The organism is Curtobacterium sp. USHLN213 (genome assembly GCF_037144815.1).
GTDB lineage: Bacteria > Actinomycetota > Actinomycetes > Actinomycetales > Microbacteriaceae > Curtobacterium.
Map to the genome: position 1 here is coordinate 226,044 of NZ_JBBCYQ010000004.1, position 57,671 is coordinate 283,714.

Annotated in this window: 52 protein-coding genes (2 of these 52 cut by a window edge); 16 read left to right on the forward strand and 36 right to left on the reverse strand. The window is 70.2% G+C overall.

The features are described from left to right. Positions 1-1,606, reverse strand: partial view of an ATP-dependent helicase gene (locus tag WFH25_RS07530; RefSeq protein WP_336697291.1) — the 5' portion only. Its footprint begins 860 nt before the window's first position; 1,606 of the gene's 2,466 nt are visible here — the first part of the coding sequence; the start codon lies at positions 1,604-1,606; its stop codon lies beyond the left edge, outside the window. A 12-nt stretch (positions 1,607-1,618) separates the two neighbouring features. Continuing rightward, the gene (locus tag WFH25_RS07535; RefSeq protein ID WP_336697292.1) at positions 1,619-2,629 is read right to left on the reverse strand and encodes a glycerophosphodiester phosphodiesterase family protein; all 1,011 of its coding nucleotides are present in this window, start codon (positions 2,627-2,629) and stop codon (positions 1,619-1,621) included. A 59-nt stretch (positions 2,630-2,688) separates the two neighbouring features. Here WFH25_RS07535 and WFH25_RS07540 point away from each other — a divergent pair, with 59 nt between their 5' ends. After that, positions 2,689-3,201: a hypothetical protein gene (locus tag WFH25_RS07540; RefSeq protein WP_336697293.1), complete on the forward strand. Its 513-nt coding sequence runs from the start codon at positions 2,689-2,691 to the stop codon at positions 3,199-3,201. A 209-nt stretch (positions 3,202-3,410) separates the two neighbouring features. Continuing rightward, positions 3,411-4,274 carry a Bax inhibitor-1/YccA family protein gene (locus tag WFH25_RS07545; RefSeq protein WP_070417722.1) on the forward strand — a complete coding sequence of 288 codons (864 nt, stop codon included), beginning with the start codon at positions 3,411-3,413 and terminating at the stop codon, positions 4,272-4,274. Positions 4,275-4,590: 316 nt separating this feature from the next. Here the strand turns inward: WFH25_RS07545 and guaA are convergent, their stop codons facing one another. Genes guaA through WFH25_RS07570 form a run of 5 tightly spaced genes read right to left on the reverse strand, consistent with a single transcriptional unit; the run spans position 4,591 to position 9,398 of the window. Continuing rightward, positions 4,591-6,183, reverse strand: a complete 1,593-nt coding sequence (guaA, locus tag WFH25_RS07550) for a glutamine-hydrolyzing GMP synthase (RefSeq protein WP_336697294.1) — start codon at positions 6,181-6,183, stop codon at positions 4,591-4,593. After that, a complete protein-coding gene (locus tag WFH25_RS07555; RefSeq protein ID WP_070417720.1) occupies positions 6,180-6,626 on the reverse strand; it encodes a DUF3817 domain-containing protein in 447 nt (148 codons plus the stop codon). Before WFH25_RS07555 ends, guaA begins: the two co-directional genes overlap by 4 nt. Before the next feature lie 10 nt (positions 6,627-6,636). Further along, entirely contained in the window at positions 6,637-7,416 is a 780-nt protein-coding gene (locus WFH25_RS07560; protein ID WP_071294786.1) for an SURF1 family cytochrome oxidase biogenesis protein, read from the reverse strand. Between the two features lie 5 nt (positions 7,417-7,421). Further along, a complete protein-coding gene (locus WFH25_RS07565; protein ID WP_092385239.1) occupies positions 7,422-8,864 on the reverse strand; it encodes a cation:proton antiporter in 1,443 nt (480 codons plus the stop codon). Positions 8,865-8,867: 3 nt separating this feature from the next. Continuing rightward, positions 8,868-9,398, reverse strand: coding sequence for a cation:proton antiporter regulatory subunit (locus tag WFH25_RS07570; RefSeq protein WP_022906983.1), 531 nt, complete (start codon positions 9,396-9,398; stop codon positions 8,868-8,870). A gap of 99 nt (positions 9,399-9,497) precedes the next feature. Between WFH25_RS07570 and WFH25_RS07575 the strand changes: the two genes are divergently transcribed. Beyond that, the gene (locus WFH25_RS07575; RefSeq protein ID WP_336697295.1) at positions 9,498-10,010 is read left to right on the forward strand and encodes a hypothetical protein; all 513 of its coding nucleotides are present in this window, start codon (positions 9,498-9,500) and stop codon (positions 10,008-10,010) included. Between the two features lie 54 nt (positions 10,011-10,064). Here WFH25_RS07575 and WFH25_RS07580 read toward each other — a convergent pair whose 3' ends face one another. The 7 genes from WFH25_RS07580 to WFH25_RS07610 form a co-directional block, all read right to left on the reverse strand. Further along, positions 10,065-11,954 (reverse strand): glycerol-3-phosphate dehydrogenase/oxidase, encoded by a 1,890-nt coding sequence (locus WFH25_RS07580; protein ID WP_336697296.1) that lies wholly within the window; start codon positions 11,952-11,954, stop codon positions 10,065-10,067. Positions 11,955-12,014: 60 nt separating this feature from the next. Further along, a complete protein-coding gene (locus WFH25_RS07585) occupies positions 12,015-13,136 on the reverse strand; it encodes a GuaB3 family IMP dehydrogenase-related protein (RefSeq protein ID WP_071294790.1) in 1,122 nt (373 codons plus the stop codon). A gap of 66 nt (positions 13,137-13,202) precedes the next feature. Then, positions 13,203-13,388 (reverse strand): hypothetical protein, encoded by a 186-nt coding sequence (locus WFH25_RS07590; RefSeq protein WP_139199221.1) that lies wholly within the window; start codon positions 13,386-13,388, stop codon positions 13,203-13,205. Positions 13,389-13,575: 187 nt separating this feature from the next. Then, positions 13,576-14,397: an ABC transporter ATP-binding protein gene (locus tag WFH25_RS07595; protein WP_336697297.1), complete on the reverse strand. Its 822-nt coding sequence runs from the start codon at positions 14,395-14,397 to the stop codon at positions 13,576-13,578. Continuing rightward, the gene (locus WFH25_RS07600) at positions 14,394-15,281 is read right to left on the reverse strand and encodes an ABC transporter ATP-binding protein (protein WP_070417714.1); all 888 of its coding nucleotides are present in this window, start codon (positions 15,279-15,281) and stop codon (positions 14,394-14,396) included. The genes WFH25_RS07595 and WFH25_RS07600 overlap by 4 nt, the downstream gene beginning before the upstream one ends. Then, complete coding sequence (locus WFH25_RS07605) at positions 15,274-16,260, reverse strand: branched-chain amino acid ABC transporter permease (RefSeq protein WP_070417713.1); 987 nt, start codon at positions 16,258-16,260, stop codon at positions 15,274-15,276. The genes WFH25_RS07600 and WFH25_RS07605 overlap by 8 nt, the downstream gene beginning before the upstream one ends. 11 nt (positions 16,261-16,271) lie before the next feature. Further along, a complete protein-coding gene (locus WFH25_RS07610; RefSeq protein WP_071294793.1) occupies positions 16,272-17,624 on the reverse strand; it encodes a branched-chain amino acid ABC transporter permease in 1,353 nt (450 codons plus the stop codon). A 355-nt stretch (positions 17,625-17,979) separates the two neighbouring features. Here WFH25_RS07610 and guaB point away from each other — a divergent pair, with 355 nt between their 5' ends. The 3 genes from guaB (at position 17,980) to WFH25_RS07625 (ending at position 21,512) form a co-directional block, all read left to right on the forward strand. Beyond that, entirely contained in the window at positions 17,980-19,482 is a 1,503-nt protein-coding gene (guaB, locus tag WFH25_RS07615; RefSeq protein WP_070417711.1) for an IMP dehydrogenase, read from the forward strand. A gap of 78 nt (positions 19,483-19,560) precedes the next feature. Beyond that, complete coding sequence (locus WFH25_RS07620; RefSeq protein ID WP_261646623.1) at positions 19,561-19,944, forward strand: VOC family protein; 384 nt, start codon at positions 19,561-19,563, stop codon at positions 19,942-19,944. Positions 19,945-20,177: 233 nt separating this feature from the next. Further along, on the forward strand, positions 20,178-21,512 hold the full coding sequence (locus WFH25_RS07625) for an ABC transporter substrate-binding protein (protein ID WP_336697298.1): 1,335 nt from the start codon (positions 20,178-20,180) through the stop codon (positions 21,510-21,512). Positions 21,513-21,740: 228 nt separating this feature from the next. On the opposite strand, the gene rarD is transcribed toward WFH25_RS07625, so the two are convergent. Together rarD and groES are read right to left on the reverse strand one after the other, a co-directional pair. Beyond that, positions 21,741-22,703: an EamA family transporter RarD gene (gene rarD, locus WFH25_RS07630; RefSeq protein WP_070417709.1), complete on the reverse strand. Its 963-nt coding sequence runs from the start codon at positions 22,701-22,703 to the stop codon at positions 21,741-21,743. Between the two features lie 132 nt (positions 22,704-22,835). After that, positions 22,836-23,132 (reverse strand): co-chaperone GroES, encoded by a 297-nt coding sequence (gene groES / locus WFH25_RS07635; RefSeq protein ID WP_017885484.1) that lies wholly within the window; start codon positions 23,130-23,132, stop codon positions 22,836-22,838. Between the two features lie 163 nt (positions 23,133-23,295). Here groES and WFH25_RS07640 point away from each other — a divergent pair, with 163 nt between their 5' ends. Together WFH25_RS07640 and WFH25_RS07645 are read left to right on the forward strand one after the other, a co-directional pair. Continuing rightward, on the forward strand, positions 23,296-24,498 hold the full coding sequence (locus tag WFH25_RS07640; protein WP_336697299.1) for a class I SAM-dependent methyltransferase: 1,203 nt from the start codon (positions 23,296-23,298) through the stop codon (positions 24,496-24,498). Positions 24,499-24,577: 79 nt separating this feature from the next. After that, the gene (locus WFH25_RS07645) at positions 24,578-27,673 is read left to right on the forward strand and encodes an Ig-like domain-containing protein (protein WP_336697300.1); all 3,096 of its coding nucleotides are present in this window, start codon (positions 24,578-24,580) and stop codon (positions 27,671-27,673) included. Positions 27,674-27,730: 57 nt separating this feature from the next. On the opposite strand, the gene WFH25_RS07650 is transcribed toward WFH25_RS07645, so the two are convergent. From WFH25_RS07650 to tsaB, 4 genes are all read right to left on the reverse strand, one after another. Further along, positions 27,731-28,450 (reverse strand): DUF4190 domain-containing protein, encoded by a 720-nt coding sequence (locus tag WFH25_RS07650; RefSeq protein ID WP_336697301.1) that lies wholly within the window; start codon positions 28,448-28,450, stop codon positions 27,731-27,733. A gap of 123 nt (positions 28,451-28,573) precedes the next feature. Further along, positions 28,574-29,623: a tRNA (adenosine(37)-N6)-threonylcarbamoyltransferase complex transferase subunit TsaD gene (tsaD, locus tag WFH25_RS07655; RefSeq protein ID WP_336697302.1), complete on the reverse strand. Its 1,050-nt coding sequence runs from the start codon at positions 29,621-29,623 to the stop codon at positions 28,574-28,576. Then, entirely contained in the window at positions 29,616-30,182 is a 567-nt protein-coding gene (rimI, locus tag WFH25_RS07660) for a ribosomal protein S18-alanine N-acetyltransferase (RefSeq protein WP_336697303.1), read from the reverse strand. The genes tsaD and rimI overlap by 8 nt, the downstream gene beginning before the upstream one ends. Further along, entirely contained in the window at positions 30,179-30,805 is a 627-nt protein-coding gene (gene tsaB / locus WFH25_RS07665; protein ID WP_336697304.1) for a tRNA (adenosine(37)-N6)-threonylcarbamoyltransferase complex dimerization subunit type 1 TsaB, read from the reverse strand. The genes rimI and tsaB overlap by 4 nt, the downstream gene beginning before the upstream one ends. Before the next feature lie 86 nt (positions 30,806-30,891). On the opposite strand from tsaB, the gene WFH25_RS07670 reads away from it, so the two are divergent. After that, on the forward strand, positions 30,892-32,841 hold the full coding sequence (locus WFH25_RS07670) for an Ig-like domain-containing protein (protein WP_336697305.1): 1,950 nt from the start codon (positions 30,892-30,894) through the stop codon (positions 32,839-32,841). A 35-nt stretch (positions 32,842-32,876) separates the two neighbouring features. Then, entirely contained in the window at positions 32,877-34,820 is a 1,944-nt protein-coding gene (locus WFH25_RS07675; RefSeq protein WP_336697306.1) for an Ig-like domain-containing protein, read from the forward strand. 64 nt (positions 34,821-34,884) lie between these two features. Here the strand turns inward: WFH25_RS07675 and tsaE are convergent, their stop codons facing one another. From tsaE to glmS, 5 genes are read right to left on the reverse strand one after another with little or no spacing between them, the layout of a single operon-like run. Further along, on the reverse strand, positions 34,885-35,409 hold the full coding sequence (tsaE, locus tag WFH25_RS07680) for a tRNA (adenosine(37)-N6)-threonylcarbamoyltransferase complex ATPase subunit type 1 TsaE (protein ID WP_442892403.1): 525 nt from the start codon (positions 35,407-35,409) through the stop codon (positions 34,885-34,887). Then, positions 35,406-36,566: an alanine racemase gene (alr, locus tag WFH25_RS07685; RefSeq protein ID WP_175496002.1), complete on the reverse strand. Its 1,161-nt coding sequence runs from the start codon at positions 36,564-36,566 to the stop codon at positions 35,406-35,408. Before alr (WFH25_RS07685) ends, tsaE begins: the two co-directional genes overlap by 4 nt. After that, positions 36,563-37,666 carry an alanine racemase gene (gene alr, locus WFH25_RS07690; protein WP_336697307.1) on the reverse strand — a complete coding sequence of 368 codons (1,104 nt, stop codon included), beginning with the start codon at positions 37,664-37,666 and terminating at the stop codon, positions 36,563-36,565. The genes alr (WFH25_RS07685) and alr (WFH25_RS07690) overlap by 4 nt, the downstream gene beginning before the upstream one ends. Beyond that, positions 37,663-38,037 (reverse strand): holo-ACP synthase, encoded by a 375-nt coding sequence (locus tag WFH25_RS07695; protein WP_092385079.1) that lies wholly within the window; start codon positions 38,035-38,037, stop codon positions 37,663-37,665. Before WFH25_RS07695 ends, alr (WFH25_RS07690) begins: the two co-directional genes overlap by 4 nt. Positions 38,038-38,044: 7 nt before the next feature. Beyond that, entirely contained in the window at positions 38,045-39,892 is a 1,848-nt protein-coding gene (gene glmS / locus WFH25_RS07700; RefSeq protein WP_229085750.1) for a glutamine--fructose-6-phosphate transaminase (isomerizing), read from the reverse strand. Positions 39,893-39,962: 70 nt separating this feature from the next. On the opposite strand from glmS, the gene WFH25_RS07705 reads away from it, so the two are divergent. Together WFH25_RS07705 and coaA are read left to right on the forward strand one after the other, a co-directional pair. After that, positions 39,963-40,448, forward strand: coding sequence for a glutathione peroxidase (locus WFH25_RS07705; RefSeq protein WP_070417700.1), 486 nt, complete (start codon positions 39,963-39,965; stop codon positions 40,446-40,448). Positions 40,449-40,550: 102 nt separating this feature from the next. Further along, complete coding sequence (coaA, locus tag WFH25_RS07710; RefSeq protein WP_092385261.1) at positions 40,551-41,495, forward strand: type I pantothenate kinase; 945 nt, start codon at positions 40,551-40,553, stop codon at positions 41,493-41,495. Positions 41,496-41,877: 382 nt separating this feature from the next. Here the strand turns inward: coaA and glmM are convergent, their stop codons facing one another. The 4 genes from glmM to WFH25_RS07730 all read right to left on the reverse strand — a co-directional run bounded on the left by glmM (position 41,878) and on the right by WFH25_RS07730 (position 47,187). After that, positions 41,878-43,251, reverse strand: coding sequence for a phosphoglucosamine mutase (glmM, locus tag WFH25_RS07715; protein WP_070417698.1), 1,374 nt, complete (start codon positions 43,249-43,251; stop codon positions 41,878-41,880). 22 nt (positions 43,252-43,273) lie between these two features. Next, positions 43,274-43,759, reverse strand: a complete 486-nt coding sequence (rpsI, locus tag WFH25_RS07720; protein WP_022906971.1) for a 30S ribosomal protein S9 — start codon at positions 43,757-43,759, stop codon at positions 43,274-43,276. A 38-nt stretch (positions 43,760-43,797) separates the two neighbouring features. Then, positions 43,798-44,244, reverse strand: a complete 447-nt coding sequence (gene rplM / locus WFH25_RS07725; RefSeq protein WP_022906970.1) for a 50S ribosomal protein L13 — start codon at positions 44,242-44,244, stop codon at positions 43,798-43,800. A gap of 237 nt (positions 44,245-44,481) precedes the next feature. Further along, positions 44,482-47,187 carry an ExeM/NucH family extracellular endonuclease gene (locus WFH25_RS07730; protein ID WP_336697308.1) on the reverse strand — a complete coding sequence of 902 codons (2,706 nt, stop codon included), beginning with the start codon at positions 47,185-47,187 and terminating at the stop codon, positions 44,482-44,484. A gap of 168 nt (positions 47,188-47,355) precedes the next feature. On the opposite strand from WFH25_RS07730, the gene WFH25_RS07735 reads away from it, so the two are divergent. Both WFH25_RS07735 and WFH25_RS07740 read left to right on the forward strand, forming a co-directional pair. After that, complete coding sequence (locus tag WFH25_RS07735; RefSeq protein WP_336697309.1) at positions 47,356-47,688, forward strand: ATP-binding protein; 333 nt, start codon at positions 47,356-47,358, stop codon at positions 47,686-47,688. Positions 47,689-47,699: 11 nt separating this feature from the next. Further along, positions 47,700-48,941, forward strand: a complete 1,242-nt coding sequence (locus WFH25_RS07740; RefSeq protein ID WP_336697311.1) for a hypothetical protein — start codon at positions 47,700-47,702, stop codon at positions 48,939-48,941. 27 nt (positions 48,942-48,968) lie between these two features. Here the strand turns inward: WFH25_RS07740 and WFH25_RS07745 are convergent, their stop codons facing one another. The 6 genes from WFH25_RS07745 to truA all read right to left on the reverse strand — a co-directional run bounded on the left by WFH25_RS07745 (position 48,969) and on the right by truA (position 53,046). Then, entirely contained in the window at positions 48,969-49,715 is a 747-nt protein-coding gene (locus WFH25_RS07745) for an MBL fold metallo-hydrolase (RefSeq protein WP_336697313.1), read from the reverse strand. Positions 49,716-49,754: 39 nt separating this feature from the next. After that, positions 49,755-50,018: a hypothetical protein gene (locus tag WFH25_RS07750; protein WP_336697314.1), complete on the reverse strand. Its 264-nt coding sequence runs from the start codon at positions 50,016-50,018 to the stop codon at positions 49,755-49,757. Then, a complete protein-coding gene (locus WFH25_RS07755; RefSeq protein ID WP_336697315.1) occupies positions 50,015-50,662 on the reverse strand; it encodes a hypothetical protein in 648 nt (215 codons plus the stop codon). The genes WFH25_RS07750 and WFH25_RS07755 overlap by 4 nt, the downstream gene beginning before the upstream one ends. Positions 50,663-50,721: 59 nt before the next feature. Continuing rightward, complete coding sequence (locus WFH25_RS07760; protein ID WP_336697316.1) at positions 50,722-51,591, reverse strand: ABC transporter ATP-binding protein; 870 nt, start codon at positions 51,589-51,591, stop codon at positions 50,722-50,724. 16 nt (positions 51,592-51,607) lie between these two features. Then, entirely contained in the window at positions 51,608-51,868 is a 261-nt protein-coding gene (locus WFH25_RS07765; RefSeq protein WP_309886582.1) for a hypothetical protein, read from the reverse strand. A gap of 290 nt (positions 51,869-52,158) precedes the next feature. Continuing rightward, positions 52,159-53,046, reverse strand: coding sequence for a tRNA pseudouridine(38-40) synthase TruA (gene truA / locus WFH25_RS07770; RefSeq protein ID WP_336697317.1), 888 nt, complete (start codon positions 53,044-53,046; stop codon positions 52,159-52,161). A 161-nt stretch (positions 53,047-53,207) separates the two neighbouring features. On the opposite strand from truA, the gene WFH25_RS07775 reads away from it, so the two are divergent. Beyond that, positions 53,208-54,197 (forward strand): ATP-binding cassette domain-containing protein, encoded by a 990-nt coding sequence (locus WFH25_RS07775; protein WP_071295214.1) that lies wholly within the window; start codon positions 53,208-53,210, stop codon positions 54,195-54,197. After that, positions 54,194-55,024, forward strand: a complete 831-nt coding sequence (locus WFH25_RS07780; RefSeq protein ID WP_070417694.1) for an ABC transporter permease — start codon at positions 54,194-54,196, stop codon at positions 55,022-55,024. Before WFH25_RS07775 ends, WFH25_RS07780 begins: the two co-directional genes overlap by 4 nt. On the opposite strand, the gene WFH25_RS07785 is transcribed toward WFH25_RS07780, so the two are convergent. Next, positions 55,006-57,671 carry the 3' portion of a BTAD domain-containing putative transcriptional regulator gene (locus WFH25_RS07785; protein ID WP_336697318.1) on the reverse strand. It continues 544 nt past the right edge of the window, so the window shows 2,666 of its 3,210 coding nt (coding positions 545-3,210); the start codon falls outside the window, past its right edge — the gene reads right to left on this strand; it ends in the stop codon at positions 55,006-55,008. The genes WFH25_RS07780 and WFH25_RS07785 overlap by 19 nt on opposite strands.

Sequence of the window (57,671 nt, forward strand, 5' to 3'; positions counted from 1 at the left end):
GCTGCGTGAGGGTGTCCACGACCGGCTGGGTACCGGCGCGGGACGAGACGTCGTCGAGCAGGGCGGCGAACGCCGTGATCGCGTTGCGCACCTTCGGCCCGAACCCGAGTTCGTCGGCGTGTCGGAGGGCGTCCCGCATCGTCGTCTCGTGCTCGTCGGCGTAGCGCTGCAGGGTGGTCTCGGTGACCGCGCCGATGCCGCGCTTCGGGACGTTGAGGACCCGTCGGAGCGCCATCGGGTCGGCCGGGTTGGCGACGGTGATCAGGTACGCCATGGCGTCCTTGATCTCGGCGCGCTCGTAGAACTTCGTGCCGCCGAGGACCCGGTACGGGATCGCCGCCCGGATGAAGATCTCCTCCAGCGCACGGGTCTGCGAGTTCGTCCGGTAGAAGACGGCCATGTCGCGGTAGGACATGCCGTCCTCGTGCAGGCGCTGGATCTCGTCGGCGACGAACTGTGCCTCGTCGTGCCCGGTGTAGCCCGTGAACCCGACGATCTTGTCACCGGCACCGACGTCCGTGAAGAGGTTCTTCGCCTGCCGGTCGAAGTTGTTCGCGATGACGGCGTTCGCGGCGTCGAGGATGTTCTGCGTCGACCGGTAGTTCTGCTCGAGCAGGACGACCTTCGAGTTCGGGAAGTCCCGCTCGAACTCGACGATGTTGCGGATGTCCGCCCCGCGGAAGGCGTAGATGGACTGGTCGGAGTCGCCGACGACGGTCAGCGACGCCGGGGCGATCGACCCGTCGGCCTCGCGCATGCGGGCCACGTGCTGCCCGGCGTCCTCGAGCTTGTCCACCTGCTCGACCGGGACCGGCCGCGTGAGCTCGCGGATGAGGGCGTACTGCGCGTGGTTGGTGTCCTGGTACTCGTCGACGAGGATGAACCGGAACCGGCGCTGGTAGAGCGCGGCGACCTCGGGGAAGGCGCGGAAGAGGAACACCGTCTGGCCGATGAGGTCGTCGAAGTCGAACGCGTTCGCCCGGCGCAGCTCGTTCGTGTACCGCCGGAAGACCTCGGTGAACATGACTTCTTGCGGGTCGTTCGCGTTGATGTTCCGGGCGTAGGAGTCGATGTCCTGCAGCTCGTTCTTGAGCTTCGAGATCTTCGAGGCCGCAGCGCCGACGGTCAGCCCGAGCGAGTCCGCCTCGAGCTCCTTGATGATCCGCTTGAGCAGGGCCTTCGAGTCGGCGGAGTCGTAGATCGTGAACGACTGCGCGAACCCGAAGCGCTCGGCCTCGCGCCGGAGGATCCGCACGCACGCCGAGTGGAAGGTGGAGATCCACATCCCCTCGGACGCCTGCCCGACCAGCGCCCGCACGCGCTCGCGCATCTCGGCCGCGGCCTTGTTCGTGAAGGTGATCGCCAGGATCTGCGACGGCCAGGCTTCTCGGTTGGCGAGCAGCAGGGCGATGCGGCGGGTCAGCACGCTCGTCTTGCCGGAGCCCGCACCCGCCACGATGAGCAGGGACTCGCCGCGGTACTCGACGGCTTCCCTCTGCTGGGGGTTCAGACCCGCGGTGAAGGGGTCGTCGTAGGCGCGGTCACCGGCGCCGGAACCGTCAGCACGGCCGGGCGTCGAGTCGAAGGGGTCGAGCACGATCGTCATGTCCGGGACAGTCTAGGCCGGGCCTCCGACAGCCGAGCGGGCGAGCACGGCCAGGTCGGTGTGGTCGGCGAACACCCCGTCGACGCCGGTGCGGACGACCGAGGTGAACCACCGCTCCCAGTCACCGAACGCCGCGACCTCGCCGCCACGACGCAACGGCGCCGGCAAGAAGCGGTTCTCCGGTCGCAGCGTCCACGTGTACACGGCGAGCCCGGCCTCGTGCGCGCGGTCGACGACGGCGCTCCGCACGGGTGCCGGATCCTCGAGCGCGACGCTGTCCACCCCGGCCATCAGCGTCCCCAGGTCGACGCTGATGCCGTGGAACTCCGTCGCGAAGGCCGTGAGCGCGTCGTCGGACCGCTCGGCCGCGTACGTGGGAGCCAGCGACCCGTGGGACGCGACCTCGTCCGCCGCGCTGCCCCGCGCCTCCTGGAGGTAGACGAGCCGCCCGCCGGTCCCGCGCTCCAGGAGGTCTCGCAGCACGCCCTTCTCGAAGCTCTCGACGGTGAGGCGCTCGTCCCCGCGCCACCCGGTCTCGGCGAGGACCCCGTCGAGGAGCTGCCCCATCGGGAAGCCGGCGCGGTCGAAGAAGTCGGCGTGCTTGACCTCCGCGACGAGTCCGACCGGCCGGGGAGCCGCGTCGAGGATCGCGAGCAGGTCCTCGAGGCGGAGGACCGGCTCCTCGCCGTCGTGCTCCGCCGACCCCGGTCGCAGGGCGGGGAGGCGCTCGCGGGTCCGCAGCGTCCGCAGCTCGGCCCACGTGAAGTCCTCGGTGAACCAGCCCGTCGTCTTCTGCCCGTCGACCGTCTTCGTCGTGCGCAGGTGCCGGAACTCGGGGTGGTCGGCGACGTCGGTCGTGCCGGACACCTCGTTCTCGTGCCGCAGCACCAGCACGCCGTCCTTCGTGGGCACGAGGTCCGGCTCGATCGCGTCGGCACCGAGTTCGATCGCGAGCTCGTAGGCGCTCCGCGAGTGCTCGGGACGGTAGCCAGACGCGCCGCGGTGGGCGATCACCAGGGTCATGGCCCCGACACTACGGCCACATCCGGCGCGCGGCGTCCCGGGGCCGGTAGGTTCACGGCATGGGGCTCGCCCGGGGGTGGAAGCGGAGCAGCGTCGCCGCGGCGACGGTGCTGGTCGGCGTCGCCGCGTGGGTCGTGCCGGCCTCCGGATCGGCGCCCCTGCACCTCGCCGAGGGCGGGGGCGAGGTCTGCATGGAGGGTCGCACGGACGCCACCGTCGGCATCGCGATGCTCGACCACCCGACGGGCGACCCGATCGTCGTCAGCGCGGTGTCCGCACCGGGGGACGGCGTGCGCATCGTCGGCGCGTTCGTGGTCCGGTACCCGCACGGTGCGTCGGACCCGGTCCGGTACGGGACGGACGAGTGGCCGGTCCCCGCACACTGGGGCGAGCCGGAACCGGCGCTCGGCGCGTCGGTCGCCGCGGGCGATGCCGCCGACCTCGTCGTGCACGTCCGCCGCGATGCGCGCGACGGCGGCTCGGTGGGTCCGGTGCGGGTCGCGTACACGCAGGGCGCGCGGCTGTGGTCGGAGACGACCGGCACCGAGATCGCGCTGCGCGCGCACTGCTGATCCAGGAGGCGCGGTACCGGGCCGCCCCGACCCTCACCGTGAGCGGTCGGCGGGCTCCGGGCCGGTTCGGGGCGCGCACGCAGCGCACGACCGTAGGCTGCGCTCGTCGGGTCCCCACGGGGCCGCTTCCGCTCGCCGCGAATCCTCAGCCTTCCGCGACCGAGCCCACCTAGGCTGAGAGGACTCGAATATCCAAGGAAGAGGACACCATGGCCTTCAAGCCCGGTTTCGACCAGTCCCCCGCCTTCAACAACCAGGGGCCCAACACCTGGGGTGGGCGCGGCGCTGGTCAGCAGCAGGCCGGCTGGGGACAGACCCCGCAGCAGGCACAGGGCGGGATGACCCCCGAGCAGCTGCAGTACATGTACGACCGCCCGGCGGCCAGCACGGTCGACACGGACCGCATGTCGTACGAGGACACCATCGTCAAGACGCTGCTCGCGTTCGGCGTGCTCGTCGTGGGTGCCGTGGCCGGCTGGAACGCACCGATGATCGTCTGGATCATCGGCGCCGTCGCCGGGTTCGTGCTGGCACTCGTCAACATGTTCAAGAAGAAGCCGTCGCCCGGGCTCGTCCTGGCGTACTCCTTCGCCCAGGGACTCTTCGTCGGTGGTATCTCGCACTACTACCAGAACGCGTTCGGCGGCATCGTCGTGCAGGCGGTGTTCGGCACGCTCGGTGTCTTCGCCGTGACGCTCGCGCTGTTCGCCTCCGGCAAGGTCCGCGCGACGCCGAAGGCCACGCGCTTCTTCCTCGTCGCGATGGTCGGGTACCTGGTGTTCTCGCTCATCAACCTGGTCCTCATGTGGACCGGCGTGACGCAGACCGCGTTCGGTGCCCTCGGCTTCGAGATCTTCGGCATCCCGCTCGGCGTGATCATCGGCATCCTCGTCGTGGTCATGGCGGCGTACTCGCTGATCCTCGACTTCGACCAGATCCAGACCGGCGTCCGTCGTGGCGCTCCCCGGATCTACGCGTGGACGGCGGCGTTCGGGCTCATCGTCACGATCGTGTGGCTGTACCTCGAGATCCTGCGAATCCTAGCCATCGTGGCGAGCAGCCAGCGCAACTAGTACTCGGCACGACCCGAAGGGCCCCGGCGAACACGCCGGGGCCCTTCGTCGTTCCCGGGCCTGCCGATCCTGCTCCCGGTCCTGGCCCCGCTCGGCCGCGCGCCGGATGTGGTCGCCGAGCGTCGTCGCCGAGCCTCGTCGCCGAGCGTCGTCGCCGAGCGGGCAGGACACGCCGCGGGTGGTGCGCCGAGCGGGTGGAACGCGTCGGTCGGTGGCGCCGAGCGGGACGGAAATGGCCCGTTCGCGAGCAGGTCCCCCCCCGGACGCAGGACGGCCCGGCACGCAGGACGCGTGCCGGGCCGTCAGCGCGGGAGGGCTACTCCCACTCGATCGTCCCCGGCGGCTTCGACGTGACGTCGAGCACGACACGGTTCACGTCGGGCACCTCGTTCGTGATGCGGTTCGAGATCTTCGCGAGGGTGTCGTACGGCAGGCGCGTCCAGTCGGCGGTCATGGCGTCTTCAGACGAGACCGGACGGAGCACGATGGGGTGGCCGTACGTGCGACCGTCGCCCTGGACGCCCACGGAACGGACATCGGCGAGCAGGACGACCGGGCACTGCCAGATCTCCTCGTCGAGGCCGGCCGCGGTGAGCTCTTCGCGGGCGATCTTGTCGGCCGCGCGGAGCAGCTCGAGGCGGCCCTTCGTGACCTCGCCGACGATGCGGATGCCGAGCCCCGGGCCGGGGAACGGCTGGCGACCGACGATGACCTCGGGCAGTCCGAGCTCGCGACCGACGGCGCGGACCTCGTCCTTGAACAGGGTGCGGAGCGGCTCGACGAGCTCGAACGTCATGTCGTCGGGGAGCCCGCCGACGTTGTGGTGCGACTTGATGTTCGCCGTACCCGAGCCACCGCCGGACTCGACGACGTCCGGGTAGAGCGTGCCCTGCACGAGGAACTCGACCTCGCCGGCGTCCGATCCTTCGGCCGACTCGGCGCGGGCCTCGAGCACAAGGGCCTCGGCCGCGGCCTCGAACGTGCGGATGAACTCGCGCCCGATGATCTTGCGCTTCTGCTCCGGGTCGCTCACGCCGGCGAGGGCGTCGAGGAACTGCTGCTCGGCGTCGATCGTGATGAGCCGCACACCGGTGGAGGCGACGTAGTCCTCTTCCACCTGCTTGCGCTCGTCGGCGCGGAGGAGCCCGTGGTCGACGAAGACGCACGTGAGCTGGTCGCCGACGGCCTTGTGCACGAGCGCCGCGGCGACGGCGGAGTCGACGCCACCGGAGAGTCCGGCGATGACCCGGGCGGAACCGACCTGTGCGCGGATGCGTTCGACCTGCTCCTCGATCACGTTCGCGGAGTTCCAGTCGCCGGGGAGCCCGGCGGCACGGTGCAGGAAGTTCTCGAGCACGGCCTGGCCGTACACCGAGTGCTTGACCTCGGGGTGCCACTGCACGCCGTAGAGCTTGCGCTCGTCGGAGGCGAACGCGGCGACGGGGGTCGAGGCGCTGGACGCGAGGACCTCGAAGCCCTCGGGTGCCTTCGCCACGGAGTCGCCGTGCGACATCCAGGTCACCTGGGACTCCGGCTGGTCGCCGAGGAGCGTGCTCGTGCCGGGCGAGAGCGTGACGTCGGTCGCGCCGTACTCGCGCAGCCCGGTGTTCGCCACCTCGCCACCGAGCGCGGTCGCCATGGCCTGGAAGCCGTAGCAGATGCCGAGCACGGGGACGCCGAGGTCGAGGATGTCGCCGTCGAGCGCGGGAGCACCGGTCTCGTACACGGACGACGGGCCGCCGGACAGCACGATGGCCGCGGGGTCCTTCGCACGGACCTCGTCCGCCGTGATCGAGTGCGGGACGATCTCGCTGTAGACGTTCGCTTCACGGACCCGACGCGCGATGAGCTGCGCGTACTGGGCACCGAAGTCGACGACGAGGACGGGACGCTGTTCGGTCTCGCTCACCGAGCGGCCTCCTTCTCACGCTGCTGGGCAGCGGTCAGCTCGTGGTAGGTGTCCATGGCGATCTTCTGCATGCGGTGCTCGACCACGAACGACATGAACGGGATGATGCCCCCGAGGGCGATGAGCAGGAAGCGGATCGGCTTCCAGCGCATGATGCTCCACAGACGGAAGTCGGTGAAGAGGTAGAGCACGTACAGCCAGCCGTGGGCGATGAGGATGCCGATCGACAGGTTGAAGGTGCCGGGCTCCTTGCCCGCCGTGCCCTCCGGCACGAAGAACGCACCGCCGCCGAGCTGCATCTCGAGGTGCAGCGGCGTGTACTTGATGACCATCTCGACCACCAGGGCGAGCAGCAGCACGCCGGTGATGTACGCCGAGACGCGGTACCACTTCACCGCGCCCGGGATCTTCGGGATGTCGCGGGTACGGACGGTCAGAGCCATATCGGCCATCCTACCGTCGGTCGACGAGGGCACCGTCGACGCTGAGTGCGGCCTCACGCCGCTCTTCTTCCTCACGCTCCCACGCGTCCTTCACGAACCGGTACCAGAGGAAGACGGCGAACCCGGCGAACACGACCCACTCGATCGCGTAGAACAGGTTGAGCCAGTCGAACTGGACCTCGCGCGAGGGCGCCCGGTCGGCGATGGTGCCGAGGTCGGCCGCCTTCGCCGTGGTGCCGTCGGCGACGACGTACCCGAGGTACATCCGGTCGTCGAACGCCTTCCACGTGTTCACGAACCGGGCCGGCGCAACCGCCGAGTACTCGCCCTTGTCGTAGGTGTCCTGGTCGGGCGACTCGGCCGGGTAGTAGCGCCCCTCGACCGTGAGCCGCGTGCCGTCCGCCAGGCGGTCACCACCGGCGACGGCGGCGGACCGCTGGTCGGACCACCCGATCACCACCGGGAGGCTCGCGCCGCTCGTGTCGTCCACCAGGTGTCCGACGGTCTGGTACGTCCCGCCACCGGTCCGGCCGGTCAGGACGGTGGTGTCACCGGCGACGAACGTCCCCGTGACCGTCACCTTCTGCCCGGCCATCTTCTCGGTCGCGGGCTGCATCGGCCCGGTCACGGCGTCGAGGCTCTTCCGGTTCTCGGTCGTCGCGGGGAGGGGGGTGCCGTTGGCGATGCTCCGCTCGAGCTGCCACTTGCCCAGCCCGGCGAACACCGCCGCGAGCACGAGCGCCAGCAACAGCAGCGCGATCCACCTCGGTCGTCGGGCTACGGCCCACATCTGTATCAGTACTCCGGATCGCGCTGGCGGACCGGGCGCTCGGGGCGCTCGGCGGGGGTCTCGACCGACGACGTCCGGGGCTCGGACACCGTCTCCGGAGACTCATTCTCCCGCTCTTGGCTGCCAGCGGCCTCCACCAGGGCGAACTCCTCGGCGAACTGGCGGTCCCGCTCCGCCCGACGAGCGGCAGCGGCGGCGTCCGACTCGGCCTCTGCCGCCTCGGCCGCGGCAGCCGCTGCGACCGCTCGACGGCCACCGAGACGCGTCCGCAGGCGTGCCAGACGAGCTGGGCGGATCACGAGCCGACCGATGCGGTCCGAGTTGACCGCGAGCAACGGCCCGAGGATCGCCATGACGAGGACGTACAGGCCCGCGAAGGCGGTGATGCGGGCTTCGAGCCCGGCAGCGGCCGAGAGCGTCGCGAGGATCAGCGCGAACTCGCCGCGGTTCACCAGGATGACGGCGGTGTTGATCCCCTGCTGGACATTGAAGCCGTTCATGCGCGCGACGAGCTGTCCCGCGATGGCGTTCAGCGCGACGGTCATGCCGATCGCACCGAGCACCGGCCAGAGCACCTCGCCGAAGGTCGACAGGTCGAGCCCGAGCCCGAAGTTCACGAAGAAGAACGCCGCGAACACGTCGCGCATCGGCAGGGCGAGCTGTTCGATGCGGTCGCGGTAGCGCGTGGCGCCGCAGAGCAGGCCGATCACGAACGCCCCGATCGCGTCCGTGACACCGAGCAGGTCGCCGATGCCGCCGAACATGACCGCGAGGCCGAAGAACAGCACGGTGAACAGCTCGTCGTCACGGGTCGCGAAGATCCGGGACACCCACTTGCCGGCGAACCGGGCCAGCGTGAACATCACGATGAGGAACCCGAACGCGAGCGCGAGCTTGCCGACGACGCCCCACACGTTCGTGTCGCCGGACAGGACCACCGAGACGATCGCGAGGTAGATCGCGATGAAGACGTCCTCGATCACGGTGACGCCGAGGATCATCGGGGTCTCGTCGTTCGCCAGGCGACGGAGCTCGATGAGGAGCTTCGTCACGATCGCGCTCGACGAGGTCGCCGTCATGCCGGCGATGATGAGGGCTTCGCGGGTGCCCCACCCGAGCGAGAACCCGAAGGCGAACCCGACGCCCATGTTGATGGCGACGTACGTGCCACCGGACACCAGGAGCTTGCCGGCGTTGCCGTAGAACTCTTCCTGGTCGAACTCCAACCCGAGGTTGAACAGCAGCAGGATGAGCCCGAACGTCGCGATCAGCTCGATCGTGTGCGACTCGACGTTCAGCCCGATCCACGGGGTGTGGGGACTCGCGATGAGCCCCACGACCATGTAGATCGGGATCGCGGGCAGCCCGATCGTCTTGCCGAGTCGTCCGAGGACGTAGGCGATGATGAAGAGGATGCCGATGGTGAGGAGCTCACCACCCAGGTGCACGGGCTAGCTCCTCGGCGGGGCCTCGGCCGCAGCGGCCGCAAGCTCTCCGCTGCGGTAGAACGAGAACGCCTTCGCGACCTTCTCGGGTGCACCGGCGACGACGATGGTGTCGCCCGGGAACACGACGAAGTCGGACGACGGGGCCGGGTTGGCGCTGTCACCACGGACGACCGCCACGACGGTCAGGCCGATGAAGCCCGAGTCGTGCAGGTCGCCGAGGGGCTTGCCGGCGATGGCGTCGTCGTAGTCGACCGAGAACCAGTCGATGCTGAGGCCCGGGATCTCGTCGAGCTTGTCGAGACCCTCGGTGATGCGCGTGCCGCCGAGGAGTTCGGCGAGCGTGTGCGCCTCGTCCTCACTGAGGCGCAGCGACACCTTCTCCGACTTGTCGGCGCCGTCCGAGACGTCGGCGAAGGAGATGAGGTCGGAGTGACCCGACCGGTGCGTGATGACACCGCACTTGCCACCGTCGTCGGTGTAGAAGCTGTGCAGCACGCCGACTCCGGGGAGTTTGACGCGATGGACGTCGACCATGATGGCTCCCTTTTCGAGTACCCCGATGATAACCACCGCGATGGTCCGTCCATTCCGTTCCGCTACAGTCCGGTGGTCGGGGACGACAGGGGGAACGCTGTGGACGAGCAGGACAGGACCAACCGGCTGGTGGCCGGCACCGGGATCGCGGTGGTGGCACTCTACGCCGCACTGCTCGCCGTCCAGGCACTCGTGCTCGATCCACTCGCGGCCGTGCCGGGCGCCTCGCTCGGCGAGGTCCACGGGCACCTGGAGCGCCAGGGCTTCGCGGTCGGCACCGACATCGCCGTCGTCGTCGGGATCGCCGTCGTCGGCGTCGCCCTGGCGATCGGCCTCGGCAGCTCGCTCGTCGTCACCCGTGCACGGCCGTACGTCACCGCCGCGGTCCTGCTCGGGGTGGTCGCGCTCGGCGGTCCGATGACCTGGTGGAGCGGCTTCTGGCTCGGCATGGACGTCGCCGACGCGTACGGCGTCGGCGGTGGAGCGCACACCGCCTGGGCCGGTGTCCTCCTCGTCACCAGCGCGATCGCGCTGGCCGCGATCCCGTTCGTCCTCGTGATCGGCCAGGCGATCAGTGCTCGCCGGACCACGCACCGGTCGCGCGCTGCCTGACGGAGCCGACCCGCGCCTCCAGGCAGTCGAGAGCCAGGAGGCACGGGGTGCGTCCTACTCGGGCTCGCTCGTCTTCTCGCCGACCACCTGCTCGTCGGACGCCTTGGCACCCTCGGCGCCGCTCGACCGGCCGCCGCCGACCACCACGTCGTCCTCGTCGAAGCCGAACGCGATGTCCGGCGCCTCGAGCCGCACGCGGTCCGCCGAGGCGTCGTCGGGTTGCAGCTGCGACTCGCGTTCCGCGGCGACGCGCTTGAGGTAGTTCGACACCTCGTTCTCGGTGGTCTCCTGGTCCCAGCCGAGCACGTCCGCCATGAGCTTCGCGGCGACGGGCGCCGCCGACTCACCGCGGTCCCACGCCTCGATCGAGATGCGGGTCCGGCGGGCGAGGACGTCCTCGAGGTGCAGGGCGCCCTCGTGCGAGGCCGCGTAGACGACCTCGGCGCCGATGTAGTCGTCGGCACCGGGGAGCGGCTCGGCGAGGGACGGGTCCTGCTTCACGAGCCGGAGCACCTCGGTCGCGAGCGTGCCGTAGCGGTTCAGCAGGTGCTCGATGCGGACCTTGTGCACGCCGAAGCTCCGCGCGGTGCGGCCGCGTCGGTTCCAGGCGGCCGGGTAGCCCTCGGCACCGAGCAGTGGGATGTCCTCGGTGGTCGAGCCCGGGATCTTCCCGTCCATCGCCGCGACGGCCTCGTCGATGGCGTCCTTGCCCATCACGCGGTACGTGGTCCACTTGCCGCCGGCGACGACCACGAGCCCGGGGACCGTGTGCGCGACGACGTGCTCGCGGCTGAGCTTCGACGTCTGGTCGGACTCCCCCGCGAGCAGCGGCCGGAGTCCGGCGTACACGCCCTCGACGTCCTCACGCGTGAGCGGGACCGCGAGGACCTTGTTGACGTGCTCGAGGATGTAGTCGATGTCCGCCGCGGTCGCCGCCGGGTGCGCCTTGTCGAGGTACCAGTCGGTGTCCGTCGTGCCGACCAGCCAGTGCCGGCCCCACGGGATCACGAAGAGCACGCTCTTCTCGGTGCGGAGGATCATGCCCGTGTTCGACTGGAAGCGGTCGCGCGGGATGACCAGGTGCACCCCCTTCGACGCCCGCACCTTGAACTGCCCGCGGGTGCCGACCATCGCCTGGGTGTCGTCGGTCCAGACGCCCGTCGCGTTGACGACCTGCTTCGCCCGGATGTCGAACTTCTCGCCCGTCTGGATGTCGTGCGCGTGCGCGCCCACGACCCGCTCGCCGACCTTGATGAAGCCCTCGATGCGGACGCGGCTCGCGGCGGAGGCGCCGTACGACGCCGCCGTGCGCACGAGCGACGCGACGTACCGGGCGTCGTCGACCTGGGCGTCGTAGTACGTCATGCCGCCGACGAAGGCGTCCTTCTTGAGGCCGGGCATGTTCTTGAGGACCTGGCTCCGGCTGAGGTGCCGGTGGTGCGCGACCCCCGGCGGCCGACCACCGGACCAGCTGAAGACGTCGTACATCGCCATGCCGATGCCGATGTAGAAGCGCTCCCACACGCGGTGGTTGAGCGGGTAGAGGAAGCGGACGGGCTTCACGAGGTGCGGGGCGATGCGCTGCAGCAGGAGGCCGCGTTCGATCAGTGCCTCGCGGACGAGCGCGAAGTTCAGCTGCTCGAGGTAGCGGATGCCGCCGTGGACGAGCTTCGACGAGCGGCTCGAGGTCCCCGAGCCCCAGTCGCGGGCCTCGACGATGCCGACGCTCAGGCCACGGGTGACGGCGTCGAGTGCGCTGCCGCCACCGACGATGCCACCGCCGACGACCAGGACGTCGAGCTCCTTGGTCTTCAGGGTCTCGATGGCGGCCGCGCGTTCGTCGGGACCGAGCTTCGCCGACGGGTCGAACCCCACCCCCGGGGCGGCGGTCTCGGGCCGGGCGGGCCGGGTCGCGCTGGACGTGCTCGTGCTGGTCTTCGCCATCGTCGCCTCCGTGTCACGGTGACGCCGGGCGTCACCCGCGCCGGAGTGCGGGTGCCACCGTCAGTTCCGGTGGTACGGCGCCACGACCACTTCTACTCGCTGGAACTCCTTGACGTCGGAGTATCCGGTCGTGGCCATCGATCGACGCAGGGCGCCGACGATGTTCGCGCGGCCGTCCCACGTCGGGGTGGGGCCGTTCAGGACGTTCTCGAGCGGGGCGATCGTGCCGACCTCGACCCGGCGGCCGCGCGGCAGCTCCGGGTGGTGCGCCTCGGCACCCCAGTGGAACCCGCCGCCGGGGGCCTCGGTCGCGCGGGCCAGCGCGGTGCCGAGCATCACGGCGTCGGCGCCCATCGCGATGGCCTTGACGACGTCGCCGGCGGTGTCGAGCCCGCCGTCGGCGATGACGTGCACGTAGCGGCCGCCGGACTCGTCCATGTAGTCACGGCGAGCGCCCGCGATGTCCGCGACGGCCGTGGCCATCGGGGCGTGGATGCCGAGGGCGGCCCGCGTGGTCGACGCCGCACCGCCGCCGAACCCGACGAGCACACCAGCGGCACCGGTGCGCATGAGGTGCAGGGCCGCCGTGTAGGTCGAGGCTCCGCCCACGATCACCGGGACGTCGAGCTCGTAGATGAACTTCTTGAGGTTGAGCGGCTCGGTGTTCTGCGAGACGTGCTCGGCCGAGACCGTCGTGCCGCGGATGACGAACAGGTCGACACCGGCGTCGACGACGGTCTGCGAGAACTCCTGCGTGCGCTGGGGGCTGAGCGACCCGGCGACCGGGACACCGGCGGCGCGGATCTCGGCCAGGCGCGCGGTGATCAGCTCGGCCTTGACCGGCTCGGAGTAGATCTCCTGCATGCGCTTCGTGACGTTGCCGTCGGTGAGCGCCTTGATCTCGTCGAAGTAGGGCGTCGGGTCCTCGTAGCGGGTCCAGAGGCCCTCGAGGTCGAGGACGCCGAGCATGCCGAGCCGGCCCATCTGGATGACCGTCGCGGGCGAGGCGACGGAGTCCATCGGGGCCGAGAGGATCGGCGACTCGAACGTGAACGCGTCGATCGACCACTGCACGCTCACGTCACGCGGGTCACGCGTGCGCCGCGAGGGGACCACCGCGATGTCGTCGAACGCGTACGCCCGACGTCCGCGCTTGCCAGCACCGATCTCGACTTCACTCACCCGGCAAGCCTAGCGGTCGTGTCCCCCGGGTGACACGGGCGCGACGGGCAGGGCGCGCGGCGGAGGTCAGCGCGTCCGGCGTGCGCGGCGCCTGCGGAGCGTCCGCAGGACGAGCCCGAGCAGCAGCGCCAGCACCACCAGCACGCCGACCAGCGCTGCGGCGACCTTCACGAGCAGCGCCGCCCCGACGAAGAGCACGGCGAACACCAGCCACACGAGGGCGTCGAGCACGAGGGGGCCGGGAGTCCGCACGCGACCGACGATAGCGACCCGGCGGAGGCGGGTCGCGCCTCCTGGCCGGCGACGCGCCGTCCCCGCGACGTGGGCCGCGCACCGGTCCGCATGAGGAGCGGGGCCGTGCGGCGCTGAGCGTCCACGCACGACCCCACTCGGTGCGGGTACCGCCCCCACAGCGGCACCCACGGTCGACACCGCTCGCTCAGCGCGCGGAGTCGACGTCCTTGGCGAGCGTCCCCAGGTACAGCTCGATGACCTTCGGGTCGTCGGCGAGCTCCTTCCCGGTGCCCGAGTACGCGTTCTTCCCCTGGTCGAGCACGTACCCACGATCGCAGATCTGCAGACAGCGTCGCGCGTTCTGCTCCACCATGACGATCGACACACCGGCCTTGTTGATCCGGCGTGTGCGGATGAACGTCTCGTCCTGGCGCACGGGCGACAGCCCCGCGGAGGGTTCGTCGAGCAGCAGCACCTTCGGGTCCATCATGAGCGCCCGGGCCATCGCGACCGACTGCCGCTCACCGCCGGACAGCGATCCGGCACGCTGGCCCTTCCGCTGTCCGAGGACGGGGAACAGGTCGTAGATGACCTCGAGCCGCTCGGCGAACTTCCGGGGCCGCAGGTACAGGCCCATCTGCAGGTTCTCCTCGATCGAGAGCGAGGGGAAGACGTTGTTCGTCTGCGGGACGAAGCCCACGCCGGCCTGCACGAGCTTGTTCGCCTTGAGGTTCGTGATGTCCTCGCCCTGCAGGGTGACCGAGCCCTCGCGGATGGACACGAGGCCGAACAGGGCCTTGAGGAGCGTCGACTTGCCGGCGCCGTTCGGCCCGATGATCCCGATGAGCTCGCCCGGGTAGCAGTCGAGGTCGCAGCCGTTCAGGATGTTCACCCCCGGCAGGTAGCCCGCGACGAGGTTCTTCGCGCTGAGCACGGGCTCGCGTTCCAGTGTGGCCGCCGGGGCGGCGGCCGCCGGCGACGGACTGGAGGCGCTGCTCGCGTTCGTGGGCTCGCTTGCGTCGGTCATCGGGTCGCCTCCTGCTCGTCTTCTTCCGCTACTTCCTCGGCGAGTTCCTCGTAGGTCTCCTCGTTGAGGAGCGAGTCGTCACCGAGGTCGGTGTCGTGGTGCGCACCGAGGTACGCGTCGATGACCGCACGGTCGTCCATCACCGTGTCGGCCGGCCCCTCGGCGACGACCTTGCCCTCGGCCATCACGACGACCCAGTCCGAGATGTGCCGGACCATGTGCATGTCGTGCTCGACGAAGAGCACGGTCATGCCGTCGTCGCGCAGGGACTGGATGTGCCCGAGCAGCGACTGGGTCAGCGCCGGGTTCACGCCGGCCATCGGCTCGTCGAGCATGATCATCGTCGGGTCGGACATGAGCGCCCGAGCCATCTCGAGGAGCTTGCGCTGCCCGCCGGACAGCGAGCCCGCGTAGTCGTCGGCCTTCGTGTCGAGCTTGAAGCGGGCGAGGAGGTCCTCGGCCTTCGCCGTGATCTCGCGCTCCCGCTTCCGCCAGAGCGCGGGGACGAGACCGACGAAGAAGTTCTCGCCGGGCTGGTCGCGGGCGCCGAGGAGCATGTTCTGCATCACGGTGAGGCGGCTGAGCGCCTTCGTGAGCTGGAACGTGCGGACCATGCCCTTGTTCGCGATGTGGGTGGCGCTGGTCTTCTGCAGGGTGTTGCCGTCGAACCGGGTCGTCGCGCCGGGGCTCGGCTTGTCGAATCCGGTGAGCAAGTTGAAGAACGTCGTCTTGCCGGCGCCGTTCGGGCCGATGAGGGCGGTGATCGAGCCGCGCTGGACCTCGAGGTGGTCGACGTCGACCGCGGTCATGCCGCCGAAGCGACGGGTGACGTCGTCGACGACCAGGATCGGGTCGTTCTTGGGGTGGGCGTACGACTCAGACACTGAACGTCAACTCCTTCTTGTTGCCCAGGAGGCCCTGTGGACGGAACACGATGAGGAGCATGAGCGCGACGCCGACGAGCACGTAGGAGAACTGCTCGGCCTGCTGCGCGTTCATGATCGAGTTCGGGATGAAGTCACCGGCGAGGGTGCGGATCGCGAGTCGGACGACGAAGAAGAGCACGGCGCCGAGCACCGGTCCGAACACCGTCGCCGCACCGCCGAGGATGAGCGCCGTCCAGATGAAGAACGTCATCGAGCGACCCATCGCGTCCGGTTGCACCGAACTCGGCAGGACGTAGATGATCCCGGCCAGGGCCCCGAGCGCACCGCCGAACACGAGCGCCTGCATCTTGTACGAGTAGACGTTCTTGCCGAGGGAGCGGACGGCGTCCTCGTCCTCGCGGATGGCCTTCACGACACGGCCCCAGGGGCTGCGCATGAGCAGGAACAGCACGAGCGTGAACAGGGCGACGAGCCCCCACGCCGCGATCCGGATCCACCAGCCGTTCACGCCGTTGTTCGAGTACGTGAACCACAGGATCGTGGTGGTGCCGTCGGGGAGCGGGCTGAGCGCGTTGAACGGGTCGCGGTAGCTCGACCCGGTGATGCCGTTCGAGCCGCCGGTCGTCGTGGTGAGCAGGCTCGACCGTCCCACCATGCGGATGATCTCGGCGCCGGAGATCGTCACGATCGCCAGGTAGTCACCGCGCAGCCGCAGGGTCGGGATGCCGAGGATGATCGCGAACACGATCGACACGAGCAACGCGACCAGGACGGCCATCACGAACGGCAGTCCGTTGGTGATCGAGATCGCGAAGCCGTAGGCGCCGAGCAGCAGGAACGCCGCCTGGCCCATGTTGACCAGGCCGGTGAGTCCGAAGTGGACGTTGAGGCCGATCGCGGCGAGCGCGAACGCCGCCGTGGTCGGGGCGAGTGCTTCCTGCGTGAGGGAGGACAGCAGGTTGAGGATGTAGTCCATGGCGGCGCTCCTTAGCCGATCCGCTCGGCGCGGCCGAAGATGCCCTGCGGCCGGAACAGCAGGATGAGGATGAGGATCACGAGGGCGGTGGCGTACTTGAAGTCACCGGGCAGCACGAGGTTCGTGAGCTCCACGACGACGCCGATGATCATCGAGCCGACGAGTGCGCCGTAGGCGGTCCCGAGGCCACCGAGCGTGACCGAGGCGAACATGAGCAGCAGCAGCTGCAGGCCGGTCTGCCAGTTCACGCCGTTGAGCACGAGGCCGAGCATCACGCCCGACAGTCCCGCGAGGCCGGCGGCGAGCGTCCACACGAACCGGATCACCCGGTCGACGTCGATGCCGGACGCGCTGGCCAGTGCCGGGTTGTCCGACACCGCGCGGGTCGCACGGCCGAAGCGCGTCTTCGCGAGGAACAGACCGGTCGCGACGAGGACGACGAGCGCGATGCCCATCGCCACGTACGACTGCACCGTGAGCGTGACCCCGGCGAACCGGACCGTCTCGGGGTTGCCCTGCTGGATGCGGACGGTCGAGGCGCCGAAGAAGTACTGGAACGCGTACTGCGCGGCGATCGACAACCCGATCGTCACGATCATGAGCTGCGTCAGGCTGATGCGCTTGCGCCGCAACGGCCGCCAGATGCCGGCGTCCTGCAGGTACCCGGTCGCCGCGCACAGCAGCGTGACCACCACCCCCGTCAGCCAGATGTTCCACCCGAGCTGGTTCGCGAAGAGGTAGGCGAGCAACCCGCCGAGGGTGACCTGCTCACCGTGCGAGAAGCTCGACAGGCCGGTCGTGCCGTAGATGAGCGAGAGGCCCACCGACGCCAGCGCGATGAGGAGCCCGAGCCGGATGCCGGACGCGAACTGCTGCCAGGCGCGCTGGGGCGTGACGCTCGTCGCGTCGTCGTTCGTGACGACGCCCTGCTGGTCGGACAGCTGGAAGATCTGCCCGACGTTCGCGTTGAGGCTCGCCGACACGGTGCGCTTCGCGTCCGCCGCGTTCGTCAGGTACTGGCCCTTGGGCAGCGTGTCCTGGTCGACGCTCACGGTGTAGCTGCCCGCCTCGGTCACGCTCACCGACCAGCGCCCGGCGTCGGACGTCGTCGCGGTCTGCGCGAAGCCACCCGGCCCGGCGACGTCGACGTCGACGCCCGGGACCGGTTCGCGGTCCGAGTCGGTGATCGTGCCCTGGATGCAGCCGTTCGTCGGGCTGACCGTGCACGGCTGGGTGCTGGCGGGTGCGGTGCTCGCGGACGCCGATGCGCTCGCGGTCGGGGCCGAGGTGGCGCCGATCGCCGGCAGCGTCACCGCCCAGTCGATCAGGAAGGTCGCCAGGAACGCGAGCACGAGGACGGCCATGATGACCGGTCGCTTTCGTCCAGGGCGGAGGCGGAACCTGCGCAGCAGTGCAGGTCCCGGCGGAGTGATGGATCCCACGGAAGAGCCTCTCGTTCGGATGACGAGGACGCTAGGGGGATTGTGTGACACCCGTGTTTCCATCACGTTCCCTGTGTGATTCGTGCCGCAACTGTGACGTTGTGGAGGAAGGCCGGACGGAGGTCCCGGGACGGGGCCGCACCGCGCCTCCTGGCTGCTCACGGGTGTCCACGGGGCGGAATGCGGAAGAGCGCCTGCGCGTTACCATGGTCTATCCGGAACCCGCCGCAGCGTTCCCGGTGTCTCGACCACTTCACCTCGCCCACGAAGGGGACCCATGGACCAGCCGGATCCGTTCGGATTCATCGGACTCACGTACGACGACGTCATGCTCCTGCCGGGGTACACCGACGTCATCCCGAGCGAGGCGTCGACCGCGTCCCGGCTCACCAAGCGCATCACGGTCAACGTCCCGCTGCTCTCCGCGGCGATGGACACCGTGACCGAGGCCCGCATGGCGATCGCCATGGCCCGACAGGGCGGCATCGGGATCCTGCACCGCAACATGTCGATCGCCGACCAGGCGGCCGCGGTCGACAAGGTCAAGCGCAGCGAGTCGGGCATGATCACCAACCCGGTGACCACCAGCCCGGACGCCACCGTGGCCGAGGTCGACGCGCTCTGCGGACAGTTCCGCGTCTCCGGCCTGCCGGTGGTCGAGGGTGACGGCACCCTCGTCGGCATCATCACCAACCGCGACATGCGGTTCGTGGCGCCGTTCGAGCAGCAGACCACGCTCGTGCGCGACGTCATGACGAAGGCCCCGCTCATCACGGCCCCGGTCGGCATCGACCCGGACGACGCCGTCGCGATCTTCGCCGAGCACAAGATCGAGAAGCTCCCCCTCGTCGACGAGGACGGCAAGCTCCGCGGTCTCATCACCGTCAAGGACTTCGACAAGAGCGAGAAGTACCCGGACGCCACGAAGGACGACGCCGGACGCCTGCGCGTCGGTGCCGCGATCGGCTTCTTCGGCGACGCCTGGGAGCGCGCGACCGCGCTGCGCGAGGCCGGCGTGGACGTCCTCGTCGTCGACACCGCCAACGGCCACAGCGCCGGCGTGCTCGACATGGTCCGTCGCCTCAAGGCCGACCCGGCGTTCGCCGCGGTGGACGTCATCGGCGGGCAGGCCGCCACGCGCGAGGGCGCCCAGGCGCTCATCGACGCGGGTGTCGACGCCGTCAAGGTCGGCGTCGGCCCGGGATCGATCTGCACGACGCGCGTCGTCGCGGGTGTCGGCGTCCCGCAGGTCACCGCCGTGTACGAGGCCTCCCTCGCCGCGCGTGAGGCCGGCGTGCCGGTCATCGCCGACGGCGGGCTGCAGTACTCGGGCGACATCGCGAAGGCCCTCGTGGCCGGTGCCGACACCGTGATGCTCGGCTCGCTGCTCGCCGGCACCGACGAGTCGCCCGGTGACCTGGTGTTCGTCAACGGCAAGCAGTTCAAGGCCTACCGCGGGATGGGCTCCCTCGGCGCCCTGCAGACCCGCGGCAAGAAGACCTCGTACTCGAAGGACCGCTACTTCCAGGCCGACGTCCCCTCGGACGACAAGCTCGTGCCGGAGGGCATCGAGGGCCAGGTCCCGTACCGCGGCTCGGTGGCGAACGTCGTCTACCAGCTCGTCGGCGGCCTGCGGCAGTCGATGTTCTACGTCGGCGGCCGGACCGTCCCGGAGCTCAAGGCCCGCGGCAAGTTCGTCCGGATCACCCCGGCCGGGCTCAAGGAGTCGCACCCGCACGACGTGCAGATGGTCGTCGAGGCGCCGAACTACAGCCGCTGACCCGACCAGCATCCTCGAACGCCCCTGCTCCCGGACGGAGCGGGGGCGTTCGTCGTCGGTCGGCAGTAGGGTCGCGGCATGGTCAGCGCCGTGTCCCACACCTCGATCGACTGCCGTGACGCCTACACGCTCTCCGAGTGGTGGAAGCAGGTCCTCGGCTACGTCGACGTCGCCGACGACCCGAACGCGCCCGGGCACGAGGAGTGCATGATCGTCGCTCCCGACGGGTCGCACCACGTGCTCTTCATCGAGGTGCCGGAAGCGAAGGCCGTGAAGAACCGCATCCACTTCGACCTGCGGCCGACCGACCGGACCCGCGACGAAGAGGTCGTGCGGCTGCGGGGCATCGGTGCGCTCGAACTGGCCGACCGACGCACGGCGACCGGCGGCTGGGTGGTGTTCGCCGACCCCGAGGGGAACGAGTTCTGCGTCCTCCGGTCCCAGGCCGAGCTCGACGCCTGACCCCGGCCAGCCCCCACCCGGGCCGCCGGCGTCCCTGTCCGGACTGCGCGGGTCCGGTCAACCGCGCCCGGGCACTCGGCTCGAGACCCGCGGGTTTCCGCACACCTCGCGTCACGGCTGGGTAACGAAACACTTTGCGTACCGCCCCGTCACGCGGCTGAAACACCGTGACCCTACGTTCTCTCACATCCCCAGCGGGACCTGAGGTTCCGCGCAGAGAAAGGGCTCCACGGATGATCAGAACCACCCGTGCCACCACGGCACTGGCAGTGGCAGGAGCGGCGGCGCTCCTCCTCGCCGCCTGTTCCACCACCAGCGGCGGCACCTCACCGTCCTCCTCCGCGTCGGGCGGCGCGAAGAAGGACCCCGCCGCGAGCTGCAAGGCCCCCGACACCCCGGTCACCGACGCGCTGAAGATCGGCACGATCCTCCCGCTCACCGGTTCGCTCGCCTACCTGAACCCGCCCGCGGAGTCCGGTGTGGGACTCGCGGTGCAGGACATCAACGCCGCCGGCGGTGTGCTCGACAAGGACGTCACCATCGACCCCGCCACCGACTCCGGTGACAGCAACGACATGACGGTGTCGAGCTCGGCAGCGACGAAGCTCGTGAACGCGAAGGTCCCGGTCGCGATCGGCGCCGAGTCCTCCAGCGTCACGCTCAACGTCATCGACCAGCTCACGAGCAACTGCATCGTGGAGATCTCCCCCGCGAACACCGCCTCGGACCTGTCCGGCTACTCGTCGTACTACTACCGGACCGCTCCGCCGGACTCGGTGCAGGGTTCGGCGCTCGGCCAGCTCGTCACGGGTGACGGCAACGCCAAGGTCGCGTTCCTCGTCTTCAACGACACCTACGGCACCGGCCTCCGCAACACCGTGCAGAAGGCGATCGAGGACTCGGGCGGATCCGTCGTCTACGGCGGCAAGGGCAAGGGCCAGGAGTTCCCGCCCGGCCAGACGACCTTCTCCTCCGAGGTGACCGCGGCACTCGCCACGAAGCCGGACGCCATCGTCGTCCTGGCGTTCGACGAGACGAAGTCGATCATCCCGGAGCTGAAGTCGCAGGACGCCGACATGTCGAAGATCTACATGTCCGACGGCAACACCGCCGACTACTCGAAGGACTTCGACAAGGGCACGCTCACCGGCGCGCAGGGCACCATCCCCGGTGCCTCGCCGAAGGACGAGTTCAAGGCCCAGCTCTCCGCCTACTACAAGAAGTCGTCGGGCAAGGACCTCGCCGACTACTCGTACGCGGCTGAGTCGTACGACGCCACCGTCCTCGCCGCCCTGGCCGCGGTGAAGGGCAAGGGCACGGACTCCGGCACCATCCAGGCCAACATGGCCGCGGTGTCCGGTGCCGACGGCGGCACGGAGTGCTCGACGTTCAAGGACTGCGTCGCCCTGCTCGACAAGGGTGAGGACATCCACTACACGGGTCCGTCGGGCATCGGTCCGTTCGACGACAACAACGACCCGTCGAGCGCCTACATCGGCATCTACAAGTTCGACGGCGACAACAAGCCCGTCTACCAGAGCGCGATCCAGGGCTCGGTCAAGAAGTAGTCGGCAGCACCGGATCGACAGCGCCTCGCGGCCCGGCCGCGGGGCGTTGTCGCGTGCGGCGGCGGCGGCGCCGCGGCCGGCCGGCCGAGACTCGGCTGCGCGGACAGTTCCGTGGCGGACACGGCGCGAAACTGTCCGCCGGGCCGAGACTCGGGGCCCGACGGGCGGGCGGGCAGGCAGGTCGGCAGGCGGACAGGACGCGGGCCCTGGAGGCGCGGCTCGGCCCCGTCAGACCGGCTCGGCCGCGGTGGGCGCCACCGCCCGGCGCCGCGATGCCCGAGCGGCCAGGAACGAGTCGGCCGTCAGGATGACCAGGGCGAGCCACACGATCCCGAAGCCGAACCACCGGGCACCCGACATCGGCTCGTGCTGCACGACCACCCCGACGAGCAGCTGCATCACCGGCGCGAGGTACTGCGTCAGCCCGAGCGTGGACAGGCTCACCCGACGGGCGGACGACGCGAACAGCAGCAGCGGCACGGCCGTCGCGGGCCCGGTCAGCACCGTCACGAGGACGTGCACCCAGCCCTCGCTCGTGAACGTCACCCCGCCGCCGAGGCCGGTCGCGCCGAGCACCACGAGGGCGACCACGGCGATCGGCAGCAGCCACACGGTCTCGATCGTCAGGCCGCTGAGGGCGTCCACCGTGCCACCGACCCGCTTCTTCACGAGCCCGTACAGGCCGAACGAGAACGCCAGCACGAGGGAGATCCACGGCATCTGTCCGTAGCCCACCGCGATCACGACGACGGCCACGATGCTGATGCCGACGGCGGTCCACTGCAGCGGACGCAGGCGTTCGCGGAGCACCACGACACCGAGCGCGATCGTCACGAGCGGGTTGATGAAGTACCCGAGCGCCGCCTCGACCGTGTGGCCCGTGGTCGTCGCGGCGACGTACACGGTCCAGTTCACCAGGATGAGCACGGCCGCGAGACCCATCACGAGCATCACCCGACGCTGGGCCATCAGGGTGCGGGTCCGGAGCCAGGAGCGGGTGACGGCGATCGCGATCGCGCAGAACACCAACCCGAAGACGATCCGCCAGGCGACGATCTCGAACGCGCCGGCGGGGGCCATCGCCGCGAAGAGCAGCGGCATGAGTCCCCACAGCCCGTACGCGATGATCGCCTGCACGACGCCGACGGATGCCTCGCTGCGGGCCGGGCGCGCCGGGGACGGTTCACTCACGGAACCATCCTAGGAACGGGCACCGACGGCGCGGGGCCGAGCCGCGCCTCCTGGACCCGCCGACCCGGCGCGGAACGCGAGAACGCCCCGCCCGGCCGGAGCCGAACGGGGCGTTCGCGATGTGTACTGGACTCAGTGCACGATGACCGCGAGGACATCGCGCGCCGAGAGGACGAGGAGGTCCTCGCCCGAGTACTTGACCTCGGTGCCGCCGTACTTCGAGTAGATGACCTTGTCACCCACGGCGACGTCCAGCGGGACGCGGTTGCCGTTGTCGTCGATACGACCCGGGCCCACGGCGACGACCTCGCCCTCCTGGGGCTTCTCCTTCGCGGTGTCCGGGATGACCAGACCGGAAGCGGTGGTCTGCTCCGCCTCGACCTGGCGGATGACGATGCGATCCTCGAGCGGCTTGATGCTGACGGCCACGGTGACCTCTTCTTTCTCGGTACTGACTCGGTACAGATGAAAACCGTGTTGGCACTACGCACAGGAGAGTGCCAACCGCCCCAACTCTAGGGCGTCGTTGGCACTCGGTCAATCCGAGTGCCAACGTCCGACCGGGCTCTCGGCGACCTGGGAGGATCGTCGGGTGGAAGCCGCCGATCTCGCCCAGTTGCTGACCCCCGAGGGGATGGCCCTGCTCGACCGTACCCCGGCCGTGTCCGACGGTGGTGAGATCGTCCGGGTCGTCTCACGACTGCGCTCCGAAGGACACGATCCGGGCCTCGTCGCGGCGGTCCTGACGCAGGCGAAGCTCCGGCAGAAGGCCCGTGGGAAGTTCGGCGACTTCGCCTCCCGCATGCTCTTCACCGAGGCCGGCCTCGAGCAGGCGACCCGTCTGCAGGTCGCCGCCCAGCACGCCGGACGTTTCGCCGCCGCGGGGCTCACCCGTGTCGCCGACCTCGGGTGCGGCATCGGCGGGGACGCGATGGCGATGGCGGCGCTCGACCTCGAGGTCACCGCGGTCGACCGTGACGAGGTCACCGCGGCCGTCGCGACGCACAACCTCTCGCTCTGGGACTCCGCCCGGGTGGAGCTCGGCGACGCCGCTTCGTTCGACCTGTCCCGCGTCGACGGGGTCTGGATGGACCCGGCGCGCCGGACCTCCGGCCACGCGAACACGAAGCGCCTCGCCGACCCGGACGACTGGTCCCCGTCGCTCGACACCGTGTTCGCTGCCGCCACGACCACCCCGACGGGCGTGAAGCTCGGGCCGGGCGTCGACCGCGACCTCATCCCCGACACGGCCGAGGCGCAGTGGACCTCCGTGGACCGCGAGGTCGTCGAGCTCGCCCTCTGGTTCGGCCCCCTCGCCCGTCCCGGTGTCCGCCGTGCCGCGACCGTCATCGGGGCGCACGGGATCGCCGAGCTCACGGGCGACGCCGACGCCGCGGACGTCGAGGTCGGCGCGCTCGGCGCGTACCTGTACGAGCCCGACGGGGCGGTCATCCGTGCGCGGCTCATCGGCGACCTCGCCCGGTCGCTCGACGGCCGGATGCTCTCCGACGGCATCGCGTACGTCACTTCGGACCGGGCGGTCACGACACCGTTCGCGCAGGGCTTCCGGGTGCTCGACACGATGCCGCTCGACGTGAAGCAGCTCGCCGCGCGACTCGCAGCGGACGACATCGGGACCGTCGAGATCAAGAAGCGCGGGGTCGACGTGGACCCGGCGCAGTTCCGGAAGCGGCTGCGGTTGCGGGGACGGGGGCGCGTCACGCTCGTGCTCACCCGTCTGGAGGGACGGCACACCGCGATCCTGTGCGAGCGGCTGGGGGACGTGGCCGGGTGACCATCGCAGTCAGGGAGTTCACCGCCGTGTGACATGCAAAATATCCTGCACGCTATACCCGCGTGCGGGAAGGATTGTCATGACCCCCATATCGTTCACACGAGGATGCGCCGCGGGCGCGCTCGGGATCGCTCTGCTCGCTCCGACGTTCCTCGTCGGGAGCGCTTCGGCCGCCCCGGACAGCGCGGCGATCTCCGCCAGGAGCGACGCATCCCCGACCGCTGCGTCCGGAGCGGACGTTGCTCGTGCCCGGAAGTCCATCGCGGAAGCGAAGGAGGTGTCGTCAGCGACAGCCGTCCGAGCAGGGCTCACCGTCACCACCACTGAGTACCTCCCAGGCTCGCCCGCGACGGTCAGCGGTACCGGCGTCGCAGGCAGGCAGGTCGTCGTCGTGTTCCCCGGCGAACCGTTCAACTTCGGCATCACCGACGTGGACGACGACGGACGGTGGACGCTCACCAGTCAGCGCCCGGTCACCCAACCGGACGAAGTCACCGCGACGGTGACGATGGGGACCGGGCCCAGTGCGATCGAGATCGACCACACCTTCACCGCTGCGGAGCGCAGCCTCGTCGTCGACGGTGGCACCTACGTCCGTGGCGAACGCGCCACGGTGCGGGGCACGACGGACCCGCACCAGCACGTGTCGGTCGTCTTCCCCGGCACGGCGTTCAACTACGGCACCGCTCGTGCGGACGAACACGGGCGCTGGTCGACGACCAGCCAGCTGCCTGTGGATGAAGGAGCGGCGATCACGGTGGCCGTCTCGACCGGACCGGAGGGGTTCACCAAGGAGGTCGAACACACACTGCAGGCTGACGAGCGCACCCTCACCGTGGACGACGGCACGTACCTGCCCGGCGAGAAGGTCACGATCACGGGGACGGCGAACCCGAACCTCCGGGTCGTCGCGGACTTCTCGACACCCGAGACACCTCGGGACATCGTGGGGGTCGATGTCGACTCCGAAGGTCGCTGGACCGCGACGAGCAAGGGATCGCCGGACGTCACCGGTCAGCTCATGATCGCCGTCACGTCCGGATCCGGGCCCAACGAGCTCCGCGTCGAGAAGACACTCACCGCCCGCGAGCGCACCCTCACCGTCGACGAGGGCACGTACGTCCCCGGGGAGCGGGCAAGACTGCGCGGGACGGCCGACCCCGGTGCCGCCATCTTCGCCGAGTTCCCGTCGACCGCTGCTCAACCGATCCACCAGGGTGTCGGGCATGCGAACGAGGACGGTCGGTGGGAACTCTCCAGCGCGTACGCCATCGAGAGCGACGCGCCGCTCCTCGTCAGAGTGACGTCGGGCGTGGGAACGTCGACAGAGAAGCAGATCGAACGGACGCTGACCTCGACGGAGCGGGTCCTCACCGCTGAGCCGGGAAGGTACCTCCCCGGAGAACGCGCGACGATCTCCGGCACGGGCAACGCGGGCTCAGTCGTCCTGGCACGGTTCACGACGCCCGACCAGCCCTACAACGACGGAACGGCCAGGGTCGACGACGATGGCAACTGGACCGTCACGTCCCCGGCCGCCGTGCAGTGGTCGGAGGACCTCACGGTCACGATCTCGAGCGGGACCGGTGACCACAAGAAGGAGATCGAGCAAACCCTGACAGCGCGGGAGCGCACCCTCACCGCCGAACCCGGGACGTACGTGCCCGGCTCGGTAACGACGATCACCGGTACAGCAGATCCCGACGTGTTCGTCTCCGCCGACTTCGGGACGCCAGGCTCAGGCTTCGACAGCACGAGGGCGGACAGTGACGGCCGATGGGCGATCACGAGCCGACTGCCCGTCGACACGACGGAGCCCCTGCTGGTCAGGGTCACCAGCGGCATCGGCGACCACGCGAAGACGATCGAGGTCGGACTCACCGCGCAGGAACGCGTCCTCACGGCGAACCCCGGCACCTTCCTACCGGGCGAACCCGCCACGATCACGGGCACCACGAACCCCGGTGCAACGGTCTACGCCCACTTCGACACGTCGACGACGAACGCAGGGTCGACGAAGGCCGACGACGAGGGCAACTGGAGCGTCACCAGCCGCCTGCCCGTGCAGTCGTCCGACAGCGTGACGGTGTCGGTGTCCACGGGGTCCGCTGCGTACGACCGGACGATCGAACAGACGCTCAGCGCGGTGGAGCGCACCCTCACGCTGACCACCACGACCTTCGTACCCAACGAACTCGTCACGATCAGCGGAACAGCGGACCCAGGTGTCTCGATCGGTGCCCGCTTCCCGACCGCGGCGGACCCGAACAACGTCGGAGCGACGAAGGCGGACGGCAACGGTGCGTGGACGATCACCAGTGCCCGCCCGGTGACGGAGGGCGACCAGTTGGACGTCAAGGTGACCAGCGGCTCCGGTGAGTTCGCAAGGGAGATCGAGCGCACGCTCACCGCCGCGCAGACCCCGGTGTCGCCCCTGGAGGTGACCTCGGGGACCGAGTACACCAAGGGCGAGAAGATCACCGTCGCCGGCAAGAACACCCCCAACAAGACCGTCGAACTCCTCGACACCAAGGGCGCACTGCTCCGCCAGATCCCCACCGGCAACGACGGCACCTGGTCCTTCACCACCGGCGGCGCCTACACCGCCGACACGGTCACCTGGAACTTCGCCTCCGGCGGCCAGACCGTGCAGCACACGCTCACCGGCACGGCACGAGAGCTGGCCCTGGAGGTGACTTCGGGGACCGAGTACACCAAGGGCGAGAAGATCACCGTCACCGGCAAGAACACCCCCAACAAGACCGTCGAACTCCGCGACACCAAGGGGGCGCTCCTGCGCACCATCACCACCAACACCACCGGCGACTGGACCTTCACCACCGGTGGCACCTACACCGCCGACACGGTCACCTGGACCCTCACCTCCGGCACCCAGACCGTGCAGCACACGCTCACCGCCATGGCCGAATCCCCACTGCGCGTGACCTCGCCCACCGACTACGTCAAGGGCCAGAAGATCACTGTCACCGGCAAGAACACCCCCAACAAGACCGTCGAACTCCGCGACACCAAGGGCGCCCTCCTGCGCACCATCACCACCAACACCACCGGCGACTGGACCTTCACCACCGGTGGTGCCTACACCGCCGACACGGTCACCTGGACCCTCACCTCCGGCACCCACCAGATGACCCACACCATCACCGGCAAGTAACCGACGACAACGGCCCCTCGGATCACCTGTGGTGGTCCGAGGGGCCGTTGTCGTTGATCAGCCAATGAAGGCGCCGGACCCGTAGTCGTCGTAGTTCGAGTACGAGCTCCCCATCGAGGCGAACGCGAACAGCCCGATGATCCAGAGGATCCACACACCGGTCATCACCCAGCCGGCGATGACACCGGTGAGTGCCAGGGCGCGCCCGCTCTCACCGGTCTGCTTGATGCGGCCGAGGGCGAGGTGGCCGAGGATCGCGCCGGCGGGACCGAGCAGGATCGCCATGAAGAACAGCGGGATGGCCCCGAGGCCGAACACGATGGACAGGATCGCCAGCGTGTTGGTCTTCGGGCGCTGTGCGTAGGGCTGGTAGCCCGCGGCCGCGTAGGGGTTCTGCTGGCCCGGGGCGGCGTACGGGTTCTGCTGGCCGGGGGCCGCGTACGGGTTCTGCGGCGCGGCGTAGGGGTTCTGCTGCTGCGGAGCGCCGTAGGGGTTCTGCTGCTGCGCGGCGTACGGGTTCTGCGGCTGCTGCGGCGCCGCGTACGGGTTCTGCGGTGCGGCGTAGGGGTTCGAACCCTGCGGGGCACCGTAGCCCGGGTGCGCCTGCTGTCCGGACTGCCCCCACGGGTCGTTCGGCGCTGCCGCCGGTGCCTCGGGAGCGGACGCGCCGTACTGCTGCGGCTGCCCGGACTCGGGGTGGGCCGCACTCGACGGCACCGACGATGCGTTGCTGTCCGGCGTCTCGCCCGGCTTCGGCCACTGGTTCTGATCGGACACCGTCCACCCCTCTCGGCGCCACGGTCGTCGGCGCCTCATGTGAATCCTCCCACAGACACTCCCCTGCGGGCCGGACGCGAGCACGACGCAGACCGGATGCGGAACGGCGTCGGCCCGCGAGCGTCAGACCTGGACGGTCGTCACCGGCAGCGTCGAGTCCGCCGCGATCCCGAGGTCGCTCGGCGCGTGCCCCTCGGCGACGAGCCGGGCGCCGATCGCCGCGATCATCGCCCCGTTGTCCGTGCAGAGGTCGAACGGCGGGATGCGGAGCTCGACACCGGCCGCAGCACAGCGCTCCTCGGCGACGGCCCGCAGCCGGGCGTTCGCCACGACGCCGCCGCCGAGCAGGAGCCGGTGCACGCCGGTGTCCGCGCACGCACGCAGCGCTTTCGTGAGGAGCACGTCGACCACGGCTTCGCGGAAGCTGGCGGCGACGTCGGCCACGGGGACCTCGCGCCCCTCGTCACGGCAGCGCTCGACCCACCGGGCGACGGCGGTCTTCAGTCCGGAGAACGAGAAGTCGTAGCGGTGCGCGGCCATGTCCTTCGGCAGCGTCAAGCCGCGGGGGAAACGGATCGCGGTGGGGTCGCCGTCCGCCGCGGCCTTGTCGATCTGCGGGCCGCCCGGGTACGGCAGTCCCAGGAGCCGCGCGACCTTGTCGAACGCCTCGCCCGCGGCGTCGTCGATCGTCTCGCCGAGCAGTTCCACGTCGCCGACGAGGTCCTGCACGAGCAGCAGCGACGTGTGCCCGCCGGACACCAGGAGCGCCACCGTCGGCAGGTCGATCTCGGACCCGTCCGACCGGAGCACGTCGGCGCCGACGTGCCCGACCAGGTGGTTCACGCCGTACAACGGCTTGCCCGTCGCCACCGCGAGGGCCTTCGCGGCGCCGACCCCGACCATGAGCGCCCCGGCGAGGCCCGGCCCCGCGGTCACCGCGACGGCGTCGAGCTCGTCGAGGGTGACGCCGGCCTGCTCGAGCGCAGCGGTCAGCGTCGGGGTCATCGCCTCGAGGTGGGCCCGTGCGGCGACCTCGGGGACGACCCCGCCGTACCGCGCGTGCTCCTCCATGCTCGACGCGATGACGTTCGCGAGCAGGGCGTTGCCGCGCACGATCCCGACACCGGTCTCGTCGCAGCTCGTCTCGATGCCGAGCACGAGTGGTTCAGCCATCGAGGGCCTCCCGTCCGATGGGGCCGACGCCGGACGGGCCGACGCCGGACGGACCGTCGTCGGACGGGCCGATGCCGGGAGCCGTCGCGAGCTCCGCCCGCATCACCCACGCGTCCACACCGTCGGGCTGGTAGTAGCGGGGGCGGACGGCGATCCGCTCGAACCCGAACGCCGTGTACATCGCCTGGGCCACGGGGTTGTCGGCGCGCACCTCGAGGAAGACCTCGTGCACGCCACGCCGCCGCGCCTCGTCGAGGAGCTCGGTGAAGAGCACCCGACCGATGCCCTTCCCCCGCTGCTCTGCCGCGACCGCGATCGTCTGGACGTCCGCCACGGGGTTGCCCGCCAACGAGGAGAGCCCGGCGTACCCGACGATCGTCGGCGCCCCGCCCTCGGTCGTCTCGACGACGACGTAGTACCCGTGCAGCGAGTACAGCTCGCCGGACATCTGCGACGCCGACCAGGCATCGGTCGGGAACGACGCGTGCTCCAGCCACATCACGTCGTCGAGGTCCTGCGGGTGGGCGCGCCGCAGGCGCAGCCCGTCAGGCAGCGTCACTGCTTCACCCGCTTGGGCGCACCCGGCATCGTGACGTCCGGATCGCGGAGGTAGAGAGGCGCGTCCTCGGCGAAGGGCGCGCCGGAGGTGAGCCGGTCTACGGCGAGCGCGCCGAGCCTCCAGGCCGGGATGGACAGGGCCGTCACGCGGTCCCAGCCCACGGCGTCGGGCCAGGAGGCGCGGATCGCCTCGTCGAGGTCCGCCGGCTTGGCGAGTCCGGGACCCGCGACGCGCGTGCCGGTCTGATCGTAGGCGCTCCAGTAGACCTCGCGCCGACGCGCGTCCGTCAGGACGACGAACGGACCGGGTCCGTCCTGGTCGGCCGCGACCGCGTCGTGGCTGACCAGCGGGAGGACTGGGACGCCGCGTGCAGCGGCGAAGGTGCGGGCTGCGGCGATGCCGACGCGGAGGCCGGTGAACGGCCCCGGCCCCATGCCGGAGACGATGCCCGAGACGTCGGCGGGGGTGATGCCGGCCTCGTCGAGGACCTCGGCGAGGAACGGGCCGATGACCTCGGCGTGGCGGCGGCTGTCCTCGGTGCTGCGGGTCGCGAGGGCCTGCCCGCTGCCCGGGTCGACGACGGCGACCGAGGTTCCGGCGGAGGTGTCGATCGCGAGCAGCACGGTCCCATCGTATGACGGTGCGCAGACCACGCTCAGCATGGGCGATCTATCATATTTTGCATTTTGCCTATATGCGAAGGAAGTTCATGAAGAAGCGCTCCACCCTCACCGCCTGCGTCATCGCAACCCTCGGCACGTCGATCGCGATCGCTCCCGCCACCGTGGCGATGGCCGCTCCGGCCCCGACGTCGTCGTCCTCGACCGCGGCGATCGGCAACGGGTTCCGGCTCACCTCGTCCACGGACTACGAACGAGGGAAGGACCTGACCATCACCGGGACGGGTGCCAGGGCGCACCAGAACGTCTCGCTGTGGGTCGACGGCAACCTCGAGCTCTCCGTGGCCGCGGACGAAGAAGGTGACTGGGAGTTCACCGTCCCGGGTGAGTTCACCACGGTCGACAGCCTGACCTACGAGTTCCGAAGTGGCCTCCAGAACCCGTTCACGGAGACCTTCACCGCGGCCGACGGTCCGGTTCTCGGAGGGTTCAAGCTCACCTCTGGGACCACCTACGAGCGTGGGGAAGACCTGGTGATCACCGGCCGGGGTGCCGCGCCCCACCAGAACGTCTCGATGTGGGCGGGCGGCAACCTCGCGCTCTCCGTCGCCGCGGGTGCCGAGGGCGAATGGACGTTCACCGTCCCCGGTCGACTCACCACGGCGGACAGCCTGACGTACGAGTTCCGCACGGGCTACAACAAGTCGTTCACGCAGCAGTTCACCGCGGAGGACGGCCAGATCATCCCGTCGTTCGCCCTGACCTCGGGCACGACCTACGAGCGCGGCGAGGACCTGGTCATCACCGGCAAGGGCGCCAGCGCCCACCGAGACGTCACGCTGTGGGCTGGCAAGAACCCGGCCTTCTCCGGGCAGGCCGACGAGGACGGGAACTGGCAGGTCACCGTTCCGGGCCGCGTCACCGGTGCGGACGAGCTCGAGTTCGAGTTCCGCAGCAACCTCCAGGAGTCCTTCACGCAGAAGTTCACCGCGTCCGACGGCATCGTCACGCCGCACATCACGATCACCTCGGCGACCGAGTACGAGCGAGGCCAGGCGTTCACCATCGCCGGGACCACCACGCAGCAGGTCACCGCGATCCAGGTGCGGGCCGGCTCGGACATCCCGTTCTCCCCCCTGGTGGATGCCGAGGGCAACTGGTCCTTCACCATCCCCGCGGGCGCGCCGATCCTCGACGAGGACTCGTTCGACTTCCGCTTCGTCGCCGGTGACAAGTCCCTCGAGCAGACCTTCACCGCGGCCGACGGGCTCATCACGCCGAAGATCACCATCACCTCGGCCACCGAGTACGAGCCTGGCGAGCAGTTCACCGTGACCGGCACGACCACCCGCCGCGTGAACAGCATCCTCGTCCGCTCGGAGGGCAAGGTCATCGGCGGACCGGTCGTCAACGAGGCCGGCGAGTGGTCCTTCACCACCCCGGAGGAGTTCACCGGCGTTGACGAGGACTCGTTCGACCTCACGTTCGTCGCCGGCAAGGACGAACTGACCGAGACGTTCACGGCCGCTGACGGCGAGAGCGAGTCCCCGCTGCGCGTGACCTCCCCCACCGACTACGTCAAGGGCCAGAAGATCACCGTCACCGGCAAGAACACCCCGAACCAGAAGGTCGAACTCCGCGACACCAAGGGCGCACTCCTGCGCACCATCACCACCAACACCACCGGCGACTGGACCTTCACCACCGGCGGCACCTACACCGCCGACACGGTCACCTGGACCCTCACCTCCGGCACCCACGAGATGACCCACACCATCACCGCAAAGGCCGAATCCCCGCTGCGCGTGACCTCCCCCACCGACTACGTCAAGGGCCAGAAGATCACCGTCACCGGCACCAACACCCCGAACCAGAAGATCAACCTCCTCGACACCAAGGGCGCACTGCTCCGCCAGATCCCCACCGGCAACGACGGCACCTGGTCCTTCACCACCGGCGGCACCTACACCGCCGACACGGTCACCTGGACCCTCACCTCCGGCACCCACCAGACGACCCACACCATCACCGGCAAGTAACCCACCATCACCACCGAACAGGAGAACTTTCCACAATGAACATCACCCGCTCCATCGGCGTCTGCACTCTCGGACTCGCTATCGTCGCCTCCCCCGTGTTCGCCTCCACCCCCGATACGGCCTTCGCGTCCTCTGCCACGGCGACGATCAACGCCGAGTTCGCTGTGACATCGGAACTGGTCTTCAGCGAGGACGCCGAGTTCACTGTCACCGGCACCGGGCCCCGGAACGAAAACGTCTGGGTTACGCTCGCCGGCGCCGACCGCAACGATGTGATCGCCCTCGACGGTAATCACTCCGGGACGTGGGCCCTCTCCATCCCGGCGCAGTACACCGCCGGCAAGGACGAGATCGCACTTGCCTTCCACCACGGTGACTCGGCAACCATCACGAAGACCTTCACGGCGTCCGAGGACACGACTACACCGCTCGAGGTGACGTCCGAGACCGTCTTCGCGGCCGGCCACCCGCTCACCGTCACGGGTACCGCGCCCAAGCGACAGAACGTCTGGGTGACCCTCGTCGACGCGGACCGCAACGTCCCGATCGCCATCGACAGCGAGTGGACCGGGGCTTGGACGCTCATCGTCCCCAAGCAGTACACGTCGGACAAGACCGAACTCACCCTCGCCTTCCACTACGGGCTCAATACGACGATCACGCAGAAGTTCACGGCGTCCGAGGCCGCCATCCCGGCATTCGCTGTGACCTCAAAGCCCGTCTTTGCGCCGGACGACGAGTTCACAGTCACGGGCATCGCTCCGAAGCACCAGAACGTGTGGGCGACCCTCGCCGACACCGACCGCAACAAGGTCATCTCCTTCGACCCGAACGGGTCCGGGAAGTGGGAGCTCACGATTCCCGCCAAGTACACCGCGGGCAAGGAGGAGCTTGCACTCGCCTTCCACTATGGCGACAACAGCACCATCACGCAGACGTTCACCAAGAGCGAAGACGCGACCCCCTCGTTCGCCGTGACATCGAAGTCTGTCTTCACCCCGGACGAGGACCTCACCGTCACCGGCACCGCTCCCCGGAACGAGAACGTCTGGGCGACGCTTGTCGGAGCCAACCGGAACGACCCCATCACCCTGGACACCAGCTGGTCAGGAAAGTGGGCGCTCACGATTCCCGCCAAGTACACCGCGGGCAAGGACGAGCTTGCACTCGCCTTCCACTACGGCGACACCGCATCGATCACCGAGACGTTCACTGCTGCTGACGGCGAGAGCGAGTCCCCGCTGCGCGTGACCTCCCCCACCGACTACGTCAAGGGCCAGAAGATCACCGTCACCGGCAAGAACACCCCGAACCAGAAGGTCGAACTCCGCGACACCAAGGGCGCACTCCTGCGCACGATCACCACCAACACCACTGGCGACTGGACCTTCACCACCGGCGGCACCTACACCGCCGACACGGTCACCTGGACCCTCACCTCCGGCACCCACGAGATGACCCACACCATCACCGCAAAGGCCGAATCCCCGCTGCGCGTGACCTCCCCCACCGACTACGTCAAGGGCCAGAAGATCACCGTCACCGGCACCAACACCCCGAACCAGAAGATCAACCTCCTCGACACCAAGGGCGCACTGCTCCGCCAGATCCCCACCGGCAACGACGGCACCTGGTCCTTCACCACCGGCGGCGCCTACACCGCCGACACGGTCACCTGGACCCTCACCTCCGGCACCCACCAGACGACCCACACCATCACCGCAAAGGCCGAGTCCCCGCTGCGCGTGACCTCGCCCACCGACTACGTCAAGGGTCAGAAGATCACCGTCACCGGCAAGAACACCCCCAACAAGACCGTCGAACTCCGCGACACCAAGGGCACACTCCTGCGCACCATCACCACCAACACCACCGGCGACTGGACCTTCACCACCGGCGGCACCTACACCGCCGACACGGTCACCTGGACCCTCACCTCCGGCACCCACGAGATGACTCACACCATCACCGCAAAGTAGGCCACCGACACGAGAGCGGGCCCGCTGACTGACCGGTCAGCGGGCCCGCTCCCGTTCAAGACCCTCAGATGAGGGAGCCACCCCAGCGCGGGCCGGAGGCGGTGACGATCACACGGCGCGGCTCGTCGGGGACGTCGTCCGGGTCGAGGTCGTCCGGGTTGCTGTCGTCACCGGCAACCGCGTCGTCGGCACCGGTCGCGCGGACGATCTCGACGTCGAGGACGCTGTCCGAGATGCCGTCGACGAACCCGCGCCCCCACTCGACGACGACGATCGAGGCGTCCCAGTCGAGGTCGAGGTCGTCGAGCTCGACCGGGTCGGACAGTCGGTAGGCGTCGACGTGCACGAGGTCCGGCCCGGCCGAGGTCGGGTGTGTCCGGGCGAGGACGAACGTCGGGCTCGAGACCTGGCCGCGGGCGCCGAGCGCTGCGCCGAGCCCTCGGGTCAGGGTGGTCTTGCCGGCGCCGAGCGGACCGGTCAGGACGACGAGGTCACCGGCGCGGAGGGCCGCCGCGAGTCGGGCGCCGAGTGCACCCATCTCCTCGGTGGTCCGGACCGTGGTGTCGAGCAGCACGTGGGAGTCGGTCACCGTTCGCCCCGGAGGTACTCGGCGACGTGGCCCTCGACCCGGTGCCCTTCGTAGACGCGGGGCACCCGGGTGCCGATCCGGCAGACGATCTCCTCGCCGATGGTGCCGAGCGCGTCACCCCACTCGAGGACCGTCATCTCGTCGTGCTCACCCGTGCCGAACAGCACGACGGTGTCACCGACCCGGACGTCGTCGTCGCCGACGTCCACGAGGAACTGGTCCATCGCGACGCGACCGGCGATCGGGTAGCGCGTGCCGCCGATCGCGACCTCGATGCGGCCCTGTGCGAGCCGCGGGACGCCGTCCGCGTAGCCGACCGGGACGAGCGCGAGGGTGGTCTCGGCGGTGGTGCGGTACGTGTAGTCGTACGAGACACCCGTGTCGACGGGCACGCGCTTCGTCTTCGCGACCGACGCGGTCAGGGTCATCACGGGCTCGAGACCGAGGTCGGCCGCCGAGACGCCGTCGGCACCGGGGATGCCGAACAGGTTCGCGCCCATCCGGACCATGTCCTTGCGGAACTCCTTGCGCTCGAGCCCGGCGAGCGAGGCGGCGACGTGCTCCGTCGGGATGTCGAGCCCGAGGTCGTCGGCCTGCTCGACCGCGTCGTCGAAGAGCGCCACGGCGGAGGCGTCCTCGTCGTCGGAGGACTCGGCGAGGTGCGTGTAGGCGGCCACGACCTCGATGCGCCCGTCACGCTGGGCGTCACGGGCGAGGGTCACGAGGGCGGGCCAGTCGTCCGGCGTCGAACCGTCGCGGTGCAGGCCGGAGTCGAAGCCGAGGTGCACCCGGGCGGGACGCTGGTCGACGGCGTCGATCACCCGCTGCAGCTCCGGCACGTTCGAGACGCCGAGGTCGACGGCGGAGTCGATCGCGTCGCGGAAGTCCAGCGCGGGGTCGTGCTGCCACGTGAAGAGGTGGACGTCCTCGCCGACGCCGATCGAGCGCAGACGCAGGGCCGCGGGGACCGTGAGCACGCCGATCCACCGGATGCCCGCGTCCACCGCGGCGAGGGCGATCGGCTCGAGACCGTGCCCGTAGGCGTCGGCCTTCATGATCGCCATGAGCTCGACCGGGTCCATCCACTCGCGGACCAGGTCGAGGTTGGCGCGGTAGGCGTCGAGGTCGATCCGGGCTCGGCGCAGCGGCGCGTTCACGAGGTCCTCCGTTCGACGCTGCGGCCCACCCGGGCGACCACCTCGTAGTTGATCGTGCCGACTGCGGCGGCCCAGTCCTCGACCGCGGGGTCGCCGTTCGCCGGGTCGCCCCAGAGCACGGCCTCGTCGCCGATCTCGACGTCGGCGTCGCCGATGTCGACGTGCATGGCGTTCATCGCCACGCGACCGACGACCGGGAAGGTGCGGTCGCCGATCCGGACCGAGACGCGGTTGCCGAAGTCGCGGTCGAAGCCGTCCGCGTACCCGAGCCCGATCACCGCGAGCCGGGTGTCCGTCGTCGCACGCCAGGTGTAGCCGTAGCTGACGCCCTCGCCAGCTCGCACCGGGACCGTCCGGAGGACCGCGGCGGTCACGCGCATCGCGGGGCGGAGCCCGAGGTCGGCCGAGGTGCGGTCGGGGAACGGGCTGAGGCCGTACAGCGCGAGGCCGACCCGGGCGACGTCGTGCCGGGTCTCCGCGACGGCGAGGCTCGCGGCGCTGGCGGCGAGGTGCACCATGTCGGGAACGATGCCGTTCGCGGCGAGACCGTCGAGCGCCCGCTGGAGTGCGGCGTCCTGGTCGAGGTCGTCGGCGCGGGAGGCGTTCGCCAGGTGCGACATGAGGCCCTCGATGCGGGTGCGGTTGCCACTGCGGGCAAGGCGACCGGCGGTGGCGAAGAGCTCGGCCCACTCGGACTCGACCGCGCCGTTGCGGCTCAGGCCGGTGTCGACGCAGATGTGCACCGCGGGGACCTCGGAGTCGGCGGCGGCGGAGAGCTGGTCGACGCTCGAGACCGCCGGGGTGATGCCGTACTGCGCGGCGCGACGGAAGTCCTCGTCGGGGGCGTGCAGCCACGCCAGGATCCGGACGCCCTCGTCGATGCCGGCGTGGCGGAGGGCGATCCCCTCGTCGATGTCCGCGACGCCGAGCCACTCCGCGCCGGCGTCCACGAAGGCCTGCGCGGACTCCGCTGCGCCGTGGCCGTAGCCGTTGGCCTTGACGACCGCGATGACGCCGGACGGAGCCACCTGTTCGGCGACGGTCGCGTAGTTGGCGATCAGCGCCTCCCGATCGACCGTGATGCCGGTGAACGCGCTCACGCTTGCTTCCCTTCGAGGACCACGAACGCCGTCGCGATCCCTCCGTCGTGCGAGAGCGAGAGGTGCACGCTCGTCACCCCGCGCCCGTCCGCCACCTGGCGCGCCCCCTGGCGCAGCGTCAGCGACGGGTTCCGCTGGTCGTCGGAGACGACCTCGAGGTCCTGCCAACTCAGCCCGGCGCTCGACCCGAACGCCTTGATCAGCGCTTCCTTCGCCGCGAACCGCGCGGCGAGCGACGCGATCGGCCGGGGTTCCCCGTCGCGAACGAGCTCCGACGGGGTGAAGAGGCGCGTGCGCATCGCGGGCGTCCGGTCGAGCACCCGCTCGAACCGTTCCAGGTCGACCACGTCGACACCGATGCCGATGATCATCGTGGGATTACTCGACGGTGACCGACTTCGCGAGGTTGCGCGGCTGGTCGACGTCGAGGCCCTTGGCCGCGGCGAGCTCCATGCCGAACATGTGCAGCGGTGCGACCGCGAGCAGCGGCTCGAACAGCGGCGTCGCGAGCGGGATGCGCAGCACCTCGTCGGCGAAGGGCAGCACGGCGGCGTCGCCCTCTTCCGCGATCGCGATCACCCGGGCACCGCGGGCGCGGATCTCCTGGATGTTCGAGACGACCTTGGGGTGGAGCGACCGCGGGTCACGCGGCGACGGGACGATCACGAAGACGATCTGCCCCGGCTCGATCAGGGCGATCGGGCCGTGCTTGAGCTCACCGGCGGCGAAGCCCTCGGCGTGGATGTACGCGAGTTCCTTGAGCTTGAGGGCGCCCTCGAGCGCGATCGGGTAGCCGACGTGGCGGCCGAGGAAGAGGACGCTCCGGGTGTCGGCCATCCAACGGGCGAGGTCCTTGATGCCGGACGCGTCGTCGATGGTCTGCTGCAGCTTCGGTGCGAGGCCCTCGAGCTCGGCGACCTGCTCGGCGATCTGCTCGGCCGTGAGGGTGCCCCGCAGCGTGGCGAGGTGCAGCCCGAGCAGGTAGAGCGCGACACCCTGCGCGATGAACGCCTTGGTCGACGCGACGGCGACCTCGGGCCCGGCGTGCGTGTAGATCACGGCGTCGGACTCGCGGGGGATCGTGGCGCCCTGGGTGTTGCAGATCGACAGGACCTGGGCGCCCTGCTCGCGGGCGTACTTCACGGCCATGAGCGTGTCCATGGTCTCGCCGGACTGGCTGATCGAGACGACCAGCGTGCGGTCGTTCAGCACCGGGTCGCGGTAGCGGAACTCGTGCGCGAGCTCGACCTCGACCGGGACGCGGGCCCACTGCTCGATCGCGTACTTGCCGAGGATGCCGGCGTAGGCCGCGGTGCCGCAGGCGATGACGATGACCCGGTCGACCTGCGCGAGGCGGTCGGCGATCGGGTCGAGGTCCGTCAGCGTCACGGCACCGTCGTGCACGCGGCCGAGGATGGTCTTCGCGACGGCCTCGGGCTCCTCGCTGATCTCTTTCGCCATGAACGACGTCCAGCCGCCCTTGTCGGCCGCGGAGGCGTCCCAGTTCACCTCGAACTCGCTCGGTGATGCCGGGGTGCCGTCGAAGTGGATGACGTCGACGCCGTCGGGGCGGATCGTGGCGATCTCGTCCTGCCCGATGGCGAGGGCGCGCTGCGTGTAGGCCACGAACGCGGCCACGTCGGAGCCCATGAAGTTCTCGCCGTCGCCGAGGCCGACCACGAGGGGGGAGTTGCGACGGGCGCCGACGACGACGCCGGGCTGGTCGGCGTGCACGACGAGGAGCGTGAACGCCCCTTCGAGTCGCTGCACGGCCTGCTGCATGGCGGCGGTCAGGTCACCCGTCGTGCGGAACGACCGGGCGACGAGGTGTGCCGCGACCTCGGAGTCGGTCTCGCTGAGGAACGCGACGCCCTCGGCCTCGAGCTCGGCGCGGAGCTCGGAGAAGTTCTCGATGATGCCGTTGTGGATGAGGGCGAGCTTGCCGCCGTCGGCCAGGTGCGGGTGCGCGTTGCCGTCGGTCGGGCCACCGTGGGTCGCCCAGCGGGTGTGGCCGATGCCCGTCCCGCCGTCGGCGATGGGGTGCGATTCCAGCTCGTCCACGAGGGCCTGGAGCTTGCCCGCCTTCTTCGCGGACGCGAGCTCGTGCGACCCGTCCACGACGGCGATGCCCGCCGAGTCGTAGCCGCGGTACTCGAGCCGACGGAGACCACCGAGGAGGACGTCCTGGCTGCTGTTGCTGCCGACGTAGCCGACGATTCCACACATGGGGACGATCCTACGGTCTGGCTGGACGACGACCCTGCGAACGAGCAGGGCTGGGGATAACGTTTGGGACATGGGACGCTTCGACGACATCGCGATCACGACGCTGCACGGTGAGGACACCACGTTCGGGGCGTTCGCGGACAAGGCGGTGCTCGTCGTGAACGTCGCGTCGCGCTGTGGCCTCGCTCCGCAGTACGAGCAGCTCGAGGCGCTCCAGAAGGAGTACGGCCCCCGCGGCTTCACGGTCCTGGGCTTCCCGAGCAACCAGTTCCTGCAGGAGCTCGGCTCGTCCGAGGCGATCGACGAGTACTGCTCCACCACGTGGGGCGTCACGTTCCCGATGTCCGAGAAGGTCAAGGTGAACGGCAAGAGCGCCCACCCGCTCTACCAGGCGCTCAAGGAGACCCCGGACGCCGACGGCAAGGCCGGGCGGGTCACGTGGAACTTCGAGAAGTTCCTGGTCGCCCCGGACGGCACGGTGACGCGGTTCCGCCCGACGACGAAGCCGGATGCACCGCAGGTCATCGCCGCGATCGAGGCGGCGCTGCCCGCCTGATCGGGCACGCCGAGCCGGGGCGCGGACGTCGGACTGGAGGCGCGGATCACGCGGGCCGGTCGGCTCACGTGATCCGCGCCTCCCGTCTGTACGCTCGTTCCCATGCCGATCCCGGAGACCACCGTCGCGCACCCGACCCCCTTCGTGGAGATCCCGCGTGGCGAGTGGTCGCAGCTCGCTCCGAAGGAGCACCTGTCCCTCACCGAGACCGAGATCGTGCAGCTGCGCGGTCTCGGTGACCGCCTCGACATGCAGGAGGTGCAGGAGGTCTACCTGCCGCTGTCCCGCCTGCTGACGCTCTACGCGGCGGGCGCACGGAACCTGCACGCGTCGACGTCGGCCTTCCTGGGTGACCGAGCCGGGCGGACGCCGTTCGTGATCGGTGTCGCCGGGTCGGTCGCCGTCGGCAAGTCGACCGTCGCACGACTGCTCCGCGAGCTGACGAAGCGCTGGCCGGACACCCCGCGCGTGGAGCTCGTGACCACCGACGGGTTCCTCTACTCCAACGCAGAGCTCGAGCGGCGCGGGATCATGGACCGAAAGGGCTTCCCCGAGTCCTACGACCGCCGGGCCCTGCTGCGCTTCGTGAGCCAGGTGAAGAGCGGCGCGACCGAGGTCCGAGCGCCGTACTACTCGCACCTCGTGTACGACATCGTGCCGGACGCCGAGATCGTGGTGCGACAGCCGGACATCCTCATCGTCGAGGGCCTGAACGTGCTCGCGCCGCCGGTGCACGGGCGGTTGGCACTGTCCGACCTCTTCGACTTCACGATCTACGTCGACGCGAAGACGAAGGACATCGAGGCCTGGTACGTCGACCGGTTCCTCGCGCTGCAGGAAGAGGCCTTCGCGAGCCCGGACTCGTTCTTCCACCGGTTCGCCTCGCTCTCCCGGTCGGATGCCGTGCGGACGGCGACCGAGGTGTGGCGGGCGATCAACGAGCCGAACCTCATCGAGAACGTGTTGCCGACGCGCTCCCGGGCGACCCTCGTGTTGAAGAAGGCGGCGGACCACAAGGTGTCGTCGGTGTTGCTCCGGAAGATCTGACGTGCGGGGCGCGGGGCTCGCGGGGCGCGGGGCCCGGGCCGCCGCCGGCGGCGGCGGGCGCGGGCCGCGCCGGACGCCGCGGGGCGCGGGGCGCCGCCGGCGGCGGGGCGCGGGGCGCCGCCGGCGGCGGGGCGCGACGACGAACCACGAATCCGACGTGGAACCGGGCGCAGGGGCTGGTGCGATGTCGCATCCGTGGTTCGACGCGGCTCGCCCGGGCGGCTGCCGCCCGGGCCGCCGCCGCGGCCGCCGCCGCGGGACGGCTCGAGCTGCCGCCGCACAAGCAAAGTCCGTCGGAACCACGCATCTGCGTGGTTCCGACGGACTTTGGTTGTGCGAGCGCGCCAGAGCGCGCCAGAGCGCGCCAACGCGCGCCGCGCGCCTACGCCGCGTCGAGCGCCAGGCGCTCGCGTACCACCGCCGCGAGCTCCTCGGCGATCCGCTCGGCATCGGCCTGGGAGGCCGCCTCGACCATGACCCGCACGACGGGCTCGGTGCCGGACGGCCGGAGCAACACGCGCCCCGCGTCGCCGAGTGCGGCGGTCGCAGCGGCGACGGCGTCCTGCACGCCCTGGTCGGCCAGGCCGTGCCGGTCCACCCCGCGCACGTTCACGAGCACCTGCGGGAACACCGTCATGCACGACGCGAGCTGCTCGAGCGTCTTGCCCGTCCGGGCCATCTCGGCGACGAGGTGCAACCCGGTGAGGATGCCGTCGCCGGTGGTCGCGAACTCGTTGAAGATGATGTGGCCGGACTGCTCGCCACCGAGCGAGTACCCGCCCTCGGTCATCTTCTCGAGGACGTAGCGGTCGCCGACACCGGTCTCGAGCATCGTGATGCCCGCGTCCGCCATGGCCCGCTTCAGCCCGAGGTTCGACATCACCGTCGCGACGAGGGTGTCGGACGCCAGGCGCCCGCGCTCCTGCAGCGACAGCGCGAGGATCGCCATGATCTGGTCGCCGTCGATCGCGTTGCCGGCGGCGTCGACCGCGAGGCAGCGGTCCGCGTCACCGTCGTGGGCGATGCCGACGTCCGCTCCGTGCGAGAGCACAGCACGGGCGAGGTTGTCGATGTGGGTGGACCCGACACCGTCGTTGATGTTCATGCCGTCCGGGTCGGCACCGATCAGGGTCACGCGGGCCCCGGCGTTGACGAACACCTCGGGCGAGACACCCGCGGCGGCGCCGTTCGCGCAGTCGAGCACGACGTGGATGCCGTCGAGCCGGTGCGGCAGCGTGCCGAGCAGGTGGACGACGTAGCGGTCCTCGGCGTCGGCGAACCGGGTGATCCGGCCGACGTCGCCACCGGTGGGGGTCGGTGCGGAGTGGTCGTGCATGGCCGCTTCGATGCGGTCCTCGACCTCGTCCGGGAGCTTCCGGCCGCCCGTGGCGAAGAACTTGATCCCGTTGTCGGGAGCGGGGTTGTGCGACGCGGAGATCATCACGCCGAAGTCGGCGTCGATGTCCGCGACGAGGAACGCCGCAGCGGGGGTGGGGATGACCCCGGCGTCGAGCACGTCGACGCCGGCGGAGGCGAGCCCGGCCGCGACCGCGGCACCGAGGAACTCGCCGGAGACGCGCGGGTCGCGCGCGAGGACCGCACGAGGGCGCGGTCGACCGGACGCCCGGCGGGCGTCCGCGTGGTGTCCGTGTGTGAGGACGGCCGCGCTCGCCTGGGCAAGACCCAGTGCGAGCGCGGCCGTCAGCTCGCCGTTGGCGAGACCACGAACCCCGTCGGTACCGAACAGACGCGGCATTGCGATCTTCAGCCGGTGACGACTAGCGCTTCGAGAACTGCGAAGCCTTGCGGGCCTTCTTGAGACCGGCCTTCTTGCGCTCGATGACGCGGGCGTCGCGGGTGAGGAAGCCGGCCTTCTTGAGGGTGGCGCGGTTGTTCTCGCGGTCGATCTCGTTCAGCGAACGGGCGATGGCGAGACGGAGCGCACCAGCCTGACCCGAGGGGCCACCACCGGTGATGCGGGCGACGACGTCGTAGGCGCCGAGCAGCTCGAGCACCTTGAACGGGTCGTTGATGAGCTGCTGGTGCAGCTTGTTCGGGAAGTAGTCCTCGAGCGAGCGGCCGTTCACGACGAACGAGCCGGAGCCCGGGACGAGACGGACGCGTGCGATGGCCTCCTTGCGGCGCCCGACGGCACCGCCCGAGACGTTGAGGATCTGACGGGGAGCGGCCTCGGAAGCGGCGGGTGCGCTCTCCGTGGTGAAGCTCTCCGGGGTCTGGTCGAGGGAGTCAGCGATCTGAGCCATGAGTTTTACCTAGTCCTTGGAAGTCGTCGTGGCCGGAACTACTGTGCGACCTGGTCGAAGGTGTACGCCTTGGGCTGCTGCGCCGAGTGCGGGTGCTCCGCGCCGGCGTAGACCTTCAGCTTCTTGAGCTGCTCGCGACCGAGGGTGTTCTTCGGGAGCATGCCGCGGATCGCCTTCTCGACGGCGCGGGTCGGGTGCTTCTCGAGCATCTCCGGGTAGGAGGTCGCCGTGAGGCCGCCCGGGTAGCCCGAGTGGCGGTAGTAGACCTTCTTCGCGAGCTTCGAACCGGTCAGGGCGACCTTGTCGGCGTTCACGATGATGACGTAGTCACCCATGTCCATGTGCTGGGCGAAGGTGGCCTTGTGCTTGCCGCGCAGGAGCGCCGCGGCGTGGGTGGCGAGGCGGCCGAGGACGACGTCGGTCGCGTCGATGACGATCCAGTCGTGCTGGACGTCTGCCGGCTTCGGGGAGAACGTACGAGTCACAGTGGTGCTGCTTTCGTGTCGAGGTGAGGAGTCCGTGAATCCCGCTCCGGTGGGTGTTCACGTGGGAGAACCCGTGTGAACGGCCCGGTGGAGGGCTCATCTGACTGTCCGGCGCACAGAGCGCGCAGACCAAGGTAAGAGCCTACCCGACGCACGTGACGGCGGTCAAACGGAGACAGGACGGACGGGAGGCGCGGTGCCGGCTGGCACCGCGCCTCCCGTCCGGTGCAGCGAACGTCAGCCGAAGAGGCTCCGCAACCACGCGAGCAGCGCGGCGAGCGCCGCCAGCGCGTCCGCGACCGGACCGCCGTGGCCCGGGTTCCCGCCGTGTCCGGGGTCGCCGCCGTGGCCGGGGTTCCCGCCTCCCGGGGTGCCGACCCCCGGCAGGTCGATGCCCACCACGACCGGGTCGTGGTCACTCGCCCGGTACACGTCGTCCTGGTACAGGTCCGTGACGTTGTAGTCGTACCGGCTGTACTCGAGGCCCACCGACTCGACCGAGTTGATGTTCCAGATGTCCACGCCGGTGACGGTCTCCAGCGCAGCAGGGGACGCGAACACGTGGTCGAGCGAGCCGCTCAGCCCGCTGAAGACGTACGACCACTCGGACGCGTCCTCGGTCGGGCCGAGGTCCGTGTAGCCGGCGTCCTCGAGGGCGACGACCGGGTCCTCCTCGCTGTAGGCGTTGAAGTCGCCGAGCATGAACACCTTGTCGGTCCGCGCTTGGCGCTGCATCGCGGTCGAGAACGTCACGAGCGCCTTCGCCTGCTCGACGCGCGAGTGGTTCGACGCACCCTGCCCGTCGCCCTGGTCGGCGTCGACGCCCTCGCCGGAGCCCTTCGACTTGAAGTGGTTCGCGATGACCAGGAAGGTGTCCTTCGCCGAGGGCTTCTGCGCGCCCTTGCCCTTGCCGGGCTTCGCGACGACCGGGGCGAAGGCCTGCGCGAGCGGCTGGCGGGCGTTCGTGAACGCCGTCGAGTCGGTGAGGATCGTCGACGAGCCGACCGGCTGCACGCGGTCCTTCTTGTAGATGAGCGCGAGGCGGATGACGTCCTCGCTCGACGGGAGCTTCGACGGGGACTTCGCGTAGGCCCAGGTGTCCTTGCCGGTCGCGGCGTTGAGCGCGGCCACGAGGGTCGCCACGGCCGCGTCACGGTCCTGGCCGAAGCGCGCCGAGTTCTCGATCTCCTCGAGGGAGACGACGTCGGCGCCGAGGCCGTTGATCGCCTTGACGATCTTCACCTGCTGGCGGGCGAGGTCGTCGGCGTTCGCGGCACCGCGGGCGTCGCAGCCGCCCCGGACGGTCACGGGGTCGCCGTCGCGGTCGGTGTAGTAGGTGCAGCCGGTGAGCTGGTCGCCGGTCGTCGGGAAGTAGTTCAGGACGTTGAACCCGGCGAGGCGGATGTCACCGCCGACGTTCTCCGGGGCTGCGGTGCGGACGTCCGAGAACGACGCGGGCAGGTCGGCAGCCGGGGTGGCGCCGGTGATCGGCGACGTCGGCTGGAACTTCCACGAGTCGTTCCGGTAGTCGAGGACGACCGGCTCGTGGAAGGTCGCAGCGGCGCCGACCGTGACCGGGCCCTGCGTGAGCCACGACACCGGGATCGACTGGTTCGCCGCGCTGAGGAAGTTCGTGCTGGCACCGTCGTCGAGGACGACCTTGCGCGCCGCGTTGTCCGCGGTGACGGCGGCGGCCTCGGCACTGCCCGGACGGGCGACCTCGGTCGGCTGGAGCAGGCGCTGCTTCCCCGATGCCAGCACGACCTCGCCGTACTGGTTCGTCGTGTAGTTGTCCGCGACGGTGTAGTCGCCCTGCGGCGCCACGAGCATGCTCTCGAGCGACTCACGCTGTGCGTCGGTGCGCGGGAAGGTCAGGGTGGCCGGGACCGGCTGGACGACCCCCGCGGCGGGGAGCTTCGTCAGGCCGGACGAGGTGGGCACGGTCAGCTCGGTCAGGCCGTTGAACTCGGACACCGTGCCGGTGAGGCGCACCGCGTCCCCGATCGCCACGCTGCCGACGGTCGCCGACGAGTAGACGAAGACGGCGTCGGAGGCGGTGTGCTTCCCGAGGTCGAGCGCGCCGCCGGTGCCGGCGGTCTGGACCGTGTAGCCGTTGAAGCCGCCGGTGGCGTACACCGCGGTGACGACGCCGTCGGTCGTGACGGTCTTCCCGGCGTACGGCGAGGCGTCGCCGGTGCCCTGCAGCTGCGCGATCGTGACCCGTTCGGCCGGGGTCGTGCCGCCGTCACCGGGGTCGGTGGGGTCCGTGGGGTCGGTCGGGTCCGTCGGCTGCGTGGTCTCGCCCGCGGCGTTCTCCGGCGTGACGCTCGTCGTCACCCGGAAGTCGGCGGCGTTCGAGTCGGTGTCGGTCGTGCCCTGACGGGTGAGCGCGTCCGGGACGGCGTTCGCCGTGCCGGTCGGTGCGACCGCGGTCTCGAAGGTGTTCGACGTGCCGTAGCCGAGCAGGTCGACGACGCCGGGGGTGCCCGTCGTCACGGCGCCGGCGGGGAGCGTCAGCGCCGTCGCCTGGTCGGCGAGGACGAGGGTGCCGGTCGACCCGGAGGGGTTCAGCCCGGTGACGGCGTCCGGCTCGGGCAGCGCCTCGCCGTTCGTGCCGTTCGAGCCCATCTGCACGAGGTAGGTGCCGTGCGCGGGCACGGAGCCGGCGAGCTTGCCGACCGAGGGCGCTCCGGTACCGGTCGCCGCGCGGTACTGCACCGACCAGCCGTCGACGCTGACGGGGCTGTCGGTGGGGTTGCCGAGTTCGACGAACTTGTTCGTGAAGGGCTGGTTCGCGCTGCCGCCCTTGAGGTAGGCCTCGGCGATGACGAGCCCGGAGCCCTGGGGGTTCGCGGTGGCCGTGGAGACGGAGACGAGCGGAGCGGCGACGAGCGCGGCTGCAGCGGTGGCGCACAGCAGAGTGCGCCCGACGGATCTGTGCATGGTCGCACGGTACCGACCTGCGGGGCCCCTCAGGTTTCCGGCGGGTGAACGATCCGTTCCACCCCTGATCGGGGTGCAGGCGGCGCGAGACGGCATTCAGCTCCGTGTGCGACACGCCGTGACGCCGACGTGCAAAATGCTGCATGACGAGTAAAGATCGTCTTGATCATGCTTCAGAGAGACCAACTGGAACCGTTCAAGACGGCCCTGACCAACGCGCTACGCACGACGAAGCACGACGACGATGCGCTGAGCGATCGATTCATCGAGCTCACGCCGGGCTTGATCACCTCTCTCGAGGCGAACGTGAACCACCTGCTGACCGGCCGTCGTGGTGTCGGCAAATCGACGACGCTGTCGATCTTGCATCAGCGCGCTGAATCCAAGGGACGACGCGTGATCTTCGTCGATGTTGAGGAGCACAAGTCTCGCGACTACCCGGACGTACTGATCGAGATCATCTCGACATCATCGGCGCGATCCGGCCGGCCTGGAAGCTGAAGCGACAGACGTTGACGCTCCGAAGCCGCATCAAGGAGCTCACCGGCATCTTGAACTTTCTTCGCGACGCTGGACCCGAGATTGAAGAACATCACTCGGACAGCGATGCGCACGGTCGTGACTACAAGGTGAGCATGGGCGGCGCGATGGCTGCGAGTTTCGCCCGTGTGACGGGCAAGAGCTCGGCGAGGCGCGAGATCAGCAAGAAGCACAGCCGAAGCACCACTCGCACGCGCCGCAAGGAAGAATTCCTCCGCGATCTGGCGCCTGCGATCGCGGACGTCTTGGAACTGTCCGCGAATCAAGAGGGAGCGAAGTCGCTCATCGTCGTGCTGGACGACTTCTACTTCGTCCCTCGCGCAACGCAACCACTCGTTCTCGATCACCTGCACGGCTTCACGAAGAAGAGCAACGTGTGGCTCAAGATCGGGAGCGTCCAGTCTCGAACGCAGACGTTCGCTGATGGGGACCCGCCCCGCGGAATGCAGCCGCCACACGACGTCCAGCATCTCTCCCTGGACGTCGGACTGGCAGATTTCCACACCGCCAAGGCCTTCCTCGAAGACGTCACCGCGAACATCCTTCGCCCGATCGACCTGCGACTCCAGGATGTCCTCACTGAGAAGGGTCGAGAGCGTGCCGTCCTGATCGCGGGCGGCGCCGTCAGCCGCGACTACTTTGATCTCCTCATCGCTGCTGCCGATCAGGCCTGGGAGAGCGCACAACGCGAGCAGAAGGCCGATGGGCAGTTCATGATCGACACCGAGGACATACAAGCGGCGGCTCGCGTTCGCCTCGAGCGGAAGCAGAAGGACCTGCGGAATGATGCTGGGCGAGACGCGTCATCGCTCGAACGGCGATTCGAGGACGTCGTGAAGTTCGTTCGAGACCGAGACACGTTCTTCTTCCTCGTTCGCCAGGATCACATAGACCTCGACTGGGGTCGCGAGATCGTTGAACTCGAGGACCTTCGCTTCGTGCACCGAATCATGACCACCCGACCCAACACGAGCGCGCACCGAGGAGTGGACACCGTCGTGTTCATGGTGGACCTCCCCGCGATCATCACCCGTCGCGCCCGGAAGGCTCCAGTGGAGTTCTGGAAGCAAGGTCAGGGCGACAAGCTCCGCCGAGCACAGTGGATCTACGACCCGGGCTGGACGACGACCCCTGCAAAGAACTCGAAATCCCCGTCCTCGAATACCGACATCGCGGAAGAGAAGCCCCGGGAGCCCACCCTCTTCGACGACTGACTCTCGGGGCGTGACATTCGTAGTCCTTCAGACGCCGATGGGCCGCCAGGTGGACCCGACGCGGTGCACGGCCGGCCCGTGTCCGGGGAGCAGGACGTCCGGGATCGGCAGCGCCCGCGCGGACTCGAGCGCTCGTTCCTGGTCGGCCGTGAAGAACGACGTGATCATGCGCGGCCGCGGCTCCCACGACGACGGCTGCGTGTCGTGCCGGCTGACGACGGCGTCCCCGGTGACGATCGCGTTCGCGGCGGGCAGCAGGTAGGCCGTGGACCCGTCCGTGTGCCCGGTGGCCGGCAGCGGTGCGATCGCCCGGCCGACGAAGTCCGCACCCGTGAACGCGCGGGCGGTCGGCACCGCGGTGGGTCGCAGCGCGTCGGAGCGCACTGCGCGGGCGAGCCACCGGAGGACCCTGGGTGCGGCCAGCCGTCCACCGATCTCGGCCGGCGTCACCTGCTGCCGCGCGGGTCCGCGCACGTTGTCGAGCTCGTCGGCGTGGGCGAGCACCTCGACGTGCGGGTACCGCTCGAGGATGCCGGGGATGCCGCCGACGTGGTCGACGTGCCCGTGCGTGACGTACACCCGGCGCAGGTCGTCGAGCTCGTGGCCGGCGTACCGCACGGTGTCGAGCACGAGGTCGGTGTCGGCCGGGTAGCCGGCGTCGATCAGTGCGACACCGTCCTCCTCGGCGAGGACCACCCAGTTCGAGACGGGCCCCTCGACGAACACCACCCCGGGTGCGACGGACACGACGGAGCGGGGTTCGCGGGAGGTCATCCCCCGACGGTACCGCCGAGCGGGCGTGCTCCTGGTCGATCAGCCTGCGACGAGGTCCTTGGCGAGTCGGAAGAGGAGCACGCCGCCGGTCGCCGCGTACCAGCCGATCAGCGAGTTCCGGTTGGCGGCCAACGCCAGTGATCCCCCTGCCGCACCGACTCCGAGCAGCAGCGCCAGCCAGCGGATCCACGGGTCCTGGTGCGAGACACCGGCGACCAGAGCTCCGGTGGTGGCGAAGATCACCAGCACGATGATCGCGGCCCGTCGCCGACGGGCGGCCTTCGCCGGGCGCTCCTGGGTCATGCTTCCACCGTGCGTGTTCTGAGGTATCCGCCGAGGCACGGGACTGCGATCCAGACGAGACCGGAGGTGACCGCCGGCAGTACGCGTGATTCGCCGAGAACGCCGCCCTGCACCGCGCTGAAACGAATCCATTCGGTCCACGCGCCGCCGAATGACAATGCCACGTCCGCCACGAGCACGATGAGCACGACGCTCACCAGCGCCAGGGGGAGCGAGCGCACGGAAGCCCCGATCCCGAAGGCCATGGCCGCCGACGACAGAGTCAGCGCCGCCACCTGCCCGATCGGCGTTCCGATCGAGGCCGAGTTGAGGTGGCCCCCGAGGGACACCGCTCCGACCACGCCGACCGCGGCTGCGACGAGCGACAGGAGCACGACGCCGGCCACCAAGCAGGCGCAGGCCGCGGCTCGCGCTCCGTAGATCGTGCCGCGAGGGAGCCCGGTGAGGATCCCGTCGCGCTCTCCTCCGGCGCGTCCGTCTCCGACACCGCACACTGCCCCGATGACGGCCGAGACGAGGGCCCCGGGCAAGCTCACCGTGATGATGACCTCCCCGGCATCGAACGAGCCGTTTCGGAGCACGAGCGAGACGCTCAAGATCGCGCACAGGACGACGAGGAGCACGATGGCGCCGTAGCCGATCATGGCTCCTCGAGTGTCCAAGCGTTTGCGCAGTTCGAGGCGGACGTGCTGGGAAGCGCTGATCATCGACCGACCTCCGCGATGTGCTCTCCCGCTGAGGCTTCTGCGTAGAGCATCTCGAGATCCACAGAGGCCGGGACGATCGAGCGGACGTCGATGTCGTGACGGACCGCCAGTCGCACTCCCTCGGCGACCGCGCAGCCAGCAAGGATCCGGTCGCCGCGACGTTCCGCCGTCTCTCCGGACGCGGTCAGCGCGTCGATCATCCTCGTTGTGTCGGACACTTCGATGATGCATCCGCTGGACGCCTGGAGGTTCATCGACTGCACGCAAGCGATGCGACCACTGCTCATGACGACGGCGACGTCGATCATGGACTCGAGTTCGGACAGCAGGTGGCTCGAGATCACCACGACGGCGCCGCGCGCGCGCAGGCGGCGCACGGTCTCACGCACCCAGACGATCCCGTTCGGATCGAGGCCGTTCATCGGCTCGTCGAGCAGCACGACGGCTGGATCCCCGAGGAGCGCAACCGCGATCCCGAGGCGCATCTTCATCCCGAGGGACAACGCCCCGACGCGCCTTCGCGCCACCCGTTCGAGCCCGGAGGACTGCAGCGCTGCTGCGACGTCGCTCCGCGGCGCTCCCACGTAGGCGGCCCGCAGACGCAGTGTCTCCCGGACGGTGCGCCCAGGATGGAGCCCGTTCTCGGCAAGGACGGCGCCGATGACGACCGACTGCCCTCCGGCAACGCTGATGGTCCCCGTCGACGGTCTCACGAGCCCCGCGACCGCGGCCATCAGCGACGTCTTCCCCGCACCGTTCGGACCGACGAGGCCGTACGTCATGGCAGGAGCGAACTGGATCGTGATGTCGTCGAGCCGCGGCCGTCCGCGTCCGCGCACCCCCACGTTGCACAGATCGATCGTCATGATGCCTCCCTGGAGCTCAGAAGAAGTAGTTCCACAGAGCGTCGAAGAGCTGCTGGATCGTCATCGTCGCGATCGCGTTGATCGCGGCCTTGATCCAACCGGCGACCCCCGCCCACCACCTCTTGAACGCGGCCGAGCCCTTCTTCACGGCGTTCTTCATCGGCGTGATCAACGACGGTGCGTTCCGCTTGACCCAGTTGATGATCGGACCGATCGGGATCCCGTTGGTGGAGGCCCCATCCGTGCCGATGGGCGCGCCGGTCGTCGAGCCACCCACGGGTCCACCTGTCGTGGTGCCCCCGGTCGCGCTGACGAAGCTTGCCGAACTGACACTCGAACTGGACGCCGTAACGGGCGCTGCCGACGCAGCTGTCGCTCCGGCGGTTCCCATCAGCGTGCCGACGACGATCGCCCCGATCACCCTTGCCGTACCGATCCTGTTCATTGCCATCCCCTTGTGTGGTGCGGCGCGAGCATCGTTGCCGCGCGGTGCCACTCTGACAGTCAGGATGTCAACGGTCAAATTTCAGTGTGCGATATCAATGTGGCGAACGAGCATGGATCCGCTCACTCGCGTCGCGCACGGGTCTGCGACGCCCGCGCCGCGAGGTCGTCGTCCGCCGGGTACCCGACCTCGGTCAGGGTGAGGCCCTTCGCCGGCGCGACCGTGAACTCGCTCGTCCGGGCCTCGGCGACCCGCAGGTCCTCGAGCCGGTCGGCGCCGAACCGGCCCTCGCCGACGGCGATCGTCGCCCCCACCATCGCGCGCACCATGGAGTGGCAGAAGGCGTCGGCCTGGAGGCGCGCCACCAGCACGCCGTCCGGCTCGCGGTCCCAGCGGAACTCCTGCAACGTCCGGATGGTCGTCGCCCCCTCGCGCGGCTTGCAGAACGTCGCGAAGTCGTGCAGCCCCAGCAGCCGCAGCGCACCGCGCTCCATCGCCGCCGGGTCCAACCGCGTCGGGTGCCAGACCGTGTGCCCCCGTCGACGTGGATCGCGCCAGGCGTCGGCGTCCGCGATCCGGTACGAGTAGCGGCGCCACAGCGGCGAGAACCGGGCGTCGAACCCCTCCGGCGCGACCGAGGCCCGGGTGACGACGACGTCCCCCTCCGGCGCCGCGATGCCGTTCACACGCTTGACGAGCCCGTCCAGCGGCGAGCGCCCCGACCCCCGCTTGGCGGCCAGCGCGTCCCACTGCGCCGACGTGAGGTCGAGGTGGGCGACCTGCCCGGTGGCGTGCACGCCCGCGTCGGTGCGCCCGGCCACGGTGAGCAGCGGCGGCTCGCCCCACCGGGTGAAGACGGTGGCGAGCGCGGCCTCGAGCGCGCCCTGCACGGTCCGGAGACCCGGCTGCCGGGCCCACCCGGAGAACGCGGCACCGTCGTACGCGATGTCCAACCGCAGCCGCACGCCGCCACCGTCACCGCCGCCCTGCGGGCCCGCCGTCTCGTCCACCAGGCCACCGTACCGGGGCCGGACCGCGCCTCCTGGCCCCCGTGCTAACACGGGCCCCGCCCCGGTGTCAGTGCCGCGTCAGTGCCGCGTGAGCGGGCCGCGGCACCATCGTCCTCGACATCGACGAACCACGTCGGGTCACCACGAAAGGACCTGCGCGAATGACCACCACACCGCTCGCGGTCGAGGCCACCGGCCTCGTGAAGACCTTCGGGACGAACCGCGCAGTGGACGGTGTCGACCTCCGCGTGGAGGCCGGCACGGTCTACGGCGTGCTCGGCCCCAACGGCGCCGGCAAGACCACCACCATCTCCATGCTCGCGACGCTGCTCAAGGCGGACGCCGGCGAGGCCCGCATCTTCGGGCGGGACGTCCGCCGCGAGGCGCAGGCCGTCCGCTCCCTCATCGGCGTGACCGGCCAGTACGCGAGCGTCGACGAGACGCTCAGCGCGACCGAGAACCTCGTCATCTTCTCGCGCCTGCTCGGCCTGGGCCGCGCCGAGTCGAAGCGGAAGGCCGCCGAGCTGCTCGAGCGCTTCGGGCTGACCGAGGCTGCGTCGCGTCCGTTGAAGAACTTCTCCGGCGGCATGCGTCGGCGTCTCGACCTCGCCGCGAGCCTCATCGCACAGCCCCCGCTGCTGTTCCTCGACGAGCCCACGACGGGTCTCGACCCCCGCACCCGCGCCCAGATGTGGGACACGATCCGGGAGCTCGTCGCGACCGGCTCCACCGTCCTGCTGACGACGCAGTACCTCGACGAGGCCGACCAGCTGGCCGACCGCATCGCCGTGATCGACCACGGCCGCGTCGTCGCCGAGGGCACGGGCGACGAGCTGAAGGCGTCCATCGGGTCGAGCTCGCTCCAGCTCCGGCTGGCCGACCCGCTCCGACTCGACGCTGCCCGCACCATCGTGCGGAACAGCCTCGGCGTCGACGCGGTGGCCAGCCCCGAGGGCTCGCGCCTCACCGCGCCGATGTCCGACCCGGACCGCGTGACCGACCTGCTCGTGTCGTTCCGCGACGCCGGCATCTCCCTCGCCGAGATGAGCGTGCAGAAGCCGACGCTCGACGAGGTGTTCCTGACCATCACGGGTGCCCCGGCCACCACCGACGACGACACCACGCGCGAGCTCGAAGGGAGCATCGCATGACCACCATCGCCCCCACCCCCACATCGGCGCCACGGGTCGCCCCACGCCCCGGCATCGGCGGCTCCGGACTCGGCGCGACCGTCCGACAGTCCTTCACGATGGCGTACCGCGGCCTGGTGAAGGTCCGTCGCACGCCCGAGCAGCTGTTCGACGTGACGCTCATGCCGATCGTCTTCACCGTCATGTTCACGTACATCTTCGGCGGCGCGATCGCCGGCGACGTGTCCAGCTACCTGCCCGTCATCATCCCCGGCATCCTCGTGCAGACGAACATCACGTCCTCGATCGTCACCGGTGTCCAGCTCCGCGAGGACATGGACAAGGGCGTGTTCGACCGCTTCAAGTCCCTGCCGATCGCCCGCATCGCGCCGCTCGCCGGTGCGCTGCTCGCCGACACGGTCCGGTACGCGATCGCCACCGCCATCACGTTCACGGTCGGGATCATCATGGGCCTGCGTCCCGAGGGCGGTGCCGCGGCGGTCGTGCTGGCCGGCGTGCTCGTCATCGTCGTCGCCTGGTCGATCAGCTGGATCTTCGCCTACTTCGGCGTGGTCGCCCGCACCGCGTCGAGCGTCTCCGGCATCGCCAACCTGGTGCTCTTCCCGCTGACGTTCCTGTCGAACGCGTTCGTCCCCACGGACACCCTGCCCGGCTGGCTGCGCTGGTTCACCGAGGTCAACCCGATCTCGCACCTCATCACCGCCGTCCGCGAGCTGATCAACCACGGCGCCGTCACCGGTGACCTCTGGATCAGCCTGCTCGGTGCCGCCGTGGTCGTCGCCGTGTTCGCGCCGCTGACGGTCCGCGCCTACATGCGGAAGGCGTAGCGGAGGTCCTCCAGCAGCGTCCTCGCCCGCGCGACGGCCTCGGTCCGGTCCCATCCGGCCGAGGCCGTCTCGGCGTCCGCGACGCGGGCCGCGCCGAGCGCGTCGACGAGGAGCGGTCGGAGCCGTCCGTGGGCGAGCACCGCGAAGTCCTGCCGGGTGCCGAACCGCATCGCGGCACCCCAGCACCGGGCCGCCTCGGCCGGACGGTCGCTGCGCGCCGCCGCGACCGCGAGTCCCGCCAGCGTCGTGCCGATGACGGGCAGGTCGAGCCACCACGGGTGGACGCGGATCATCACGAGTGCGGCCTTCCGGATGCGGCGAGCGACCGCGCGTTCGTCGGCCTGGAGGCGCGGTGTGGCTCCGTCGGGCGCGCCGAGCGCCGCCTCGTCGACCGCTGCGATCCGCGCCGCGCCCGCCATCACGGTCCAGTGCGGTGTCGCCTTCCGGTGCGGCAGCACCCAGTCCCACGCGGCCGTGTACTGCGCGGCGGCAGCGTCGAGGTCGCCCTCGAACCGGAGGCACTCCGCGCCGATCGCGACGGCGAGCACGCCGATCTGGGAGCGGTCGCCGTCGAAGCCGCCGCGCCCCGAGACCGGTCGGTGCTGCAGCTCGGCAGCGATCGACCGGGCGGTGTCCACGGCGCCGGTCGCGGCCGAGCAGAGCCCGACGGTCCAGCCGATCTCGTACAGGTCGTCCTCGGCGCCGAAGCGCTCGAGCTGCTCACGGGCGCGGTCGGCGTTCGCGAGGGCGTCCGCGTACCGGCCGGTCTGGGCGAGGAGCTGCGTCATGGTGACGGCCACGGTGCCGATCGTCCACGCGTCGGCGGTGCGCTCCGCGAGCGTCTGCGCCCGGGTGGCGTACCGGAGGGCCGCCGCGAACTCGCCGTCGTTCTCGGCGAGGGGCGCGCTGAGCATGTTGGCGGTACCGGCCACGCCCTCGTCGGGGTCGTCGCGGAGGCGCGCGAGGAGCGCGGTGCCCGCCGCCGGACGCCCGAGCGTCAGGAGCAGGGCCGCCTGCGCGTCGAGCACCGGGAACCCCGTCGTCCCGACGCGGCGGAGGCGCCGGAGCGTGGAGATCGCCCACGCAGCGGTCCGGCGGTCGTCGAACGCCGAGGACGCCCCGGCGACGACGAGTCCGACGTGCACCGCGGCGACGTCCTCGGCCGCGGGCGGACCCGAGCGCAGCACCGCGACCACGTCGGACGCGATCGCGGTGACCTCGCCGTGGGCACCCCGGAGCGTCCAGTAGGCCCCGAGGGCGGCGAAGACGTGCGCGGTCGCCGAGGCGTCGTCGGCGCGGAGGCTCCAGCGGAGCAGGGTCACGAGGTTGTCGGCCTCGCGCTGGACCTCGTGGAAGCGGTCGAGCTGCTCTGGACCGGTGAGCGTGAAGAGGTTCCTGGCGGCGGCGAAGTCCCGCCCCCAGCGGATCATCGCCGTGCGCACCGCCTCGGTGGCGCCGCGTTCGTCGAGCCGTGCGGCCCCGAACTCGCGGACGGTCTCGAGCAGGCGGTAGCGGACCGGCTCCCCCTCGACCTCGACGAGCTGCACGAGGGACTGCTCGACGAGTTCGGCAAGGTCGTCGAGCGCATCGTCCCGGCGGTCCGGCGCGGCCACGGCCTCGACGGCGTCGACCGCCAGGCCGTCCGGGAACAGTGCCAGGCGGGTCAGGAGGTCCTGCGCGCCCGCGTCGAGCAGGCGCCAGCTCCACTCGATGACCGCCAGGAGCGTGCGGTGCCGCTCCGGCGCGCTGCGGTCGCCGCCCCGGAGCAGCGCGAAGCGGTCGTCGAGCCGGCGCTCGATCTCGTCGATGCTCATCCCCCGGATCCGCGCCGCGGCCAGCTCGATCGCGAGCGGCGACCCGTCGAGCCGCGTGCAGATGCGGCGGACGGTGTCCACGGGCAGCACGGCCCCGGGTCGGGCGGCCCGGGCGCGCTCGGTGAACAGCCGGACCGCGGCGCCGTCGGCCTCGACAGGGAGGGGCGCGAGGGGCGCCACGACCTCGCCGGCGATCGCGAGCGGTGCACGCGACGTCGTGAGGATCCGGAGGTCGGGGATGCTCGCGAGCAGGTCGGCGGCGAACCCGGCGACGTCGCCGACGAGGTGCTCGCAGTTGTCCAGGACGAGGATCGTCGGGGCCTCCCCGAGCGCCCGCCCCACCCGCGCACGCAGGTCGGCGACGACGACCTCCCGCAGCGCCCGGGCGGAGCGGAACTCGGCCACCCCGAGCAGGGCACCGAGCGCGGGGACGACGTCCTCGGCGGTGGCGATCGGCGCGAGCTCGAACACCACCACGCCGGTGGTCGGCGGCACACCGGCGGCGACCGCCTGCGCGAGGCGGGTCTTGCCGAGCCCACCCGCACCGAGGATCGTGACCAGCCGGTTGCGGGACAGGAGGTCCGTGACGGCGGCGAGGTCCTCCTGCCGTCCGACGAGCGTGTTCGGCGCGGCCCGCAGCCCGACCCGACGAGCACGACCGGAGTCGGCGGCGGACCGGCGGAGCAGATCGGCGTTCAGCCGCACCAGGTCGGCCGAGGGGTCCGCGCCGAGCTCGTCCGCGAGGCGGTCGCGGTGCGTCGCGAACGCGGCGAGCGCCTCGGCGTTCCGGCCGGCGGCGACCAGCGCGCGCATGCACCCGGCGACGGCGACCT

What these genes read in the sequence shown, in the direction of transcription:
- WFH25_RS07535 (WP_336697292.1), bottom strand. Translation starts at nt 2,629, where the DNA reads ATGACCCTGGTGATCGCCCACCGCGGCGCGTCTGGCTACCGTCCCGAG.
- WFH25_RS07540 (WP_336697293.1), top strand. Translation starts at nt 2,689, where the DNA reads ATGGGGCTCGCCCGGGGGTGGAAGCGGAGCAGCGTCGCCGCGGCGACG.
- WFH25_RS07545 (WP_070417722.1), top strand. Translation starts at nt 3,411, where the DNA reads ATGGCCTTCAAGCCCGGTTTCGACCAGTCCCCCGCCTTCAACAACCAG.
- WFH25_RS07555 (WP_070417720.1), bottom strand. Translation starts at nt 6,626, where the DNA reads ATGGCTCTGACCGTCCGTACCCGCGACATCCCGAAGATCCCGGGCGCG.
- WFH25_RS07560 (WP_071294786.1), bottom strand. Translation starts at nt 7,416, where the DNA reads ATGTGGGCCGTAGCCCGACGACCGAGGTGGATCGCGCTGCTGTTGCTG.
- WFH25_RS07570 (WP_022906983.1), bottom strand. Translation starts at nt 9,398, where the DNA reads ATGGTCGACGTCCATCGCGTCAAACTCCCCGGAGTCGGCGTGCTGCAC.
- WFH25_RS07580 (WP_336697296.1), bottom strand. Translation starts at nt 11,954, where the DNA reads ATGGCGAAGACCAGCACGAGCACGTCCAGCGCGACCCGGCCCGCCCGG.
- WFH25_RS07595 (WP_336697297.1), bottom strand. Translation starts at nt 14,397, where the DNA reads ATGACCGACGCAAGCGAGCCCACGAACGCGAGCAGCGCCTCCAGTCCG.
- WFH25_RS07605 (WP_070417713.1), bottom strand. Translation starts at nt 16,260, where the DNA reads ATGGACTACATCCTCAACCTGCTGTCCTCCCTCACGCAGGAAGCACTC.
- WFH25_RS07610 (WP_071294793.1), bottom strand. Translation starts at nt 17,624, where the DNA reads ATGGCCGTCCTCGTGCTCGCGTTCCTGGCGACCTTCCTGATCGACTGG.
- guaB (WP_070417711.1), top strand. Translation starts at nt 17,980, where the DNA reads ATGGACCAGCCGGATCCGTTCGGATTCATCGGACTCACGTACGACGAC.
- WFH25_RS07620 (WP_261646623.1), top strand. Translation starts at nt 19,561, where the DNA reads ATGGTCAGCGCCGTGTCCCACACCTCGATCGACTGCCGTGACGCCTAC.
- WFH25_RS07625 (WP_336697298.1), top strand. Translation starts at nt 20,178, where the DNA reads ATGATCAGAACCACCCGTGCCACCACGGCACTGGCAGTGGCAGGAGCG.
- WFH25_RS07645 (WP_336697300.1), top strand. Translation starts at nt 24,578, where the DNA reads ATGACCCCCATATCGTTCACACGAGGATGCGCCGCGGGCGCGCTCGGG.
- tsaD (WP_336697302.1), bottom strand. Translation starts at nt 29,623, where the DNA reads ATGGCTGAACCACTCGTGCTCGGCATCGAGACGAGCTGCGACGAGACC.
- WFH25_RS07670 (WP_336697305.1), top strand. Translation starts at nt 30,892, where the DNA reads ATGAAGAAGCGCTCCACCCTCACCGCCTGCGTCATCGCAACCCTCGGC.
- WFH25_RS07675 (WP_336697306.1), top strand. Translation starts at nt 32,877, where the DNA reads ATGAACATCACCCGCTCCATCGGCGTCTGCACTCTCGGACTCGCTATC.
- WFH25_RS07695 (WP_092385079.1), bottom strand. Translation starts at nt 38,037, where the DNA reads ATGATCATCGGCATCGGTGTCGACGTGGTCGACCTGGAACGGTTCGAG.
- glmS (WP_229085750.1), bottom strand. Translation starts at nt 39,892, where the DNA reads ATGTGTGGAATCGTCGGCTACGTCGGCAGCAACAGCAGCCAGGACGTC.
- WFH25_RS07705 (WP_070417700.1), top strand. Translation starts at nt 39,963, where the DNA reads ATGGGACGCTTCGACGACATCGCGATCACGACGCTGCACGGTGAGGAC.
- coaA (WP_092385261.1), top strand. Translation starts at nt 40,551, where the DNA reads ATGCCGATCCCGGAGACCACCGTCGCGCACCCGACCCCCTTCGTGGAG.
- glmM (WP_070417698.1), bottom strand. Translation starts at nt 43,251, where the DNA reads ATGCCGCGTCTGTTCGGTACCGACGGGGTTCGTGGTCTCGCCAACGGC.
- rpsI (WP_022906971.1), bottom strand. Translation starts at nt 43,759, where the DNA reads ATGGCTCAGATCGCTGACTCCCTCGACCAGACCCCGGAGAGCTTCACC.
- WFH25_RS07730 (WP_336697308.1), bottom strand. Translation starts at nt 47,187, where the DNA reads ATGCACAGATCCGTCGGGCGCACTCTGCTGTGCGCCACCGCTGCAGCC.
- WFH25_RS07735 (WP_336697309.1), top strand. Translation starts at nt 47,356, where the DNA reads ATGCTTCAGAGAGACCAACTGGAACCGTTCAAGACGGCCCTGACCAAC.
- WFH25_RS07745 (WP_336697313.1), bottom strand. Translation starts at nt 49,715, where the DNA reads ATGACCTCCCGCGAACCCCGCTCCGTCGTGTCCGTCGCACCCGGGGTG.
- WFH25_RS07750 (WP_336697314.1), bottom strand. Translation starts at nt 50,018, where the DNA reads ATGACCCAGGAGCGCCCGGCGAAGGCCGCCCGTCGGCGACGGGCCGCG.
- WFH25_RS07755 (WP_336697315.1), bottom strand. Translation starts at nt 50,662, where the DNA reads ATGATCGGCTACGGCGCCATCGTGCTCCTCGTCGTCCTGTGCGCGATC.
- WFH25_RS07760 (WP_336697316.1), bottom strand. Translation starts at nt 51,591, where the DNA reads ATGACGATCGATCTGTGCAACGTGGGGGTGCGCGGACGCGGACGGCCG.
- WFH25_RS07775 (WP_071295214.1), top strand. Translation starts at nt 53,208, where the DNA reads ATGACCACCACACCGCTCGCGGTCGAGGCCACCGGCCTCGTGAAGACC.
- WFH25_RS07780 (WP_070417694.1), top strand. Translation starts at nt 54,194, where the DNA reads ATGACCACCATCGCCCCCACCCCCACATCGGCGCCACGGGTCGCCCCA.